Annotated in this window: 46 protein-coding genes (2 of these 46 running past the window's edge); 16 read left to right on the top strand and 30 right to left on the bottom strand. The window is 73.0% G+C overall.

Annotated features, from left to right (window positions below; genetic code table 11):
• Together ACZ7KF_RS28880 and ACZ7KF_RS28875 are read left to right on the top strand one after the other, a co-directional pair.
• Window positions 1–48, top strand: partial view of an AAA family ATPase gene (locus ACZ7KF_RS28880; protein WP_471081117.1) — the 3' end only. It extends 903 nt beyond the left edge of the window; only the last 48 of its 951 coding nucleotides appear in the window; its start codon lies beyond the left edge, outside the window; its stop codon occupies window positions 46–48.
• Entirely contained in the window at window positions 45–3392 is a 3348-nt protein-coding gene (locus ACZ7KF_RS28875; RefSeq protein ID WP_471081114.1) for an SAV_2336 N-terminal domain-related protein, read from the top strand. Before ACZ7KF_RS28880 ends, ACZ7KF_RS28875 begins: the two co-directional genes overlap by 4 nt.
• Here ACZ7KF_RS28875 and ACZ7KF_RS28870 read toward each other — a convergent pair.
• From ACZ7KF_RS28870 to ACZ7KF_RS28845, 6 genes are all read right to left on the bottom strand, one after another.
• Window positions 3306–4199 carry a lysophospholipid acyltransferase family protein gene (locus tag ACZ7KF_RS28870; RefSeq protein WP_471081111.1) on the bottom strand — a complete coding sequence of 298 codons (894 nt, stop codon included), beginning with the start codon at window positions 4197–4199 and terminating at the stop codon, window positions 3306–3308. The genes ACZ7KF_RS28875 and ACZ7KF_RS28870 overlap by 87 nt on opposite strands.
• The gene (locus tag ACZ7KF_RS28865) at window positions 4199–4969 is read right to left on the bottom strand and encodes a GNAT family N-acetyltransferase (protein ID WP_471081108.1); all 771 of its coding nucleotides are present in this window, start codon (window positions 4967–4969) and stop codon (window positions 4199–4201) included. The genes ACZ7KF_RS28870 and ACZ7KF_RS28865 overlap by 1 nt, the downstream gene beginning before the upstream one ends.
• Window positions 4970–5109: 140 nt before the next feature.
• Window positions 5110–6132 carry a hypothetical protein gene (locus tag ACZ7KF_RS28860; RefSeq protein ID WP_471081105.1) on the bottom strand — a complete coding sequence of 341 codons (1023 nt, stop codon included), beginning with the start codon at window positions 6130–6132 and terminating at the stop codon, window positions 5110–5112.
• A gap of 163 nt (window positions 6133–6295) precedes the next feature.
• The gene (locus ACZ7KF_RS28855) at window positions 6296–7045 is read right to left on the bottom strand and encodes a succinate dehydrogenase/fumarate reductase iron-sulfur subunit (protein ID WP_471081103.1); all 750 of its coding nucleotides are present in this window, start codon (window positions 7043–7045) and stop codon (window positions 6296–6298) included.
• A complete protein-coding gene (locus tag ACZ7KF_RS28850) occupies window positions 7042–8991 on the bottom strand; it encodes a fumarate reductase/succinate dehydrogenase flavoprotein subunit (RefSeq protein WP_471081100.1) in 1950 nt (649 codons plus the stop codon). The genes ACZ7KF_RS28855 and ACZ7KF_RS28850 overlap by 4 nt, the downstream gene beginning before the upstream one ends.
• Before the next feature lies 1 nt (window position 8992).
• A complete protein-coding gene (locus tag ACZ7KF_RS28845; RefSeq protein ID WP_471081311.1) occupies window positions 8993–9664 on the bottom strand; it encodes a succinate dehydrogenase in 672 nt (223 codons plus the stop codon).
• Window positions 9665–9783: 119 nt separating this feature from the next.
• On the opposite strand from ACZ7KF_RS28845, the gene ACZ7KF_RS28840 reads away from it, so the two are divergent.
• Window positions 9784–10668 carry a LysR family transcriptional regulator gene (locus ACZ7KF_RS28840; protein WP_225826612.1) on the top strand — a complete coding sequence of 295 codons (885 nt, stop codon included), beginning with the start codon at window positions 9784–9786 and terminating at the stop codon, window positions 10666–10668.
• A gap of 12 nt (window positions 10669–10680) precedes the next feature.
• Here the strand turns inward: ACZ7KF_RS28840 and ACZ7KF_RS28835 are convergent, their stop codons facing one another.
• Window positions 10681–11571 carry an NAD(P)H-binding protein gene (locus ACZ7KF_RS28835; RefSeq protein ID WP_471081097.1) on the bottom strand — a complete coding sequence of 297 codons (891 nt, stop codon included), beginning with the start codon at window positions 11569–11571 and terminating at the stop codon, window positions 10681–10683.
• A gap of 123 nt (window positions 11572–11694) precedes the next feature.
• Here ACZ7KF_RS28835 and ACZ7KF_RS28830 point away from each other — a divergent pair, with 123 nt between their 5' ends.
• The gene (locus tag ACZ7KF_RS28830) at window positions 11695–12630 is read left to right on the top strand and encodes a LysR family transcriptional regulator (RefSeq protein WP_471081094.1); all 936 of its coding nucleotides are present in this window, start codon (window positions 11695–11697) and stop codon (window positions 12628–12630) included.
• Here the strand turns inward: ACZ7KF_RS28830 and ACZ7KF_RS28825 are convergent.
• From ACZ7KF_RS28825 to ACZ7KF_RS28815, 3 genes are all read right to left on the bottom strand, one after another.
• Entirely contained in the window at window positions 12567–14711 is a 2145-nt protein-coding gene (locus tag ACZ7KF_RS28825) for a putative bifunctional diguanylate cyclase/phosphodiesterase (RefSeq protein ID WP_471081091.1), read from the bottom strand. The two genes, ACZ7KF_RS28830 and ACZ7KF_RS28825, sit on opposite strands and share 64 nt — an antisense overlap.
• The gene (locus tag ACZ7KF_RS28820; protein WP_471081088.1) at window positions 14708–15520 is read right to left on the bottom strand and encodes an SAM-dependent methyltransferase; all 813 of its coding nucleotides are present in this window, start codon (window positions 15518–15520) and stop codon (window positions 14708–14710) included. The genes ACZ7KF_RS28825 and ACZ7KF_RS28820 overlap by 4 nt, the downstream gene beginning before the upstream one ends.
• A gap of 282 nt (window positions 15521–15802) precedes the next feature.
• Window positions 15803–16768 (bottom strand): SCO0930 family lipoprotein, encoded by a 966-nt coding sequence (locus tag ACZ7KF_RS28815; RefSeq protein WP_471081085.1) that lies wholly within the window; start codon window positions 16766–16768, stop codon window positions 15803–15805.
• A gap of 772 nt (window positions 16769–17540) precedes the next feature.
• Here ACZ7KF_RS28815 and ACZ7KF_RS28810 point away from each other — a divergent pair.
• Both ACZ7KF_RS28810 and ACZ7KF_RS28805 read left to right on the top strand, forming a co-directional pair.
• Entirely contained in the window at window positions 17541–17669 is a 129-nt protein-coding gene (locus ACZ7KF_RS28810) for a hypothetical protein (protein ID WP_471081082.1), read from the top strand.
• A 32-nt stretch (window positions 17670–17701) separates the two neighbouring features.
• Window positions 17702–18466, top strand: a complete 765-nt coding sequence (locus tag ACZ7KF_RS28805; RefSeq protein ID WP_471081078.1) for a bestrophin-like domain — start codon at window positions 17702–17704, stop codon at window positions 18464–18466.
• Window positions 18467–18613: 147 nt separating this feature from the next.
• On the opposite strand, the gene ACZ7KF_RS28800 is transcribed toward ACZ7KF_RS28805, so the two are convergent.
• The gene (locus ACZ7KF_RS28800; RefSeq protein ID WP_471081075.1) at window positions 18614–19525 is read right to left on the bottom strand and encodes a hypothetical protein; all 912 of its coding nucleotides are present in this window, start codon (window positions 19523–19525) and stop codon (window positions 18614–18616) included.
• Window positions 19526–19857: 332 nt separating this feature from the next.
• Here ACZ7KF_RS28800 and ACZ7KF_RS28795 point away from each other — a divergent pair, with 332 nt between their 5' ends.
• A complete protein-coding gene (locus tag ACZ7KF_RS28795; RefSeq protein ID WP_471081072.1) occupies window positions 19858–20529 on the top strand; it encodes a class F sortase in 672 nt (223 codons plus the stop codon).
• Between the two features lie 66 nt (window positions 20530–20595).
• On the opposite strand, the gene ACZ7KF_RS28790 is transcribed toward ACZ7KF_RS28795, so the two are convergent.
• Window positions 20596–21432, bottom strand: coding sequence for a polysaccharide deacetylase family protein (locus tag ACZ7KF_RS28790; protein ID WP_471081069.1), 837 nt, complete (start codon window positions 21430–21432; stop codon window positions 20596–20598).
• A 92-nt stretch (window positions 21433–21524) separates the two neighbouring features.
• Window positions 21525–24803: a bifunctional lysylphosphatidylglycerol synthetase/lysine--tRNA ligase LysX gene (lysX, locus tag ACZ7KF_RS28785; RefSeq protein ID WP_471081066.1), complete on the bottom strand. Its 3279-nt coding sequence runs from the start codon at window positions 24801–24803 to the stop codon at window positions 21525–21527.
• 90 nt (window positions 24804–24893) lie between these two features.
• Here lysX and ACZ7KF_RS28780 point away from each other — a divergent pair, with 90 nt between their 5' ends.
• Both ACZ7KF_RS28780 and ACZ7KF_RS28775 read left to right on the top strand, forming a co-directional pair.
• Complete coding sequence (locus ACZ7KF_RS28780; protein WP_471081062.1) at window positions 24894–25364, top strand: universal stress protein; 471 nt, start codon at window positions 24894–24896, stop codon at window positions 25362–25364.
• A gap of 164 nt (window positions 25365–25528) precedes the next feature.
• A complete protein-coding gene (locus ACZ7KF_RS28775) occupies window positions 25529–26953 on the top strand; it encodes an amino acid permease (RefSeq protein ID WP_471081058.1) in 1425 nt (474 codons plus the stop codon).
• A gap of 11 nt (window positions 26954–26964) precedes the next feature.
• Here the strand turns inward: ACZ7KF_RS28775 and ACZ7KF_RS28770 are convergent, their stop codons facing one another.
• A complete protein-coding gene (locus ACZ7KF_RS28770) occupies window positions 26965–28116 on the bottom strand; it encodes a CapA family protein (protein ID WP_471081055.1) in 1152 nt (383 codons plus the stop codon).
• A 215-nt stretch (window positions 28117–28331) separates the two neighbouring features.
• Here ACZ7KF_RS28770 and ACZ7KF_RS28765 point away from each other — a divergent pair, with 215 nt between their 5' ends.
• The 3 genes from ACZ7KF_RS28765 to ACZ7KF_RS28755 all read left to right on the top strand — a co-directional run bounded on the left by ACZ7KF_RS28765 (window position 28332) and on the right by ACZ7KF_RS28755 (window position 30353).
• Window positions 28332–28880 carry a sigma-70 family RNA polymerase sigma factor gene (locus tag ACZ7KF_RS28765; protein WP_471081052.1) on the top strand — a complete coding sequence of 183 codons (549 nt, stop codon included), beginning with the start codon at window positions 28332–28334 and terminating at the stop codon, window positions 28878–28880.
• Between the two features lie 152 nt (window positions 28881–29032).
• Window positions 29033–29548, top strand: coding sequence for a hypothetical protein (locus ACZ7KF_RS28760; protein WP_471081050.1), 516 nt, complete (start codon window positions 29033–29035; stop codon window positions 29546–29548).
• 151 nt (window positions 29549–29699) lie between these two features.
• Window positions 29700–30353, top strand: a complete 654-nt coding sequence (locus ACZ7KF_RS28755; protein ID WP_471081047.1) for a zf-HC2 domain-containing protein — start codon at window positions 29700–29702, stop codon at window positions 30351–30353.
• A gap of 22 nt (window positions 30354–30375) precedes the next feature.
• On the opposite strand, the gene ACZ7KF_RS28750 is transcribed toward ACZ7KF_RS28755, so the two are convergent.
• The 3 genes from ACZ7KF_RS28750 to ACZ7KF_RS28740 all read right to left on the bottom strand — a co-directional run bounded on the left by ACZ7KF_RS28750 (window position 30376) and on the right by ACZ7KF_RS28740 (window position 35315).
• Entirely contained in the window at window positions 30376–31239 is an 864-nt protein-coding gene (locus ACZ7KF_RS28750; protein ID WP_471081044.1) for an Fpg/Nei family DNA glycosylase, read from the bottom strand.
• A 52-nt stretch (window positions 31240–31291) separates the two neighbouring features.
• Window positions 31292–33373, bottom strand: a complete 2082-nt coding sequence (locus ACZ7KF_RS28745) for a SpoIIE family protein phosphatase (protein ID WP_471081040.1) — start codon at window positions 33371–33373, stop codon at window positions 31292–31294.
• 277 nt (window positions 33374–33650) lie between these two features.
• The gene (locus tag ACZ7KF_RS28740; RefSeq protein ID WP_471081036.1) at window positions 33651–35315 is read right to left on the bottom strand and encodes a DUF6777 domain-containing protein; all 1665 of its coding nucleotides are present in this window, start codon (window positions 35313–35315) and stop codon (window positions 33651–33653) included.
• Between the two features lie 127 nt (window positions 35316–35442).
• Here ACZ7KF_RS28740 and ACZ7KF_RS28735 point away from each other — a divergent pair, with 127 nt between their 5' ends.
• Complete coding sequence (locus ACZ7KF_RS28735) at window positions 35443–36864, top strand: lipase maturation factor family protein (protein WP_471081033.1); 1422 nt, start codon at window positions 35443–35445, stop codon at window positions 36862–36864.
• On the opposite strand, the gene ACZ7KF_RS28730 is transcribed toward ACZ7KF_RS28735, so the two are convergent.
• The 7 genes from ACZ7KF_RS28730 to ACZ7KF_RS28700 all read right to left on the bottom strand — a co-directional run bounded on the left by ACZ7KF_RS28730 (window position 36852) and on the right by ACZ7KF_RS28700 (window position 44502).
• Window positions 36852–37691, bottom strand: coding sequence for an amidohydrolase family protein (locus tag ACZ7KF_RS28730; protein ID WP_471081030.1), 840 nt, complete (start codon window positions 37689–37691; stop codon window positions 36852–36854). The two genes, ACZ7KF_RS28735 and ACZ7KF_RS28730, sit on opposite strands and share 13 nt — an antisense overlap.
• A gap of 67 nt (window positions 37692–37758) precedes the next feature.
• Window positions 37759–38727 (bottom strand): aldo/keto reductase, encoded by a 969-nt coding sequence (locus tag ACZ7KF_RS28725; protein ID WP_471081027.1) that lies wholly within the window; start codon window positions 38725–38727, stop codon window positions 37759–37761.
• Complete coding sequence (locus ACZ7KF_RS28720; protein WP_471081024.1) at window positions 38724–39482, bottom strand: SDR family NAD(P)-dependent oxidoreductase; 759 nt, start codon at window positions 39480–39482, stop codon at window positions 38724–38726. The genes ACZ7KF_RS28725 and ACZ7KF_RS28720 overlap by 4 nt, the downstream gene beginning before the upstream one ends.
• Window positions 39479–40819 (bottom strand): L-fuconate dehydratase, encoded by a 1341-nt coding sequence (locus ACZ7KF_RS28715; RefSeq protein ID WP_471081021.1) that lies wholly within the window; start codon window positions 40817–40819, stop codon window positions 39479–39481. The genes ACZ7KF_RS28720 and ACZ7KF_RS28715 overlap by 4 nt, the downstream gene beginning before the upstream one ends.
• Before the next feature lie 38 nt (window positions 40820–40857).
• Entirely contained in the window at window positions 40858–41958 is a 1101-nt protein-coding gene (locus ACZ7KF_RS28710; protein WP_471081018.1) for an ABC transporter permease, read from the bottom strand.
• Entirely contained in the window at window positions 41888–43441 is a 1554-nt protein-coding gene (locus ACZ7KF_RS28705; RefSeq protein WP_471081016.1) for a sugar ABC transporter ATP-binding protein, read from the bottom strand. The genes ACZ7KF_RS28710 and ACZ7KF_RS28705 overlap by 71 nt, the downstream gene beginning before the upstream one ends.
• Window positions 43438–44502 carry a sugar ABC transporter substrate-binding protein gene (locus tag ACZ7KF_RS28700; protein ID WP_471081013.1) on the bottom strand — a complete coding sequence of 355 codons (1065 nt, stop codon included), beginning with the start codon at window positions 44500–44502 and terminating at the stop codon, window positions 43438–43440. The genes ACZ7KF_RS28705 and ACZ7KF_RS28700 overlap by 4 nt, the downstream gene beginning before the upstream one ends.
• 179 nt (window positions 44503–44681) lie before the next feature.
• Here ACZ7KF_RS28700 and ACZ7KF_RS28695 point away from each other — a divergent pair, with 179 nt between their 5' ends.
• Window positions 44682–45407, top strand: coding sequence for a FadR/GntR family transcriptional regulator (locus ACZ7KF_RS28695; protein WP_471081011.1), 726 nt, complete (start codon window positions 44682–44684; stop codon window positions 45405–45407).
• 83 nt (window positions 45408–45490) lie between these two features.
• On the opposite strand, the gene ACZ7KF_RS28690 is transcribed toward ACZ7KF_RS28695, so the two are convergent.
• From ACZ7KF_RS28690 to ACZ7KF_RS28665, 6 genes are read right to left on the bottom strand one after another with little or no spacing between them, the layout of a single operon-like run.
• Window positions 45491–48517, bottom strand: coding sequence for an alpha-mannosidase (locus ACZ7KF_RS28690; protein ID WP_471081009.1), 3027 nt, complete (start codon window positions 48515–48517; stop codon window positions 45491–45493).
• Window positions 48518–48548: 31 nt separating this feature from the next.
• Window positions 48549–50621 (bottom strand): endo-beta-N-acetylglucosaminidase, encoded by a 2073-nt coding sequence (locus tag ACZ7KF_RS28685; protein WP_471081006.1) that lies wholly within the window; start codon window positions 50619–50621, stop codon window positions 48549–48551.
• Complete coding sequence (locus tag ACZ7KF_RS28680) at window positions 50618–51874, bottom strand: glycoside hydrolase 5 family protein (protein ID WP_471081003.1); 1257 nt, start codon at window positions 51872–51874, stop codon at window positions 50618–50620. The genes ACZ7KF_RS28685 and ACZ7KF_RS28680 overlap by 4 nt, the downstream gene beginning before the upstream one ends.
• 38 nt (window positions 51875–51912) lie before the next feature.
• Window positions 51913–52818, bottom strand: coding sequence for a carbohydrate ABC transporter permease (locus ACZ7KF_RS28675; RefSeq protein WP_471081001.1), 906 nt, complete (start codon window positions 52816–52818; stop codon window positions 51913–51915).
• Complete coding sequence (locus ACZ7KF_RS28670; protein ID WP_471080998.1) at window positions 52815–53702, bottom strand: carbohydrate ABC transporter permease; 888 nt, start codon at window positions 53700–53702, stop codon at window positions 52815–52817. The genes ACZ7KF_RS28675 and ACZ7KF_RS28670 overlap by 4 nt, the downstream gene beginning before the upstream one ends.
• A 5-nt stretch (window positions 53703–53707) precedes the next feature.
• The gene (locus ACZ7KF_RS28665; protein WP_471080995.1) at window positions 53708–54994 is read right to left on the bottom strand and encodes an ABC transporter substrate-binding protein; all 1287 of its coding nucleotides are present in this window, start codon (window positions 54992–54994) and stop codon (window positions 53708–53710) included.
• A gap of 257 nt (window positions 54995–55251) precedes the next feature.
• On the opposite strand from ACZ7KF_RS28665, the gene ACZ7KF_RS28660 reads away from it, so the two are divergent.
• Together ACZ7KF_RS28660 and ACZ7KF_RS28655 are read left to right on the top strand one after the other, a co-directional pair.
• Window positions 55252–56262, top strand: coding sequence for a LacI family DNA-binding transcriptional regulator (locus tag ACZ7KF_RS28660; protein ID WP_471081308.1), 1011 nt, complete (start codon window positions 55252–55254; stop codon window positions 56260–56262).
• Between the two features lie 217 nt (window positions 56263–56479).
• Window positions 56480–56934: the 5' portion of an amidase gene (locus tag ACZ7KF_RS28655; RefSeq protein ID WP_471080992.1), read on the top strand. It continues 898 nt past the right edge of the window; 455 of the gene's 1353 nt are visible here — the first part of the coding sequence; the start codon lies at window positions 56480–56482; its stop codon lies off the right edge, out of view.

Below are 56934 nucleotides of genomic sequence, written 5' to 3'. Positions count from 1 at the left end.
GACGGTCTGCTGGACGCCGTGCTGCACCAGCTCACCGGGGCGATGTGAGCGTGGCGGCGGGCGGGGGCGCACGGCTGGCCGAGGTGCTGCGGGTGCTGACCGCCTGCGGGCACGAGCTGGACGCGGACCAGGTCCTCGACGTGCTGTGGCTCGCCCGCCGACTGCCCGCGGACGCCTGCGCGCCGCTCCTGCGGGATCCGGCGCCCGCGCCGGTCGGCCCCGTGCCGGCCCCCGATCCCGGGCCGGAACGGACCGCCCCGCAGCATCCGGCGCCGGAACCCGACGACCCGGACCTGCCCGACCTCACCGCCCCTTCCCTGTACGCGGCGGCCCGGCAGACCCCGGTACCGGAGGTGCGGCTCGCCCCGGCCGTCCCCGAGCCGCGGCGGGCGCTGCCGGTGCGCGTGCCCGAGGACAAGGCCCTCGGCGACGAACTCGAACTGGGCCGGGCCCTGCGGCCGTTGCGCCGCCGGCTGGACAGCCGCCACCGCACGGAGATCGACGAGGAGCGCACCGCGGCCCAGCTCGCCGAGACGAACCTGCCCGACGTGGTGGAGCGGCCGGTGCGGGAGCGCTGGCTGAACCTGGCACTGCTCGTCGACGACGGTCTGTCGATGCTGCTGTGGCACCGGCTCGGCGCCGAACTGCGCGCACTGCTGGAACGGCTGGGCGCGTTCGCCACCACCCGGGTTTTCGGCCTGGACACGCGCGGCGCCCGGGAGCCCTGCCTGCGCGCCCGGCCGTTCCGGCCGGGGAGCGGCACGCTGCCGCTGAGCACGGTCAACGATCCCTCGGGCCGCACCCTCGTGCTCGTGGTCAGCGACGGCATGGGCGCCGCCTGGCGGTCGGGGGCCCTGCACCGGCTGCTGGCACAGTGGGCCGCGCGCGGCCCGGTCGCGGTGCTCCAGACGCTGCCGCCGGAGATGTGGGAGGCGTCCGGCATCGCCGCGGAGCGCTGGCTGGCCACGACCCGGCGGATCGGCGGCGCGAACGCGGCCTGGGAGGTCCGTGACCCGGTGCTGCCGTCGGAGGTGTCCCCCTTCGACGGGGTGCCGGTGCCCGTCCTGGAGCCGACCCCCCGATCGCTCGGGCACTGGGCGCGGCTGCTGGCCTCGCCCGGCACCACGGTGGAGCTGCCGCTGCTGGTCCGCCCCGACCCGTACGGCAGTGTGACCGCCGCCCGGGACCTGACCAGCGCCCAGCACTTCCGGGACGCGGCGACCCCGGAGGCGTACCGGCTGGCGGCACATCTGGCGGCGGTCTCCCCGTTGTCGGTGCCGGTGATGCGGCTGGTGCGGTCGGCGGTGCCGTGGCCGGCCACGACCTCGCATCTGGCGGAGGTGTTCCTCGGCGGCCTGGTACGGCCGCATCCGGCGCCGGTGCCGGGACCGCTGCCCGCCAAGCACCGGGTGTTCGACTTCGCCGAGGAATCGAAGACGGTGCTGCTGGACTCGGTGCCGCAGGCCGAACTGCTGCGCACCAGCCGGCGCATCGGCCGTCATCTGGAGGAACTCGCGGGCAACTCGCCGGACTTCCCGGCCTGGCTGGCCCACCCGGACGGTTCGGCCCAGCTCCCCGGCTCCCACCAGCCCTTCACCAGCGTCGAACGCCGGCTGCTCGCCCGGTTCGGGGTCTCGTTCGACCGGGTGCCCGGCCTGCACCGCGCGGAGCCGGACCGCACCGGCGAGCCCGCCGACGACTGGGAGCCGCTGACCGGCGAGGACCCGGTGCGGCTCGGCGGGTACAGGCTGCGCGACCGGCGCCGGGGCCGCCGTACGGTGCTGTACCGGGGGACCGACGCGCAGGGCACCGAGGCGGTGCTGCGCACCCCCCGGCCCGACCTGCCCGCGGCCAACGCGCAGCTCATCGCGGTGGAGGCGGAGGTGCTGGGCCGGTTGCAGGCCCAGTACGCGCCGGCGCTGCTCGCCACCGGTCCGGACGACTCCCCGCCGTGGCTGGCGATGGCCCCGGTGCGGGACCAGGACACCCCGGACGGGCAGCCGCCCCGGCTGTCGGACGTGTTCGCCCGGTCCCTGGAGGACGGCACCGCGCCGTTCGACCTGGTGCGCGGTCTGCTGCTGTCCTGGCATCTGGCGAACGCGCTCGCCCTGTGCCACGCCGGCGGTCTGGTGCCCGCCGACTTCGGCATGGACAGCGTGTACGTGCTGCGCCGCACCATCGTCCTCGGCGATCTGTCCGACTACGCCGTCGACGGCCGGTATCTGGGCGCCGGACCGGCGCCGACCGTCGCGGACAGCATGCGCGCGCTGGGGGCGATGCTCCAGCTCATCAGCAGCAAGGCCGGCGTGGAGGTGCCGAACCTGCCGGAGGGCATGCATCTGTGGCAGGGGGACGGCTGGGAGCAGCTGCGGCGCCTGGTGCTGCGCTGCCTGGACGACGACCCGGCCCGCCGGCCCACGGCCAGCGAGGTCGCCGACGCCCTGGCCAGGTACATCGCGATGGCCCGGCTGCGCTACGACGCCAGGAGCGGGCCGCCGGCCCCGCCGGTGGCCGGCCGGTCACCGGCCGCCGTGCCGCTCACCCCGCCGGTCCGGCCCGACCCCGCCCCGCCGGTCGACCGGCTGCTGCGTCCGCGTTTCCGGCCGGCCCGCGCCGAGTTCCACCGGCGCCTGGCCGGTCTGCGCGCCACGCTGTCGCACAGCAGGCGGGTGACGCTGGTCGGCGCGTTCCATCACAGCGGCCGGGCCACCGCGACGATGGCCCTGGGCTCCCTGCTGGCCGCCGCGCGGGCCGAACCCGTCCTCGCCCTGGACGGCGCCGCAACCGAAGGCGCCCTCGGCCCGTTCCTGCCCTCCGGCCGCAACCGGGCCGTGCCGCGGGATCTGGCCGCGCTGCCGCTCGGCCCGTCGTACGACGAGGTCCGCGCCCTCACCACCCGCCTGCCCTCGGGCCTGGAGGTGATCGCGCACCGCTCGGGACGATTCCGCCCCAACTCCGTGCACGCGCAGGAGTATCTGCGGGTGCTGGCCCATACGGCGCCGTACTACTCCTTCGTGCTGACCGACTGGGCGCCGACGGTGCTGGACCGGACGGCGGATGTGGTCCTCGACCACACGGACCGGCTCGTCGTGTGCTGCGGCACCGCCGACTGGTTCCTCGACGCGGCGGCGGCCACGCTCGACCGGATCCGCGAGGGCGGCCGGCGCCGCCTCGCCGACCAGGCCGTCGTCCTGGCCACCCGGACCGACGGCGCCGCCGGCCGCGGCCTGCCGGAGGACGTGCACGGGAGGCTGGGCGTCCCGGCCGAGCAGGTGGTGGAGGTGCCGTTCGACACCGGGCTGCAGTCAGCTCGCTGGGAGCTGAAGGATCTGCGTCCGGCCACCGTGCACGCCTATCTGCGGCTGGCCGAGCTGGTCATGCGGCCCCTGTAGCGCGCTCGCGACCAGGGTCGCGTGGGTCCAGGCGGGCTCGGGGGCGGCCGGCTGGGCGGCACGGGCGAGGGAGCGGCGGTCGGGGTGGGCGCCGGGCGGTATCACCGGCCGGACCTCCACCTCGGCGACCAGCCCCCGGGCCCGGGCCACCCGCCACAGGGAGGAGAGCAGGGTGTCCTCGCCGACGAAGGCCGCCGCGGTGCCGGGCCCGCCGTCCCGCAGCCGGTAGCGCAGGCGGACCGGCTGGACGGGCACGCCGGCGTCGAGCGCGGCCTGGAAGACGGCCCGGCGGAAGCGGCCGTGGGCGCGTCCGCACCAGGTGCTGCCCTCCGGGAAGGCGGTCACGGCGGCGCCCTCGCGCAGGGCGCCGGAGATCCGGGCGACCGTGCCGGGCAGGGCGCGCAGCCGGTCCCGTTCGATGAACAGGGCCCCGCGGGCGGCCAGCGCGCCCGCCACGGGCCACTGCCGGACCTCGGTCTTGGCGAGCATCCGGGCCGGGCGGACGGCGGTGAGCAGCGGGATGTCCAGCCACGAGACGTGGTTGGCGACCAGCAGCAGCCCGCCGGCCGGTGCGGCGGCGCCGGTGACGCGGACCCGGACCCCCATGGCCCGCACGATCGCCCGGCACCACCGTCTGACCCACTCGGCGGGGATCCTCCCGCCGAGCGGGGACAGCGCGATCCCGGCCAGCACCAGGACCACGACCGCGGTCAGCCGCAGCACGGCACGGGGTACGGCCGCGGCGGCCCGGGCCGGCTCCACGCACGCGCCCGGGGTGCAGGGCGCGGTGGGCAGCCAGACGCTCATCAGGCCGGGACGAGGGAGAGGAAGTGCCGCAGATAGCGCGGGTCGACCCGGCGCATCGACAGCAGGACGTACAGGTCGGCGACTCCGAAGTCGGGGTCGTGCGCAGGCTCGCCGCACACCCAGGCGCCGAGCCGGAGGTAGCCGCGCAGCAGGGCGGGCAGCTCGCTGCGGGCGGCCGGGGCCTCGGGGTTCGGGGTCCACGGCAGCAGGGGCCGTACCCGGAACTCCTCGGGTGCCAGATGCTTGGCGCGGACCCGCTCCCAGGTGCCGGTGGCGAGGGCGCCGCCGTCGGCGAGCGGCACGGAGCAGCAGCCCGCCAGCCACTCGTGACCCCGGTCGGTCATGTAGCGGGCTATGCCGGCCCAGATCAGGCCGATGACGGCGCCGTCGCGGTGGTCGGGGTGGACGCAGGAGCGGCCGACCTCGACCAGGCCGGGCCGGATCGCGTCGAGCGCGCCCAGGTCGAACTCGCCCTCCGAGTAGAGCCGCCCGGCGACGGCGGCCCGCTCCGGCGGCAGCAGCCGGTAGGTGCCGACGACCTGGCCGGTCACCGTGTCGCGCACGAGGAGGTGGTCGCAGTGGGCGTCGAAGGCGTCGACGTCGTGCCCCGGCTCCGCGCTGGTCAGCAGGGCCCCCATCTCCCCGGCGAAGACCTCGTGCCGCAGCCGCTGTGCGGCGCGCACGTCGGCCTCGTCGCGGGCGAGGGTGACGGTGTAGCGGGTGGGTGCCGCGGGCTGCGGTGGACGATCGAGGGTGGAAACGCCGGTCATGGCTCTCTCCTGGTCACGGGCCGGGTCGGCGACAGCGGCGGGGCCGGTGTCACGGCCCGCCGCTCCAGTTCTTCCGATGCCGGTTGGCCGGTGCGTGACCTGTGCCAGGAGAGCGGATGTGGGGATGCTGAACGGCGGGGTCAGCCGTTCTTGGCCACGCATCCGGCGAGCAGTCGCCCGGCCTCCTCGGGTTCGAGCACGCGCTCCAGGACGAGGTCGCCGGTCATGTGCGGGAAGAACCGGCCCGCGGGCCAGCTGCGCTCGTACGACGGCGGGTCCAGGACGAGCAGTCGTACGCCGTCCACGACCGGGATGTCCGAGGGGGTGCCCTCGTTCCACAGCACGTCGCCGGAGGGGGCGACCAGGTCGAAGGAGCCGGTGGTGGGCACCTGGCCGGGCTGGTCGCGGCAGACGGCGGCCTCCTCGGCGGAGGGGGCGCGGCCGGGCAGGTGGCCGCCGCCCATGAGGACGTCGGCGAGCAGGGTGTGCAGCTGGAAGTTGTCACCGATGCCGGTCATGCGCATGGCGTAGCCGGTGCCGGTGGGGCGGTGCAGGACGACGAGGGGTTCGTCGAGGACGAGCAGGGCGTAGGCGAGGCATTTGAAGTCGTGCCCGGAGGCTTCCTCGACCGAGCGCAGCGCCTGGAACAGGCGGGCGCGGGTGTCCGGGGCGAGGGTGGTGCGGACGGCGGTGTGGTTGAGCATGGCGACGGAGGCCCGCTCCCACTCGTGCAGGGTGAGCCAGGCGACGGCGGTCTCCCGGCCGACCCGGTCGAACAGGGCCGCGTCCGGCTGCTCCTCCGGGTCCGGGAACCGGCCGCCGCCGGTCGCCGCCCAGCGTGCGCAGAACAGCTCGACGGCGGCGAGGGTCCGGGCGAGGCCGTCGAACACGTGAGGCGCGCAGGCGGCCGGGTCGGCACCGCGCTCCACGCAGGCACCGACCGCCACGGCGATGGCGCCGTCCGGCCCCGGCGGCACCTCCGGCAGCAGCGCGGCGAGCCGCGGCCCGGCCTGCGTGACCTCCTGCTCTCCCGCGTCGTGGAAGTGCCGGTACAACTGCTGCTGCTCGTGCTGCGCCCGCTCACCGTCGCGCTTCAGCACAGCGGCCTCGAAACCTGCTACGGCGTCGAGGAACCGCTCCCTCCCCTTGTTCCCGAAGATCATGGGCGGAGACTACAGGGAGCCGGGGAACCAGACGGGGCCGGGGATGAGCACCACTCCCGGCCCCGCCCGCCCGCCCCTTCACGGACGAACGCTCAGCTGCGCCCCGCGGGGGCGCGGGGGACCGCGCGAGCGACCAGCCCGCCCGCGCGGTCCCGCACGGCGATCAGCGCTTCCCCGCCTTCCGGGTGGCCCTCAGCCACTCCCTGTTCATGCTCGTGATCGACACCAGCGGAATCCCCTTCGGGCAGGCGGTGGCGCACTCGCCGGTGAGCGTGCATCCGCCGAACCCCTCCGCGTCCATCTGCGTGACCATGTCCAGCACCCGCGTCTCCCGCTCGGGCGCCCCCTGCGGCAGCACGTTCAGATGGTTGATCTTGGCGGAGGTGAAGAGCATCGCCGCCCCGTTGGGGCAGGCGGCCACGCACGCCCCGCAGCCGATGCACTCCGCGTGTTCGAACGCGAAGTCGGCGTCGGCCTTCGGCACCGGCGTGGCGTGGGCCTCCGGCGCGGAGCCGGTGGGGGCGGTGATGTAGCCGCCGGCCTGGATGATCCGGTCGAACGCCGACCGGTCCACCACCAGGTCCTTGATCACCGGGAAGGCGGACGCCCGCCACGGCTCGATGTCGATCGTGTCGCCGTCCCGGAAGGACCGCATGTGCAGCTGGCAGGTGGTGGTGCGCTCCGGCCCGTGCGCGTCGCCGTTGATCACCAGCGAGCAGGCGCCGCAGATGCCCTCGCGGCAGTCGTGGTCGAAGGCGACCGGCTCCTCGCCGGAGAGGATGAGCTGTTCGTTGAGGACGTCCAGCATCTCCAGGAAGGACATGTCGGGCGAGATGTCGTCCACCTCGTAGGTGGACATCGCTCCTTCGGCGTCGGCGTTCTTCTGCCGCCAGACGCGCAGGGTGAGCTTCATGCGTAGCTCCGCTGGGTGGGGTGGACGTACTCGAAGACCAGGTCTTCCTTGTGCAGGACGGGGGGTTCGCCGGTGCCGGTGAACTCCCAGGCGGCGGCGTAGGCGAACTCCTCGTCCCTGCGGGCCGCCTCGCCGTCCGGGGTCTGGGACTCCTCGCGGAAGTGGCCGCCGCAGGACTCGGCGCGGTGCAGTGCGTCGAGGCACATCAGCTCGGCGAGTTCCAGGTAGTCGACGACGCGGTTGGCCTTCTCCAGCGACTGGTTGAACTCCTCGCCGGTGCCGGGCACCTTGATCCGGCGCCAGAACTCCTCGCGGATCTGCGGGATGCGTTCCAGCGCCTTGCGCAGTCCGGCGTCGGTGCGGGCCATGCCGCAGAACTCCCACATCAGTTCGCCGACTTCGCGGTGGAAGGAGTCCGGGGTGCGGTCGCCGTCCACCGACAGCAGCAGGTTGATCCGGTCCTCGGTCTCGGCCAGCACCTCCTGCACGACGGGGTGTTCGTCGGTGACCGGGTCCTGGTGCGGGTTGCGGGCCAGGTAGTCGTTGATCGTGGCCGGCAGCACGAAGTAGCCGTCGGCCAGGCCCTGCATCAGCGCCGAGGCACCGAGCCGGTTGGCCCCGTGGTCGGAGAAGTTGGCCTCGCCGATCGCGAACAGGCCGGGGACGGTGGTCTGCAGGTCGTAGTCGACCCACAGGCCGCCCATCGTGTAGTGCACCGCCGGGTAGATCCGCATCGGCACCTCGTACGGATCCTCGTCGGTGATCCGCTGGTACATGTCGAAGAGGTTGCCGTACTTGGCCTCGACGGCCTTGCGCCCCATGCGCCGGATCGCGTCCGCGAAGTCCAGGTAGACGCCCTGGCCGCCGGGCCCGACCCCCCGGCCCTCGTCGCAGACGTTCTTCGCGGCGCGGGAGGCGATGTCGCGCGGGACCAGGTTGCCGAAGGAGGGGTAGATGCGCTCCAGGTAGTAGTCGCGCTCCTCCTCGGGGATCCGGTTCGGCGGGCGGGTGTCGCCCTGTGCCTTGGGCACCCAGATCCGGCCGTCGTTGCGCAGCGACTCGCTCATCAGCGTCAGCTTGGACTGGTGGTCGCCGGTGCGCGGGATGCAGGTGGGGTGGATCTGGGTGAAGCAGGGGTTGGCGAAGAGGGCGCCGCGCCGGTGCGCCCGCCAGACGGCGGTCGCGTTGGAGTTCATTGCGTTGGTCGACAGGTAGAAGACGTTGCCGTAGCCGCCGGAGGCGAGGACGACGGCGTCCGCGAAGTAGGTGTCGATCTTCCCGGTGATCAGGTCCCGCGCCACGATGCCGCGGGCCCGCCCGTCCACGACGATCAGGTCGAGCATCTCGGTGCGCGGATGCATCTCCACGTTCCCGGCGGCGATCTGCCGGGACAGCGCCTGGTAGGCGCCCAGCAGCAGCTGCTGGCCCGTCTGCCCGCGGGCGTAGAACGTGCGGGAGACCTGCACGCCGCCGAAGGAGCGGGTGTCGAGCAGGCCGCCGTACTCGCGGGCGAAGGGCACGCCCTGGGCCACGCACTGGTCGATGATCTCGACGGAGATCTGCGCGAGCCGGTGCACGTTGGACTCGCGGGCCCGGAAGTCGCCGCCCTTGACGGTGTCGTAGAAGAGGCGGTGGATCGAGTCGCCGTCGTTGCGGTAGTTCTTCGCCGCGTTGATGCCGCCCTGGGCGGCGATCGAGTGGGCGCGGCGCGGGGAGTCCTGGTAGCAGAACTGGACGACGTGGTAGCCCTGTTCGGCGAGCGTGGCGCCCGCGGAGCCGCCGGCCAGGCCGGTGCCGACGACGATGATCGTGTGCTTGCGGCGGTTGGCGGGGTTGACCAGCTTGGCCTCGAAGCGGCGGGTGTCCCAGCGCTCGTGGACCGGGCCGGAGGGTGCCTTGCCGTCGACGGCCGGTTCGCCGGTCGTGTAGTTCACGTAGTCGGTCATGTCAGCTCACCACTCCGGTCATGACGCCCACGGGTACGGCGATGAAGCCGGCCGTGAGCAGCAGCGCGAGGATGTCGGCGACGGTCTTCAGGGCGCGGTCGCGGGTGCGGCTGCCGACGCCGAGGGTCTGGGCGGCGCTCCAGAAGCCGTGCCGGATGTGCAGGCCCAGCGCGAGCATCGCGACGATGTAGATGACGTTGCCGTACCAGGTGGAGAAGGTGTCGACCACGTTCTGGTACGGGTGGCCCTCCTGGAAGCCGCCGGAGTGCACGGTGCCGGTGGTCAGGTCGAGGATGTGCCAGACGATGAAGAGGCCGAGGATGATGCCGCCCCACCGCATGGTGCGGGTGGCGTAGCTCGCCCGCGGTTTCCTGTGCACGTACTTCTCCGGCCGTGCCTTGATGTCGCGGCGGCTGAGCTGGTAGGCGGACGTGGCGTGGGCGACCACGGCGACGACGAGGACGATCCGGACGAGCCAGAGCGTCCACTCGTAGTGCATGAAGGGTTCGCCGACCGTGCGCAGCCAGTGCGCGTAGTGGTTGAACTCCCCCGCACCGAAGAAGATCTTCAGGTTGCCGATGACGTGGGCGACCAGGTACAGCAGCATGATCACGCCGCTGACGGCCATCACCGTCTTCTTGCCGACGGAGGAGTCCCACAGCGTGCGCGCCATGGACGGCCGTCGGTCCGTCCGCGTTGCCAGAGCCATGCGCACGACGCTAGGGCCGAACAGGCCAATCGGTCCAAGACATGGTCCGGCTGGATTCAATAGACAAAGGCTATCGTGACACCATGCAGTTCCAGCAGCTCCAGTATTTCGTCGCCGTCGCCGAGACCCGGCACTTCACCCGGGCCGCCGAGCTGGTGCACGTCGCCCAGCCGTCACTGTCGCAGCAGATCAAGGCGCTGGAGCGGGAGCTGGGCGCGGATCTCTTCCTGCGCGCGCGGGGCAACATCACGCTCACCGACGCCGGCGAGGCCCTGCTGCCGCTGGCCCGGCGCATCCTGGCCGACGCGGACACCGCCCGGCACGAGGTGCTGGAGCTGGTGCAGCTGCGGCGGGGGCGGGTACGGCTGGGGGCGACGCCGAGTCTGTGCACGGGCCTGCTGCCGGATGTGCTGCGCGCCTTCCACGACCGGTACCCGGGGATCCGCCTGCTGATCGAGGAGGGCGGCTCGCACGACCTGGTCCGGGAGCTGGCCCGGGGCGCGCTCGACCTCGCGCTGGTCGTGCTGCCGCTGCCGACACCGGCGCCCGCGCTGACCACCGTGGAGCTGCTGCGGGAGGATCTGGTCGTGGTGTCCTCCCCGGAGGCGCCGGAACCCGGCCGGGGCGGACGGGTCGTCGAGATCTCCGATCTGGAGGGGGAACGGCTGGTGATGTTCCGGCACGGATACGACCTGCGGGAGCTGACCGTGGCCGCGTGCCGTTCCGCCGGGTTCGAGCCGGATTTCGCCGTGGAGGGGGGCGAGATGGACGCGGTGCTGGGGTTCGTGCGGGCCGGTCTCGGCGTGGCCGTGGTGCCGCGGATGGTGGCCGCTCGGGCGGGCCGGGGGCTGCGCGTCACCCCGCTGGCCCGCCCCGGCCTGCACCGCACGATCGCCCTGGCCCACCGCAGCGACGTGGCTCCGCCGCGGGCGGCCCGGGAGCTGCAGCGGATGCTGCTGGAGCGCTGACGCGGTGCGCGGTCAGCCCAGGACGGCCGGCCTGAGCACCTCCTCGCACCACGTACGGAAGGCGGTGGGCGCGGTCCCGGGCGTGGCGGACGCCGCGATTCCGTAGAACCCCTGTGCGGAGGTCGCGGCGGCCAGGTCCGCCAGGCCCTGGGCCCACGCCTCGCTCGCCCCGTACCGCAGCAGCGTCGCCTTGTACTCCGTGCCGCCGAGCCGCCGGAAGCGGACCGGCCTGTCCAGCACCTCGGCCACGACCCGCGCCATCCCTTCCGGTGTCAGCGCGTCGGGGCCGACCACGGGGACGTCGTCCTGCCCCGTCCAGGAAGCGTCGAGCAGCAGCCGCGCCGCCGCCGCGCCGAGGTCGCGGGTGGTGCAGGTGCGCAGCACGCGGTCGCCGGGCGCCGCCATGGCGAGCACACCGTCGTCACGGATCGCGCCGGCCTGGTGGAGCAGGTTCTCCATGAGGTACGGCGGGCACAGCGCCCGGTAGGAGACGCCGGTGGCCCGGATCGCCTCGTCCAGGGCCAGCGAGGCGGAGATCTGCCCGGCGTTCTCGGCGACCCCGCGGCCCAGGGTGGAGACGGCGACGACCCGCTCGACACCGTCGGACGCGATCGCGTCCACGAGAGGCCGGGTGAAGTCCTGGAAGTGGGCTTCGACGCTGTCGGCGGCGGGCCTCGGCGGCACCAGCCAGAACACCCGGTCGGCGCCCGCGCACGCCTTGGCCGCGACGTCGGGGTCGGCGTGCGAGCCGCGGACGACGTCCACGCGGGCCCGCACCCGCGCGGGGAGGCGCTCGGGGTCGCGGACGACCACGCGGACCGGTCCCGCCGCGTCCCCGGCGTCGAGGAGCAGGTCGAGGACGCGGCTGCCGATCTGGCCGGTCGGGGTGGTGACGAGGATCAAGGGAGACTCCGGAAGCTCTGCGGAACAGGACGTCCCCGAGCCTCCTCCGCATCGCCCGGGAACTGAAGGATCGACCGGATCAGGGTTGTTACCCTGAGGGCAATACCGAGCAGAGGGAGAGCCGTGGAGTCCCGCCCGTTGCGCTACTTCGTCGCCGTCGCCGAGGAACTGAACTTCGCCCGCGCCGCCGAGCGGCTGGGCATCTCACCGCCTCCGCTGTCCCGCGCGATCCGCCGGCTGGAGGCGGATCTCGGTGTCACCCTGCTGGAACGCACCACCCACAGCGTCGCGTTGACCCCGGCGGGCGAGGTGCTGCTCGCGGAGGCGCGGATCGCGCTGGACGCCCTCCAGGCGGCCGGGCGCAGGACGCAGCGCGCGGCGGGCCCGGAGCCGCGACTGGTCCTCGCGGTCAAGGCCGACGGGGACGCGGGGCTGCTGGAACCGCTCCTGACGCACTACGCCACCGATCCCGCCGCGGCCCCGGTCTCGGTCCGGCTGTGCGGATGGCAGGAACAGCCGCGGCTGCTGCGGCGCGGCGAGGCCGACGCCGCGCTGGTCCACGAGCCGTTCGACCGCACCGGCCTGGACAGCGAGACGCTGACCGTCGAGCCCCGGGTGGCGGTCCTCGCCGCCGCCCACCCGCTCGCCGCCCGCGACCGGGTGCACCTCGCCGACCTCGGTCTGCGCCCCGGTGATCTGCACCGGTTCCTGGAAGAGATGCGGCGCGAGGGCCGCGACCTCGCGCAGCTGCTGACCCTCGTCGCGCTGGGCCGGCTGGTCACCGTGCTGCCGGCCTCCGTCGCCGGACGGTATCCGCGTCCGGGCGTCGTCTACCGGCCCGTCCCCGACGCACCGCCCTCGATGCTGGCGATCGCCTGGCCGCAACAGTCCCGCTCCACGGCCACCGCGGCACTCGTGCGCGCCGCTGCCGCCGTGGCCGCGGCGGTGCGGGAGGGGCAGGATCCGCCCGCCCGCTCGACCCCGGCCGCTCGGCCTCAGCCCGTCGCGTCCGCCAGTGCCAGCTCGTGCAGCCGCTCCGGCGGGCCGGGGCGGGCGTAGTACCAGCCCTGGGCCGTGTCGCAGCCCAGGATCCGCAACTGCTCGGCCTGGGCGCCGGTTTCCACGCCCTCCACCGTGACCGCCAGATCGAGGCTGTGGGCCAGGGAGACGATGCCCTCGACGATCTTCAGGTCGACGGGGTCGGCGGGGAACTGCTGCATGCCCTGGGTGAAGGAGCGGTCGAGCTTGAGGACGCTCACCGGGAGGCGGCGCAGGTTGGCGAGGTTGGAGTAGCCGGTGCCGAAGTCGTCCAGGGCGATGTCGACGCCCATCTCGGCGAGCCGGCGCAGGGGTTTGAGCAGGTCGTCGTCGGCACCGATCAGCGCGGACTCGGTGACCTCCAGGCACAGCGCGTCCGGGGCGACTCCCGCGCGCTCCAGGATGTCGACCGTGTCCTGCACCAGCCCGGGATGGCTGAGCTGGCAGGGCGAGAGGTTGACGTTGATGCGCAGCGGGCCGGCCGTGGTCCGGTCGCCGTGGCGCTCGCGCCAGGCACGGGCCTGGCGGATCGACTCCTCCAGGACCCAGCGGCCCAGCGGGACGATGAGGCCGGTGTGCTCGGCGAGCGGGATGAAGCGGTCGGGGCCGAGCACGCCGTGCTGGGGATGCAGCCAGCGCACCAGGGCCTCGGCGCCGCGCACGCTGCCGTCGCCGAGATGGACCAGGGGCTGGTACTCGATGAAGAACTCGCCGCGTTCCAGGGCCGTCGGGAGGGCCGTGGTGAGACCGTGGCGGGTGATCGCGCGGGCGTCGGCCTCGGGGTCGGCGAGTTCCGAGCGGTTGCCGCCCGCCGACTTGGCCCGGTACATCGTGATGTCGGCGCTGCGCAGGACCTCCGCCGCGGTGCGCTCGCCCGCGGGTCCCTCGACGATGCCGAGGCTGCCGCGGACCAGCAGGTCGCGGCCGTCGATGCTGACCGGCGTGATCAGCGCGTTCATGATGCGCTCGGCGAGTTCGTCCACCTTGCGCTCGGTGCCGGGGCCGGTGGTCAGGGCCACGAACTCGTCGCCGCCGAGCCGGGCGACCATCTCGCCGGGTGCGGTCGCGCACGACTGGAGCCGGTCGGCGACCTCCACCAGCAGCCGGTCGCCGGCCGCGTGGCCCAGGCTGTCGTTGATGGTCTTGAAACCGTCCAGGTCCAGGTAGCACAGGCCGAAGCGCTGGCCCTCGGCGGCGTTCAGGGCCTTCTCCAGCCGCTCGAAGAACAGCGTGCGGTTGGGCAGGCCGGTCAGGGCGTCGTGGGTGGCCTCGTAGCGCAGCCGGAGGTTGAGCAGGCGGCGCTCGGTGGTGTCCTCCATGAGCGCGAGCTGGTACTGCGGGGCGCCGTCGGCGTCGCGCAGCAGGGAGACCGTCAGGTTGGTCCACAGGACCGTGCCGTCGGGGCGGTTGAAGGCCTTCTCCACGTGGTAGTGCTCGCGGTCGCCGTGCACGAGTTCGTGGTAGAGCCGCCAGATCTGCGGGGCGTCCTCCGGGTGCACCCAGTCCTGGACGCGCCGGCCGCGCAGGGTCTGCTCGGAGAGACCGAACATGCGCAGCAGCGCCTCGTTGACCTGGAGGACGTTGCCGTCCAGATCGGCGATGCCGACCCCTATGGCCGCGCCCTCGAACACCGCCCGGAAGCGGGCCTCGCTCGCGTGCAGCGCCTGGGCCACCACACCCTGGGCCTGCAACGCGGCCTGGGCGATGGCCTCCTGCTCGGCGAGGGTGCGCTCGCGCAGCGCCTGCGCGTACCCGGCGGCCATCGCGTGCTGCAACCGCGAGGAACGCATGCGCAGTTCGTCCTGGGGGCCGTCCTCGCCGCAGTACAGGACCAGGTAGGCGTCGACGCAGTCCAGGGAGCGGGCCAGCGCCTCGGGGTCGGTGCAGTGCGCCCCGACGAGGGCGGCGCCGACGGCCTTCGCCGCGTCGGCGTCGAAGCTGCGGGCGCGCAGCAGCCGGCTCAACCGGCGTGCGAGCGGCAGGAGTTGTTCCTCGAACTCGGCGCGGGTCAGCGACGTCGAGGTCACCGGGAAGACCGCCCGGCCCCAGATCGTCGTCAGCCGCCGCAGTCTGTCCTCCGGCCCGTCCGGCTCCGCGCTCACGCCGTACGCCCCACGCCGGCGAACCCGGAGAAGGCATAGGGATCCTCGTCCTCCGGCGCCGAGTCCGGGCGCCAGTGCGGCATCTGCACCAGTCCGGGTTCCACCATGTCGTACCCCTCGAAGAACCGCGCGATCTCGTCGCGCGAGCGCATGATCAGCGGGTTGCGAATGCCCTTGTATACGTCCACCGCGCCCTCGGCCCGCTCGGCGGGCAGCGGGATTCCCTCGTACGAGGCATGGGTGAGGATCAGCAGGCTGCCGGGCGCGAGCGCCTTGCGCAGCTCGGCCACCGCACCGTACGGGTCGTCCGCGTCTTCCACGAAGTGCAGTATGGCAACGAGCAGGAGGGCCACTGGCCGATTCAGGTCGATCAGCCGCTCCAGTCGGGGACTGGCGAGGATCTCGTGGGGCTTGCGGAGGTCGGCGGCGACCACGTCCGTGTCGTCGTCGCCCGCCAGCACGGCCTCGCTGTGGGCGACGGCCACCGGGTCGTGGTCGACGTAGACCACGCGGGCACCGGGTACGGCCGCCTGGGCCACCTCGTGGACGTTGCCGAACGTCGGGATGCCGGAGCCGATGTCGAGGAACTGGGTGATGCCCTCCCCGGCGGCGAAGCGCACGGCCCGGCGCATGAACGCCCGGTTGGCCTGCATGATCTTCGGCAGGCCCGGCATGAACTCCATGGCCCTGCGGGCCGCTTCCCGGTCGACCTCGAAGTTGTGCGAACCGCCCAGGTAGTAGTCGTAGATCCGCGAGACGCTCGGCACCGAGATGTCGATGCTCCGTGGTGCCCAGGCGGGACGCTCCATGTATCTCTCCAAGGCGTGGACAGGTGTAGGCGATCCGGTGTTCGAGCTGAGGCTACTGATCGCCCGCCAAAGGAGCGACCCGAAACGGAAATTGACCATCCGTTCCCGGTCACTGCCTGCGGCAAGTGCCCGTATGGCCCCGCTGTGTGACGGCTGTGCGCCGCCCGCCGCCTTCCCTGCGTTCCCCGGACACAACGATCCGCCCCCTCCGTGCGGTGCGGAGGGGGCGGATCTTCGGTCGCGCGCCGGGTCGGGCGGGGCGATCGACCCTGGGGAGGTGATCTAGTTGCCCGGCGCGCCGACCGGCTTTCCGTCGGGCGAGACGGCGTACCACGTGCCGCCCACGCCCTGACCGTTGGTGTCCCCCGGGGCCTTGTCCCCGGAGAAGGTGTAGATCGGCCAGCAGTTGACGGTCATCTGCTTGACCCCGTCGGGGCGGGTGAAGGGCATCAGGCCCTTCTTCTTCACGCCCTCGGTGTCGTCCGCGTTCACCGGGCCGACGGCCGGCCACTTCTCCAGGCACGCGCCGGTGCAGTTGGAGACGGACTTGGGCCAGGCCTGGTCCTTCATGAAGCGGTAGACCGTCCGGCCGTCCTTGTCCACGACGATCTCGCCGAGCTTGGGGTCCTTGTGGACGGACAGGCCGGGCAGATCGGACAGCTTGGCCTTCTTGCCGGTCGGAGCGAGCGCGAACCACTTGCCGCCCACACCCTGGCCGTTGACGTCACCGGCGTTGACGTCCTTGGCGTACCGGTAGGCGGGCCAGCCGCCGATGGTGAGCTGCTTGGAACCGTCGGCACGGGTGACCTCGCCGAGCAGCGCCTTGTCGATGCCGGTGCCGGCGGTGGCGTCGTCGGCGGGGACCGGCGGCCAGGTGGTGGCGCAGTCTCCGGCACAGTTGGACTTGGGCGGGTTGGCGGTGTCCTTGTCGAACCGGTAGAGGGTGAGGCCGGAGCCGTCGGTCACCACATTGCCCAGGTCGGGGTTGCTGGCCACGGCGAGCTTGCCCGCGGGGGTGACCGGGGCCGGAGAGGCCGAACTCTTGTCGCCGTCGGCGCCGTAGCCGTTGCCCGCGCCGGTCGTGGTGCCGCTGCCCGGGTTGCCGTAGTCGCCGGCCGCGGCCGTGGCCCCGACGTTCTGGGCCGCCGAAGCGGGAGTGGTGGTGTTGTCCTGACCGCACGCCGTCGTCAGCGCCAGCACCGAGGCGGCTGTGGCCACCAGTGAGGCGGTCCGCCAGGAGGTATTCATCGTCGACTCCCCATTATCGCCTGGATATCGCAGCGCCTGCCACGCCGCCGCACGACCATGGGTACGCACCGCGGGGGTCGTCGTGTTCAACGGCGGCCGGAAATTCTTTCCGGCACCTGTGCCGCGGTCCGTCGGCGGAGTGCGCACATCCGGACGGATGGTGTGATCCAGGCTCTTCAGGCCGTCAAACCATTGATCACGTGATCTCCCCCTTTCGGAGCAATCTCGGCGCACTACGGCGTACGGCCGCGTCGCGCGCCTCATGATCTCCGTCGTGCATGGACCCGAAGTGACTCGATGCGCGCCCACGGCACGGGGGTTGGCCCTGATGGCGCTGACCTGGACCCTGGTGGGCTGCCCGGTCGGCAGCGCGTCGGCCGACGCCTGCGCGTACGCCTCGGCGGGCCCGGACGGCACGGTGGCGGTGGCCCGCGCCGGCGGCCACCACTGGCCGCCTCCGCCCTGTCCGACACCGACCCCGCCACCGTGTCCGCCCACGCCCACGCCCACACCGACGCCCACACCGACGCCCACCCCCACTCCCCCGCCGAAGCCGACCCCTCCGCCCAAGCCGACACCCAAGCCGACGCCCACTCCGGAGCCCACGCCGACGCCCACGCCGAAGCCGGAGCCCACGCCGAGGGCGCCCGCCCGGCCCGCTCCGGCGCCCCCGGCTCCCCCCGCTCCCCGGCCGACCCCCACACCCACCCCGACCCCGAAACCCACGCCGAGGCCGACCCCCAGGCCCACTCCCCGGCCCTCCTCGACCCCGGTGAGCTTCCCGGCGTACCACCCGCACGCCATCAGCCACCCCCCGCGCGGGCGCACCACGCCCGTCACCTACGTCCTGCTCATCACCGTCCCCGCGATCGTCGCCGTCGCGGCGCTGCGCCCGCGCTGACGCGCCGGCACCCTCACCACTGGAGGCATCACTTGTCGGATTGGCTTGTTCTCGTCCTCGCGATGCTGGCGGCCTGTGCCGTGGTGGTCGTCATCACACTGGTGCGGCACCGGGCCGTCGCCGAGGACGAGGATCCCAGCGAGACCCCGGACGTCATCGAGTACATGACGATGTGGATCGGCGTCATCTACGCCATCGTCCTGGGTCTGGCCATCGCGGGCGTGTGGGAGGCCCGCAACACGGCCCAGGACCAAGTGCAGTCCGAGGCCCAGGCGCTGCACGAGATCTCGGAGCGGGTCCGGGTCTACCCGCCGGAGGTCCGTGACCGCATCCGGGCGGACCTGGACGCCTACGTCGGTTACGTCGTGCACACCGAGTGGCGCGAGATGGCGGACGAGGAGCAGGTCACGGACCGCGGCACCGCACTGCTGCAGAAGGTCCGGGCGGACGTCACCGACTATCGGCCGAGCAACGACTTCGAGGCGCAGGCCTACCAGCCGCTGCTCGACCAGCTGGCCGCCGCCGACCAGGCGCGCAACGCGCGTGCCGACTCCACCGGGGCCACCATGCCGTCGGTCGTGTGGTGGGGGCTGATCACCGGTGGGCTCATCACGGTCGGGATGGTGTTCGCCCTGCAGATCCGGCGCACCCGGCGGGAGCTCATCCTGGCCGGTCTGTTCTGCGCGACCATCACCTTCATGCTGTTCCTCATCTGGGACTTCGACGCGCCGTTCAGCCGGGGCATCGCGGTGACCGCGGAACCGTTCCTCAGCCTGTTCCCGGGCGCGACCGGATAACCCCCGGCCGCGGGAGCGGAGTCCGCCGACCGATCGCGTCTCGACAGGCCGTCGCCCCGCTCCCCGCAGGGGACCGGGGCGACGGCCTGTCGAGACGTGTGCGCCCTGCCGAGGGGACGGAGGGCGGGCTCACGGGCGGACGGGGGCTCAGACGCGCTTCTCGTGCCGCCTGCGCAGCCAGAAGGCACCACCGCCGATCAGCGCCGAGGCCACCAGGCCGCCGCCGATGGCCATGTCGGTGGGCGTCGCGCCGGTGATCCTGCTTCCGCCGATACCGCCGTTGACACCGCCGAGCACGGTGAAGGCGTCACGGCGGGTCAGGGTGCGGCCGTCGCAGCGGACGGTGACGTCGTACCGGCCGCGGCGGACGTCGTGGTCGACGACGGCGACACCCCGTGCGCTGTCGTCGTGGAACGGCTCCAGCCGGATGGTGCCGAACGCGTCGGAACTCGCCGTGCCGCCCCGGCAGCCGTTCACGATGACGGTGAGACGGCCCCCGGGGGAAACGATGTCGGGAGTGACGAAGATGTCACGCGAGCCGAAGCCCTCATGGCCCCCGCGCCCCTCACCGCCGAAATCGTCCCCGCGGCCGAAGTCGTTTCCGCGGTTGCCGCCCTCGCCCCCGCGGCCGTTGCCGAAGCCCTCGCCCCCGCGGCCGTTGCCGAAGCCCTCGTTCCCACGGCCGTTGCCGAAGCCCTCGTTCCCACGGCCGTTGCCGAAGCCTCCGTTGCCGCGGCCGTTGTTGAAGCCCTCGTTCCCACGGCCGTTGCCGTTCCCGTTGCCGTTCCCGTTGAAGTTCCCGTTGCCGTTGAAGTTCCCGTTGCCCGGCAGGCGACCGTTGCCGTTGAAATTCCCGTTGCCGGGGAAGACGCCGTTGCCGGGGAGGACGCCGTTTCCGCTGAAGGTGCCGATGTTGCCGGTGCCGGGGACGACGACCGTGGTGTCGGTGTTGCTCGGGCCGCCCCCGTTGCCCATGCCGTCCGCGACGGCCACGGGGGCGGCGAGCCCGAGGACGGCGACCGTGGTGCACGCCGCCGCCAGGGCACGTTGGTTGCGCATGTGATCCTCCGCGGGAGGTCACCGGGGCCCGTCCCCGGTGGATCGGCGAGAAAGCACCTCCCGGGACGACCCTCAGACGCGCGGAACACGCCCGCATGTCGAGAATGGTCCGTCCTGGTGATCCGACACGCCGACAGAAAACCACACAATCCGATATTGCCGCAGGTCACGGACCGTCAGAAAATTCCTGTGAACGGCAACTCGGATGGCGCACCGAACGGGCGCCGGGCCACCCGTTCGCCCATGGCCCCGTCGCCCGTCGCGTGCGCGGGATTTAGCGTTTTCCCATGCGCGATGGACGTGGCGGCGACCGCGTCGAAAGGGGATGGCGAATGTCTGCGTCCAAGCTCTCCGAGCTTTTCGAAGAGGAGGAGCGGCGGAGGAAGCGCGCCCCGTGGGGCGTCATAGCGCTTGTTCTGCTGACCGGTCTGGCACTCATCCGGAACGGCTCCGGGGAGTTCGACGTCGGCCCGCCGCAGCCCGCCTCGGCGGCGGCCCCGGACGCCCGGGCCACGCTGGGCACCTTCGCCCCCGCGCCCGCCTCGCTGCCGTTCTCCGTCGTGCAGCGGGTCCGGATCCCCGCGATCCAGGTGGACGCGCCCGTCGTGCCGGTCGGCCTGGACACGGACGGCTGGGTCGCCGCGCCGCCGCCGGAGAACCCCGGCCTGGCCGGCTGGTTCACCGGCGCCGTCTCCCCCGGCGAGAAGGGCACCGCGGTCGTCGTCGGCCACGTCGACAACAAGCAGGGCCCCGCGGTGTTCTACGGCCTCGGCGCGCTGAAGAAGGGGAACCAGGTCGAGATCCTGCGTCAGGACGGAAGGACCGCGGTGTTCGAGATCTACGGCGTCGAGGTCTTCGAGAAGAACAACTTCCCCGGTGACCGGGTGTACGGCTCGAAGGGGACACCGGAACTCCGGGTCATCACCTGCGGCGGCGGTTTCTCGAAGCAGAACGGATACGACGGGAACGTCGTCGTCTTCGCCCGCCTGGTCGCGGTCACCTGAAGCGCCGCGGACCGGCGGGCGGAAGGCCGGCGCGGGCCGGCGAGGCCCGGGATCGGCGCGGGATCGTCACACGCGGCGGGGCGGCACGACGAGGTGGTATCCCGAGTCGATGAGACGGGGAAGCCACTCGCGGATCGCGCTGACGGTCTGCGAGCGGTCGCCCCCGGCGTCGTGGGACAGGACCACGACGCCGGGGGCGGCGCCGTTCTCCACCTGGTCGATGATGGTGCGGGTGCCGGGCTCCATCCAGTCGGTGGTGTCCACGGTCCAGGCCATCGGCTCCATGCCCATCTCGGCTCCCAGCTGGAAGGCCGCCCGGTTCCAGGCGCCGTAGGGGGCGCGGAACCACTGGGGGCGTTCGCCGTAGGTGTCCTCGATGACGGCGCTGGTGCGCTCCATCTCCGAGCGGATCTCCTTGCGGCCGAGCGTCGTCAGCAGCGGGTGGGTCCAGGTGTGGTTGCCGACGACATGCCCCTCCTCGGCCATGCGGGCCACCAGTTTCCTGTTGTCCACGACGCACTCCCCGCACACGAAGAACATCGCCCGGACGTCGTACTTGGCAAGGGTGTCGAGGATGTGCGGGGTGTAGTCCGGGTGCGGGCCGTCGTCGAAGGTCAGCACCATGTGCCGGCCGCGTCCGGAGACCTGGAGGATGGGCTGCGTGCGCACCTTGAGCTTGCGGGGCCCGGTGCGCGGTGGCCCCCATCCGGTGATCGGCTGGAGCCGGTAGGCGGAGGGCGCCAGCGCCTGGCGGGCCTGCGGGCCGGCGGCGGGGGCCGTGGTGCTCCGGGCGGTCTCCTCGCCGCCGGAGGCCAGGACGGCTCCGGCGGTACCCGCGGCTCCCAGTGCGGCGGCGCCGGCGAGGAGCATCCGGCGCCGCGTGAACAACTGATCCTTCTGCATGACCCATCAGTCGCCCCGTCGGGCTCCGCCGCGCCACAACGGCTCCGGTGCGGCGGCGGGAATGCACCCGGACAGCGGAGTGAGCGGTCCGCTCAACGGCGGCGCACGAGCGGGAACGGGAGCGTCTCACGGATCGTCAGGCCGGTGAGGAACATGACGAGCCGGTCGACGCCGAGGCCGAGGCCGCCGGTCGGGGGCATGGCGTAGGAGAGGGCCTGGAGGAAGTCCTCGTCCAGTTCCATGGCCTCCGGGTCGCCGCCGGCGGCCAGCAGCGACTGCTCGGTGAGCCGGCGGCGCTGTTCGACGGGGTCGGTCAGCTCCGAGTAGGCCGTCCCGAGTTCGGTGCCGAAGGCGACGAGGTCCCAGCGTTCGGCGAGCCGGGGGTCGGCGCGGTGCTGCCGGGTGAGCGGGGAGACGTCGGCCGGGAAGTCCTTGTAGAAGGTGGGCGCTCCGGTCCGGTGCTCGACCAGCCGCTCGTACATCTCCAGTACGACGTCGCCGGGACCGTCGTCGGCGGTGTACGGCACCCCGGTGCGGTCGCACAGCCGGTGCAGCCGCAGCAGTTCGGTGCCGGGGCCGATCTCCTCCCCGAGCGCCTCGGAGAGCGCCCCGTACACGGTCTTGACCGGCCAGGTCCCGGAGATGTCGTGCTCCTCGCCGTCCTTGCGGGCCACCGGGGCGCCGAAGGCGGCGATGGCGGCGCCCTGGATCAGTTCGCGGGCGAGGTCGAGCATGACGTCGTAGTCGGCGTGGGCCTGGTAGGCCTCCAGCATCGTGAACTCGGGGTTGTGCTTGTGGGAGACGCCTTCGTTGCGGAAGGTGCGGCCCAGCTCGAAGACCTTCTCCAGGCCGCCGACGCACAGCCGCTTCAGATACAGCTCGGGGGCGATACGCAGGTACAGGTCGAGGTCGTAGGCGTTGATGTGGGTGGTGAAGGGGCGGGCGTTGGCGCCGCCGTGGATCTGCTGGAGCATCGGGGTCTCGACCTCCAGGTAGCCACGGTCCAGCAGGCCCTGGCGCAGGGCCTGCACGGCGGCGGAGCGGGCGCGGATCACGGCCCGGGCGTCGGGGCCGGAGATGAGGTCCAGATAGCGGCGGCGGACCTTGGCCTCGGGGTCGGCGAGGCCGCGCCGCTTGTCGGGCAGCGGGTGCAGGCACTTCCCGGTGAGCTGCCAGGAGGTGACGAAGACGGTGGGTTCGCCCCGGTCGCTGGACCGGGCACGGCCGGTGACGGTGATGTGGTCGCCGATGTCGGCGTCGGCGGTGAAGCGGTCGAGCCGCGGACCGGAGCCCTCGCGGGTGAAGGCGATCTGGTGGTCGCCGGACCAGTCGCGGAGCACGGCGAAGACGATGCCGCCGAAGTCGCGGACCAGCATCACGCGTCCGGCGACCCTGACGTCCTCGCCCGGTGGTACGTCGGCGAGGGCGTGGGTGGGTGCGGGGACCCCCACGGGATAGGGGTCGGTGCCGCGGGCGCGCAGCCGGTCGAGGGTGCGGTACCGGACGCGGACCTGGTCGGGCAGGCCCGCGTCCGGGGCGGCGGGCCCGGCCTCGTCCCCTCCGTCGGGGCCGAGCACCGGCCGGGACGGCAGGTCCGCCGGGACGGCGGCCCGCTGCCCGGTCTTCGAGTGCCCCTTTCCCCACAGTTTGCGCAACGACGGTACGGAGACGAAGCCTTCGGCGATACCGGAGGCGAGTCCGATGCGGGCGAGGGAGGCGGTGTCGCCGTAGCAGATGAAGCGTGGGTACCACTCGGGGTGGTACTTGGCGTTGGAGCGGTACAGGGCCTCCAGCTGCCACCAGCGGGAGAAGAACAGCAGCAGGCGGCGCCAGAGCCGCAGGACCGGCCCGGCGCCGATGCGGGCGCCCTCCTCGAAGACCGACCGGAAGACCGCGAAGTTCAGGGAGATCCGGCGCACGCCCAGCTTGGGTGCCGCGGCGCACAGTTCGGCGGCCATGAACTCCATCACACCGTTGGGGGCGGTCCGGTCACGGCGCATCAGGTCCAGGGATACGCCGTCGCCGCCCCAGGGCACGAAGGAGAGCAACGCGAGCAGCCGGCCGTCCTCGCCGAGGGCCTCCACGAGGAGGCAGTCGCCGTCGGCGGGGTCGCCGAGCCGGTCCAGGGCCATGGAGAAGCCGCGCTCGGTCTCGGTGTCCCGCCAGGCGTCGGCCTTGTCGACGATCTCCTCCATCTCGCGTTCGGTGAGGGCGGCGTGCCGGCGGACGCGGCAGACGGCTCCGCTGCGGCGGACCCGGTGCACGGCCTGCCGGGTGACGCGCATGTCCCGGCCGCCCAGGTCGAAGGAGGCCACGTGCACGACGGCCTCGTCGCCGAGCTGGAGGGCGCCGAGGCCGGCGCGGGCGTAGGCGCGGGCGCCGTCCTCGGAGGCGCCCATCACGGCGGGCGCCCAGGCGTGCCGGCGGGCGGTGTCCAGCCAGGCGTCGATGGCGTGCGGCCATGCCTCCGGGTCGCCGACGGGGTCGCCGCTGGCCAGGCACACGCCGGCCTCGACCCGGTAGGTGACGGCGGCCTTGCCGCTGGGCGAGAAGACGACGGCCTTGTCGCGCCGGGTGGCGAAGTAGCCGAGGGAGTCCCGCGCGCCGTACGCCTTCAGCAGGGCGCGGATGCGGGTCTCCTCGTCGCCGTGCAGGGCGGCTTCCAGGCGCTGCGAACGGAACAGCGTGGCGGCGGCGTTGAGGAGGGCGAGGGCACCGAGCAGGCCCAGCACGAAGGTGATCCGGCGCGGCGGGCGACCGGTGAAGGCGCTGCCGGAGACCAGTCCGCCGCACACCCGGTCGGCCGCCCAGGCCAGGTGCTGGGCCGCCGGGAGGCTGCCCGGGAAGAGCAGCAGCAGGCCCCAGCCGAGCAGGATCGCCACGGCCAGCCCGGCCATCAGCACGGCGAGCGCCCGCCACACGGCGCCCCGGCGGGAGGCGGCGTAGAACTCCCTCCGGGCCACCACCAGCAGGAGCAGCAGCAGCGCGCACAGCACCAGGGAGGGCAGCGACGCGGCGTACAGGCCGACGGCGACGCCGAGCACGTCGGAGAGGACGAGCAGGCCGAGATAGACGACGACCAGCCACCAGGCGATCTTCTTGCGGGCTGCGGTGGCGCCGGCCAGCAGGAACAGGAAGACGGCGTAGGCGAGGTTGGCGCTGATGGGCACCAGCAGCAGGTCGAGGGTGCGGACGACCGGGCGGAGGGGGCCGCGCAGCGGGGCGATGATCGCGAGCAGGGCGCACAGCAGGCCGAGCGCGGCGAACAGGGTGGCGAAGGCCTCCGGGACCCAGCCGAGGCGCCGGACGGCGGGCGGGCGTGTCGGACCGCCGGCGCCTCTGCGGGCGGCCGGCTCCGCGGTGGCGGTCATGGTTCCGACTCTAGGAAGGGCCGGGGCGCCCCGCCCGTCGAGCGGGGCCCGCGCGTGGGCTGGAACTGCTGATTCCGATAGCCTCGGTCCGTGACGGAACAGCACGGACATCGCTCGCACACGTTCGAGCGGGGAACGGACGGGCCGAAGGTCATCGTCGTCGGGGTGGACGGCTCCGACTCCTCGCTGCGTGCCGCCGCGTACGCGGGCGGTCTGGCCCGGCGGCAGCACGCGCTGCTGGCCGTGGTGTACGTGCAGCCGGTGCTCGCGGCGGGCGCGGCGCTCGGGGCGCCGGTGGCCGAGACGACCGACGAGATCGCCGAGGATCTGATCGCGCAGATCCGGGAGGCCGCCGAACGGGTCAAGGGGATATTCGAGGTGCGCTGGGAGTTCCACACCTTCCGCGGCGACCCCTACAACGGCCTGGTGAGGGCGGCGGACGAGCTGAAGGCGGACGCGGTGGTGGTGGGTGCCTCGGAGCAGGCCGGGCACCGGATCATCGGCTCGGTGGCGGTGCGGCTGGTGAAGGCGGGACGCTGGCCGGTGACGGTCGTGCCGTAGGGCGCCGTGGCCGGCCGCGCCGCGGGCCCGCCCCGTCGTCGGCCGCCGGGACCGGCCGGAGGCGGACACCGGCCGGGGCCGTGCGTGGCGTCTTCCCTGCGGCGCCTCGCTGAGCCATCATGATCCGCCGTCAGCCGTTTGCCGACGGTGAAGAGGTGAGGCTTGTGAACAGGCTCCGTGCGGGTGAGGGGATTCTCCGCCGCAAACCCATTGAGCACATCGAGGAGACCGAGGTCACCGAGGGCACCAGGCTGGACAAGTCGCTGGGCCTGTGGCAGCTGACCGCGATCGGCGTGGGCGGCATCATCGGTGCGGGCATCTTCACGCTGGCGGGCACGGTGGCGAACGGCAAGGCCGGACCGGCGGTACTGGTGTCGTTCCTGGTCGCCGGTGTCGCCAGCGCCTGCGCCGCGCTGTCGTACGCCGAGTTCGCGGGGCTGATCCCGAAGGCGGGGTCGGCGTACACGTACGGCTACGCGGTGCTGGGCGAGTTCGCGGGCTGGTTCATCGGCTGGGACCTGCTGCTGGAGTACACGGCGATCGTGGCCGTGGTGGCGATCGGGATCTCCGGCTACTTCGGCTTCCTGGTCCAGGACCTGGGCGCACAGCTGCCCTCGTGGATGCTCGGGGCGCCCGGGACGGGCGCGGGGCACCGGGTCGACCTGTTCGCGGTCGTGCTGTGCCTGCTCATCGCCTGGCTGCTCAACCTGGGCATGCGCAGCGCCGCCCGCTTCGAGACGTTCGTGGTGGCACTCAAGGTGATCGTGGTGCTGGTGGTGATCGGGGTGGGTGTGTTCCACATCCACACGGCCAACTACCACCCGTTCTTCCCGTTCGGCATCGGCGGCGCGTTCACCGGCGCGGCGACGGTGTTCTTCGCCGTGTTCGGCTACGACGCCATGTCGACCGCGGCCGAGGAGTCGAAGGACGCGCAGCGGCACATGCCGAAGGCGATCATCTACTCGCTGGCGATCTCGATGGTGCTGTACGTCGCGGCCTGTCTGGTGCTGACGGGCATGCAGAACTACAAGGACATCGACCCCGAGAGCGGCTTCTCCTCGGCGTTCAAGTCGGTGGGTCTGGACCGGCTCGCGGACGTGATCGCGGTCGGCGCGATCATCGGCATCCTCACCGTGATGTTCACGTTCATGCTGGGCGTGACCCGGGTGTGGTTCTCGATGTCCCGTGACGGGCTGCTGCCCAAGTGGTTCGCCAAGACGCATCCGACGCGGCACGTGCCGACCCGGGTGACCTGGATCGTCGGGGTGGCCTCGGCCCTCATCGCCGGCTTCCTGCCGATCGGCGAGGCGGCCGAGCTGACCAACATCGGCATCCTGCTGGCGTTCGTCGTGGTGTGCGTGGCGGTGATCGTGCTGCGTTACCGGCAGCCCGACCTGCCGCGCACCTTCCGCACGCCGTGGATGCCGTTCGTGCCCGCGCTGGGTGTCCTGTTCTCGATCTGGCTGATCACGTTCCTCCAGTGGCAGACCTGGCTGCGGTTCGCGGTGTGGTTCCTGATCGGCTGCGTGATCTACTTCGGCTATTCCTACAAGCGGTCCGAGCTGGCCGGACGGCGGCCCGCCGAGTGAGCCGGAGCTGATCACTCCGCCATGACCAGGCCGTCCTCGGCGGCCCCGCGGCTGAGGACCACGTTCCTGATCCGGTCGCGGACCGCCTCCAGTCCGGCCCCCTGGGCGATGGCCCTGTTGAGGTCGACGACCCGGCCGGCGTCCAGGTCGTACAGCTGCGGGATGAACTCGGCCCTGGTCACCCGCCAGGGCTCGCCCGGACCGGCCGGCGGAGCGAAGGTGAAGCGGCCGAGGGTGGACTGGTTGCCGCGCGGGTCCTGGACTCCCTCGCCGTTGTACATCTCGCCGGCGATCTGGTCGCCCATCCCGTAGACCACCCAGGTGCCGTTGACCTTCTCGTACGCCTGCGGGACGTGCGCGTGGGTGCCGAGGATCAGGTCGATGTCGGGGTGGCCGTCCGTGGCCGAGGCGGTGAGCTGCTGGGCGAGGGTGAGCTGCGTCCGGTCGGGTTCGTCCTGCCATTCGGTGCCCCAGTGCACGGAGACCACGACCACGTCGGCGCCGCCCCGCCGGGCCGCGCGGGCGTCGGCGACCATCCGGTCGGCGTCCATCAGGTTGACCGCCCAGGGCTGTCCGTCCGGCAGCGGGTGGTCGTTGGTGCCGAAGGTGTACGACAGATGGGCGACCTTGGCCCGGCCCGCCCGGAAGAGCGTCAGCAGCCGGGCCTCGGCCTCGCTGCGGGCCGTGCCGGCGTGCCGCAGGCCGGCCTCGTCCATGGCGTCGAGGGTGCGCCGGATGCCGGCGGCGCCGTCGTCCAGGGCGTGGTTGGAGGCGGTGGAGCACCCGTCGTAGCCGGTCGCGGCGAGGGCCCCGGCGATCTGTGGCGGGGACTTGAAGACGGGGTAGCCGGCGTAGTCGCCGTCCGCGCCGTAGACGGTCTCCATGTGACACAGCGCCAGGTCGGCGCCGGCGACGACGGGCTGGACGCCGCCGAGCATGGGGCGGAAGTCGTAGCCGTTGCCGTCGGCGTCGTAGGAGGCCCGCTCGATGACGGAGGTGTGCGGCAGGACGTCTCCGGAGGCGACGAGGGTGAAACCGCCGCCCGCCGAGGGCGCCGCGTGCCCCTGTGCGCCGGGCTCCTCCCGCTGCTGGTTCCGGCAGGCGGCCCCGGCCGCGAGAACGGCGGTCAGGACGAGAGCCACCTGCTGCCTGCGTCCGATCATCAGCTCACCCCAAGATTGTCGTATATACAGACGAAGCCGTGACGGGCATATGGGTATGAATCTGATGAGCCGGATAAACAGGACGGGCGGCGTCATTAACCCGTCCGGTGCCTCGCGGACCGCTCGTCCGACCGTTCGCCGACGCGATCGACCGTCCGTCGCACGACCGGGTCCGCACCCTGTCCGCCGGCCGCGTCCTGCGCTGCCATACCGCCATGACGGCCGGAACCTCACTCACCCACGGGACGACGACCGCCGAGCACGAGCTGGCCGCGCTCCAGCGCGAACACGGCGGCCCCCTGTTCGCCCTGCTGCTCAGGCTCTGCGACGGCGACCGGCAGCGCGCCGAGGATCTCGTCCAGGAGACCCTGGTGCGCGCCTGGCAGCACCCGGAGGCGCTGCACGCCGAGGACTTCGACTCCGTACGGCCCTGGCTGCTCACCGTGGCCCGGCGGCTCGCGATCGACGCGCGGCGGGCCCGGCAGGCGCGGCCCCCCGAGATCGGTGACGCGGTCCCGGAGAACGCGCGGGTGACCGCCGATCACGCCGAGCGGTCCGCGGCGATGCTCGACGTCCGGGAGGCTGTGAAGACACTCACGCCGGACCACCGTGACGTGCTGGTACTCGTGTACTTCCTCGGGGCCAGCGTGGCGGAAGCGGCTCAGACCCTGGGGATTCCGCCGGGTACCGTGAAATCCCGCGCGTACTACGCGCTGCGCGCCCTGCGCCGGGTCCTCCCGGGTTATACGGCCGACCTGCGGTGAAACCGGAGGCCGGGTCAAGCCTCGGTAAAGCGCCTTGCTGTAACCCCCGTTCGGGCAATGGGCTGTCCTCATCCGCGTTCCGGGCGGGCAGGGGCCGCGCGGCCCCGAAGGGCTCGGGCGACGCGCACGTACCGGAGGAAGGGCAGGAAGGGATGCTGCACAGAGGTCACGAGAGCACGGACGGCACCGGCGGCGGTGAACTGGCCGTCCCCATGGCGTGGTTGTACGCCGAGTACATCGCCGACGAGCTGCTGCGCACCGGCGATCTGATGCCGCCGACGTCCTTCGAGTTCCGGGCGGGCCGGGACGCGCTGGCGCTGACCGTCTTCCTCTCCGACACCGACGGGGAGCTGTCCGGCATCCGGGTGATCTCCCAGCTGGAGAACTGGCTGTCGCTGACCGCCTACGACCAGCCGTGGCAGGACTGGGTGCGGGCGCGGATGGCCGAGCTGACCGAGCGGGCGGCGGCCTCCGGCGCCCCCTCCCCCGACCTGGCGCTGGCGGCGGACGCCTGGCGCTGGCTGGAGGAGACCGAGCTGCTCGCGCCGGACCTGGACGCGGTACCGGGCGGCGGGGCGGTGTTCGGGGAGGACGAGGGGCCGAAGGTGTGGACCCCGGCCTGGCGGCTCGGGCTGCCGCTCGGGCACCTGGCGATCCACCTCTTCTGAATCTTCTGGAATTCACACCAATCCGCGGGCCGGACCGCTCCGAATCTCTTGTCCGGGATTCTGTGCGCGGCTTGAGTGATTCGGGCGTCGGCTGCGTACGGGTGGGAGCAAGGAGTAACCCCACCCGCACCCATCGGCACGAGGATTCGGCATGAGGTCCCTGGAAAGGCATCGCGACGTCGGCGCGTACGCGCTCGGCGTGCTGGACGAGGCGGAGGCCTTCCGCTTCGAGGACCACCTCATGGAGTGCCCCCGGTGCGCGGCACACGTGACCGAGTTCGGGCCCGCGGCCCGGCAGTTGATGTTGTACCGCCGGGCCACGCCGCGCTTCGTGCCCCCCATGGCACAGCCCGGCCCCCGGCTGCTGGACCGGCTGCTCGGCGAGCTGACGCACCGGCGCCGGGCGCGACGCCGCCGGCTGCTGTACGGCCTGGCCGCCTCGGTGGTGCTGGCCGTGGCCGGTCCCGGGATCGTGGCCTTCGCCGGACACGGGGAGCAGACCGCGCACGTCGCCGCGGCGACCGATCCGCACACCGGGGTGTGGGCACGGGTCACCTCCGAGGACCAGGAGTGGGGCAGCGGCCTGCGGCTGGAGGTCAAGGACGGTTCCGGGCGGCACACCTGCCGGCTGGTCGCGGTCGGCGACGACGGCACCGAACAGGTGGTCGCCGGCTGGACCAACGCCGGAGACGGCACCCGCCCCACCACCACGATGGGTGCCGCCGCGCTGCACCCGGACCAGATCCTGCGCTACGAGGTCCGCACGGACGAGGGAAAGCGGCTCGTCACGCTGGAGGCACGCTGACCGGACCGGGGCGCCTCCCGGCTCACTTCAGCAGCCGCGACAGCCTGCGGTCGGCCAGGGGCTTGCCGCCCGTCTGGCAGGTCGGGCAGTACTGGAGCGAGGAGTCGCTGAAGGAGACCTCTCGGACGGTGTCGCCGCACACCGGGCAGGGTTCGCCGGTCCGGCCGTGGACGCGCAGGCCGCTCTTCTTCTCCGCCTTCAGCCGGCCGGCCGCCACCCCCCGGGAACGCTCGACCGCCTCGGTGAGCGTCGTGCGCAGCGCCTCGTACAGGCGGTGGATCTCCTGCGGGCTCAGGGAGCCGGCGAGCTTGAACGGGGACATCCTCGCCGCGTGCAGGATCTCGTCGCTGTAGGCGTTCCCGACGCCCGCGATCAGCGACTGGTCCCGCAGGGCGCCCTTCAGCTGTCGCCGCTCGTTCTTCAGCAGGGCGGCGAACCGGTCCTCGTCGAAGTCGCCGGCGAGCGGATCCGGGCCGAGCCGGGCGACCCCCGGCACCTCCCGCGGGTCGCGGACGACGTACACGGCGAGACGCTTCTGGGTGCCTGCCTCGGTCAGGTCGAAGCCCTCACCCGTCTCCAGCGCCACGCGCAGCGCGAGCGGGCCCTTGCCGGGCTTCGGCGGGCCGTCCGGCAGCCGGTCCCGCCACTGGAGCCAGCCCGCGCGGGCCAGATGGGTCACCAGGTGCAGCCCGCCGTCCGTCCCGATGTCCAGGAACTTGCCGTGCCGGCGCACGGCCGTCACCCCGGCACCCTCCAGGGCGGTGATCGGAGGGTCGTACGTCTTCAGGACGCTGACGGCCACGGGCAGCACCCGGACCACCCGCAGTCCGACCAGGTGCTCGGTGAGGAAGTCCGTCAGCGCTTCTACCTCGGGCAGTTCCGGCATACGTCCAGGGTGCCATCCGGTCCCGGCGGCCACCGGCGGACCGGCGGGGCCCTCAGCCGTCCCCGGGCCGCGGCAGCCGGAACTCGCACCACACCGCCTTGCCGCCGCCCCGCGCCTCCACGCCCCAGCTGTCGGCGAGCCGGTCGACCAGGAGCAGGCCCCGGCCGGAGACGCCGTTCTCCCCCGCGTCGCGGCGCCGCGGCAGGGCGCTGGAGGAGTCCTCGACCTCGATGCGCAGCCTGCGGTCGGTGCTCTCCAGGACCCGCAGGGTGACGATCGCGGGCCCCTCGGTGTGCAGCAGGGCGTTGGTGACCAGCTCGTCGGCGACCAGTTCGATCTCGTCGGCCTGCTCGCGGGCGCCCCAGGCACGGACCGCGGCGCGGATCATGTGCCGGGCCTGGGCGAGAGCCTCCGGGTCGCCGGGCGCCACATGCTGCTGGAGCCGCCCGCCGGTGCGTGTGGCCTCCCGGGCGCGGCGGCGCAGCAGGAGCAGGGCCACGTCGTCGTCGCCGCCCCGTGCCTCGGCCAGCTGGATCAGACGGTCGGCGAGGTCGCGCACCTCGTGCGGGCCCTCGCGGACGACCGCCACCAGGCCGCCCATGCCGTCGTCCAGGTCGGCGCCGGGCTGCTCGACCAGTCCGTCGGTGCACAGCAGCAGGGTGTGGCCGGGGTCGAGTTCGAGAGTGGCGACGGGGTACTCCAGCCGGCCGAACTCGGCGGACAGGCCGAGCGGCAGCCCGCCCTCGACGGGGATCCGGGCACAGCTGCCGTCGCTGTCGCGGATCAGCGGGTCGATGTGCCCGGCACGGACCACCTGGACGACTCCGGTCGCCAGGTCGGCCTCGGCGTACAGGCAGGTGGCGAACCGGTCGGTGTCGAGTTCGTGGAGGAAGACGGAGGCGCGGGCCATCACCGTGGCCGGGGTGTGGCCCTCGGCGGCGTAGGCGCGCAGCACGATCCGCAGCTGGCCCATGACGGCCGCCGCGTGCGTGTCGTGCCCCTGGACGTCCCCGATGACCGCGCCGACCCGCCCGCCGGGCAGCGGGATCAGGTCGTACCAGTCGCCGCCGATGTCCCGGCCCAGGGCGGCCGAGCGGTAGCGGACCGCGACGTCGGCACCGCGCACGCTGGGGATGGTGCGGGGCAGCATGGCCTGCTGGAGGCCCTGGGCGAGGTCCTTCTCCTGCTCGTAGAGCATGGCTCGCATGAGGCTCTGCGCGATGCTGCTGCCGAGCGCGACCAGGACGGCGCGCTCCTCGTCCGGGAAGCCGCGCCGGTCGTCGTAGAGGAGGCCCATCGCGCCGATCGGGCGGGCCTGCGCGATCAGCGGGAGGTAGGCGGCCGAGGTGATGTGCAGGTCGGTGATGTGCGGCCAGAGGATCGGGTAGTCGGTCTCGAACTCGCCCGGGGACTCGATGAACCGGGGGGTGAGTGTGCGGACGACCTCGCTCATCGGGTACGGCTCGTCGATCCGGGTGATCCGGGTGCCGGGGACGAAGCTGCCCACGGGGCCCTCGGCCACCAGCCGGATCCGACCCGCCTCCACCAGGCCCATCACCAGGCTGGTCGCGCCCAGGTGGCGGACGCCGTGGGTGTCCTTGAGGACGTCGATGACGTCCTGGACGCTGCGGGCGTGCGCCAGGGCGGCGGAGATGACCTGGACGACGCTGGTCTGCTGCCGGAACGCCTGGTCCTGGGCGGCCCGGAGGCTGCGTGCCGCGCTGTCGGCGAGTTCCTGGGTGGCGTCGCGCAGGATGCCGACGACGCGGCGCGGGCGGCCGGACTCGTCGCGCCGGATGTACCCCTGGGTGTGCGTCCAGCGCAGGGTGCCGTCGCGGCAGCGGATGCGGAAGTAGGCGCCGTAGTTCTCGCTGCCGTCCTTGATCGCCTGGGCGGCCACCGCGTCGAGCCGGGCGGCCTCCGGGGGCGGCACCCGCACGGTCAGGGATTCCGCGCGGCCGTCGTACTCCTCGGGAAGCAGGTCGAACACCTCGAAGGCCTGGGCGTCCATGTCCATCAGACCGGCGTCCAGGTCCCAGTCGAAGCTGCCCATGCGGTTGAGCGCGAGGATCGGGTCCGGATGTGCGGGCCAGTCCTCCGGGAGAGACAGGGCGCTCGCTCCCCGATCGGCCATGTGGCCCACCATGCCAGGATCCGGGTGATTCTTCGACTTGATCGGAGGGCACCGGCACGGCGTAGGGGACGGCCGCGCGCGCTACCGGGTCCCGGTTGGGCCGACCGGGGGGTGGCGGGGACCGTGGAGGGCCTCGGCTGGGCCGACCGGGCTGGCGGGGGCGGGCCTCCGCTGGGCCGACCGGGCTGCCGGGTCGGGCCTGCGCTCGGCAGCCCGGGCTGCCGGGTCGGGCCTGCGCTCGGCCGACCGGGCTGTGCGGACGGTGGCCGCCTTCTGCTCAGGCGGCGGGGCCGCCGGGAGCGGGGCCGGGCGTGCCGCGGAACCCGCGCTCGGCCGACGGAGCCGCCGGAGGGGCGGCGTCGGGCGCTCCGGCGACACGGGAGCGCGGCGTACCGGGCACGGTGGCGGCACGGGAAGCGGGGGGACGGGGCGTGGTCGCGGCCCGGGGAGCGGACGGATCGGGCGGGGTCGCGGCCGGGGAGGCGGGTGGATCGGGCGGGGCCGCACCTCGGGAAGCGGGCGGGGTCGCGCCTCGGGAAGCGGGCGGGGTCGCGCCTCGGGAAGCGGGCGGGTCAGGGGTCGCCGCGGTCAGGGAGGCGACCCCGTCGTCCGGGATGAGGCCGCCGCCGTCGGGGAGGTCCGGGCTCTCGGGGACGCTGGGCGGGCCGATCTCCTCGGACGTGTCCGGGGCGGGGCCGGGCGGGGCCACGCCGGGATCGGGCAGGACGAGTGCGGCGTCGGGCGACTCCACGCGACCGGGCCGCGCCACGTCCGCGTCGGGCCGATCCGCGGCGGGGTCGGACTCGTCGGGGTGGCGGCCCAGCAGGTCCGCGCTGGGGTCGGGCCGGCGGGAGGACGGGTCCGCGGGCGGATCCGCCGACGGCGGTGGCTCCTGCTCGGCGGGCCCGGTGTTCCGGTCCGCGAGGCCGGCGGCGCCGTCCGGGTCTTCGGTCCGCGGGTCCGGTGCCGCGGGGGCGGCCGGGGACGACGGCGTGCCGGTCCCGTCGGAGTCGGCGGCCGGGAACGACGGCGTGCCGGTTCCGTCGGGGTCGGCGGCCGAGCCGCTCTCGCGCGCGCTCGGCCGCGGCGGTGAGGACGTCGCGGTGGCCCGCGCCCCGGTCTCCGCCCGGTCCGACGGCTCGGGCGCGCTCGGGCTGATCGCGGCCCCCACCGGCGGGGTCACGACATGGTCCTGGCGGACGTCGTGGCCGACCCTGCGCTCGATCCAGGTGCGGGTCTCCGCGTCGACGAGCGTGATGCTGGTGACGGCCCGGGGCGCCGGGGTCACCACGACCACCTGGTTCGGCTGGTAGCCGGACCACGGGGTCCCGCGGGCCGCCGCCCCGCCGCGGGTCGGCGTGGGCGTGTCCAGTGGATTGCCGCAGGCGCAACGCACCCGGGGCACCCCCCGGTCGTCCACCAGGACGGCGGTGCCGGCCTGGAGCACGGCCTGGTAGCGGGCCGCCCGGTGGTCGCGGTAGGCGTGGTTGGTGACGCGCGTGTCGGCGCCGAGGACGACCGGGGTCAGGCCGCGCAGATAGCCGGGAAGCGCCGCCCGGCCGACATGGGCGGCGTCGGCGAAGGCCTCGGTCCTGTCCTCGTCCGCGGCCAGATAGCGGATGTGCCGCTCGACGTCGCAGCCGGCGACGCGCGGGGTGCCCCGGTAGAGGCCGGGTGTCGTGCCGGACAGGGTGCGCGCGGCGCGCATGGGCGCCTCGACGTCGCCCGACTGGACCCGGGCGGTGACCCGGGGTGACTCCGGCCGGGGGGTGGCCATGGCCGTGGAGTCGGTGAAGGGGTCGGGCCCCCGGTCGACGGCGGCCTGGAGGTAGACCGGCTCGCCCACCCGGGTCTGTTTGACGCCGGTGCCCGCGCAGCCGGCGGCGAGGAACACCGCCGAGAGCGCGCAGGCCGTGACCGTGGTTCGGCTGGGTATCCGCACCGCACACTCCGCATCACTGTGGGTGATTACGCCCTATTGTTGGCATCGCACAGGTTTGGCTGGCAACTCGGGGAACGTCGTGACGCGAGCGTCACCGGTGTAGCCGCACAGGAAGGCGCGCACAGCCGTGGACTGGTTCACCGCACCCGGCGACTGGCTGAGCCGGCTGGTCTTCCAGCGGGCGCTGGCCGCCGTGTACCTGTTCGCGTTCCTGACGGCGGCCCTGCAGTTCCGGGCCCTGCTGGGCGAACGCGGGATGCTGCCGATCCCCCGTTTCACGGCCCGGGTGCGGTTCCGGCGCGCCCCCAGCCTGTTCCACCTGCACTACTCCGACCGCTTCTTCGCCGCCTGCGCCTGGGCGGGTTGCGCGGTGTCCGCGGCCCTGCTGGCGGGGGCGGACTCGGCGCTGCCGCTGTGGGCCGGGATCCTGCTGTGGCTGGTGCCGTGGGCGCTGTACCTGTCGATCGTCAACGTGGGCCAGACGTGGTACGCGTTCGGGTGGGAGTCGCTGCTGCTGGAGACGGGTTTCCTGGCCGCGTTCCTCGGCAACGACGAGGTGGCGCCGCCGGTCGTCGTGCTGTTCCTGCTGCGCTGGATCCTGTTCCGGGTGGAGTTCGGCGCCGGGCTGATCAAGCTGCGGGGCGACGCCTGCTGGCGGAAGCTGACCTGCCTGTACTACCACCACGAGACCCAGCCGATGCCGGGCCCGCTCAGCTGGTTCTTCCACCATCTGCCGCAACCGCTGCACCGGGTGGAGGTGGCCGCCAACCATGTCACCCAGCTGGTCGTGCCGGTCCTGCTGTTCACCCCGCAGCCGGTCGCCTCGGCCGCCGCCGCCCTCATGATCGTCACCCAGCTGTGGCTGGTGCTCTCCGGCAACTTCTCCTGGCTGAACTGGATCACCATCGTGCTGGCCCTGTCCGCGCTCCGGCTGCCGACGACGGCGCCGTCCGTGCCGCCGGCCCCGCTGTGGTACGTGGTGCTGGTGCTCGTGGTGGCCGCGCTGCTGCTCTTCCTGAGCTACCGCCCCGTGGTGAACATGATCTCCCGGCGCCAGGTGATGAACCGCTCCTTCGACCCGCTGCACCTGGTGAACACGTACGGCGCGTTCGGCAGCGTCAGCCGGGTCCGCTACGAGGTGGTGGTGGAAGGCACCCTGGACGACACCCCGCGCGAGGACTCGGACTGGCGGGAGTACGCGTTCCGGGGCAAACCCGGTGATCCTCGGCACTGGCCGCGCCAGTTCGCCCCCTACCATCTGCGCCTGGACTGGCTGATGTGGTTCGCGGCACTGTCCCCCGGATACGCCGGGGAGTGGTTCGGCGGCCTGGTGGAACGCCTGCTGGAGAACGACCGGGACACGCTGAAGCTGCTCCGCCGCTCCCCCTTCCCTCCGGACACCCCGCCCCGCTATGTGCGGGCACGCCTGTTCCGGTACCGGTACACGAGCTGGCGGGAGCTGCGGGCGACGGGGGCGTGCTGGGAGCGCGCGTACGTGCGGGAGTATCTGCCGCCGACGCGGCTGGCGGGGGCGGTTCAGAGGTCGTAGACGCGGCTGGCGGTGCCCTCGAACAGGGCCGCGCGTTCCGCCTCGCCGAGTGCCGCGGTCAGCTCGCGGGTGAGCGCGTGGACCGCGGTGTACGTCATGGCAAGGGTGCACACGGGCCAGTCCGAGCCGGCCATCAGCCGGTCCGGTCCGAAGGCGTCCAGTGCGGTGTCCACGTACGGACGCAGACCGGCGGCGGTGCGGGTGTCCTCTCCGGCCTCGGTGACCAGGCCGGAGAGCTTGGCGACGGTGTTGGGGAGGGCGGCCAGGGCGCGCAGGTGCGTGGTCCAGGGTTCGCGCGCCCCCGAGGCGACCGGTGGTTTGCCCACGTGGTCGAGGACGAAGGTGAGCTGCGGCAGGGCCTCGGCCGCCCGGGTGCACGCCGGGAGCTGATGGGGCAGGACCACGAGGTCGTAGACCAGGCCGGCGTCGGCCACGGCGGCCAGACCGCGCCGGACGTCGGGCCGCAGCAGCCACTCGGGGTCGGGTTCGCTCTGCACCTGGTGCCGGACGCCCTTCAGGGCGGAGCCGCCGGGCAGGGCGCGCAGCCGGGCCAGTTCCTCGGCGACGTCGGGACGGGTGAGGTCGGTCCAGCCGACCACTCCGGCGATCAGCTCGTGCTCGGCGGCCAGGGCGAGGAACTCCGGGGTCTCCTCCGGCACCGTGACGGTCTGGACGAGGACGGTGCGGTCGACACCGACGGCCCGGGCCTCGGGTTCGAGGTCGGCGAGGGTGAAGTCGCGTCGCAGCGGGCGGAGTTCGGGACCCCGGATCCAGTCCTGGTCGCGGACGGCCAGGTCCCAGACATGGTGGTGGGCGTCCACGGTCACGGCAGTTCCTCCGCCACGGACAGGGGCGCTCCCGCGCCCGCGCGGTCCCCGGTGTGCGGGGCGACTCTCATGACGGCTCCTCGGGGGGCAGCAGGCCGGTGTCGCGCAGCTCGTGCCAGAACGCGTCGGGTACCCGGGCGGCGAACTGGTTGGCGCAGTCGTGCACTTCGGCGGCGGAGCGGGCACCGGCCAGGACGCTCGCCACGGCCGGGTGCGCGGCGCCGAAGGCCAGGGCCGCGGCCCGCAGGGTGCAGCGGTGGCGTTCGGCGACCGCCTTGACGCGCAGCGCCCGGTCCAGCAACTCGCCCGGTGCCCGTGTGTAGTCGTACGTCGAGCGGGGCGTCGGGTCGGCCAGCAGGCCCGAGTTGAAGACGCCCCCGACGACGACCGACACCCCTCGCTTCAGGGCCTCGGGCAGCAGCTCGGTCGCCGCACTCTGGTCGAGCAGGGTGTACCGGCCCGCGCAGAGCACCACGTCGACGTCCGTGTCGCGGACGAACCGGGTGAGCATCCCCGTCTGGTTCATGCCGGCCCCGATCGCGCCGACGACTCCCTCCGAGCGGAGCCGCTCCAGGGCCGGGTAGCCCTCGTGGAAGGCCTGTTCGGCGTGGTCGTCGGGGTCGTGGAGGTAGACGACGTCGACGCGGTCGAGGCCGAGGCGGGTGAGGCTCGCCTCCAGGGTGCGGCGGACGCCGTCGGCGGTGAAGTCCCACACACGGCGCCGGGTGGCGGGTACGGCGAAGCCCTCGGCCAGGTCGTCGCCGGTGCCGTCGGCCGGGTCCAGGCGGCGGCCGACCTTGGTGGAGACGGTGTACCGGGCCCGGTCGTACTCCCGCAGGGCGGCGCCCAGGCGCCGTTCGGACATGCCGAGGCCGTAGTGGGGCGCGGTGTCGAAGTAGCGGATGCCGCGCTGCCAGGCGGCCCGGACCGCCGCGTGCGCCTGCTCGTCGCTGACGGCGGTGTAGAGGTTGCCGAGGGCGGCGGCGCCGAAGCCGAGCGGGGTGACCTCTACCGCGCTGCGGCCCAGGTGGTTCACCGGTCCGCCGCCGGTCGCAGCCGCAGGCCCTGCATGCCGCCGTCGACGGCGAGGGCGGTGCCGGTGGTGGCGCCGGCGAGGGGGCCTGCCAAGTAGGCGATGGCCGCGGCGACTTCGTCGGCGGAGACGAGCCGTCCGGTGGGTTGGCGGGCCTCCAGGGCGGCGCGTTCGGCGGCCGGGTCGGGGGCGGCGTCCAGCAGCCGGCCGACCCACGGGGTGTCCGCCGTACCGGGGTTGACGCAGTTGACGCGGATGCCCTCGCGGACGTGGTCGGCGGCCATGGCGAGGGTGAGGGAGTACACGGCGCCCTTGGTGGCGCTGTACAGGGCGCGCTGCGGCAGGCCCGCGGTGGCGGCGATGGAGCAGGTGTTGACGATCGCCGCGTGCCGGGAGCGGCGCAGATACGGGAGGCAGGCGCGGGCCGTGCGGACCATGCCGAGGACGTTGACGTCGAAGACGTGCCGCCACTCGGCGTCGTCGTTGTCCTCGACGGTTCCCTGGGCGCCGATCCCCGCGTTGTTGACCAGGACGTCGAGTCCGCCGAGCGCCTCGGCCGCGTCCCGAACGGCCGTGACGACCGAGGTGTCGTCGGTGACGTCGGCGCGCAGCGCGAGGAGCGGTCTCGCCACCGCGGAGGGGTCCCGGTCGAGTACGGCGACCCGGGCGCCGCGGGCGGCGAGGAGGTCGGCGGTGGCCCGGCCGATACCGGAGGCGCCGCCGGTGACCAGGGCCCTCAGGCCCGCGAGCTCGCTCATGCCGCCTGTCCCTTCCGGATGTCGGGGTCGGCGGCCCAGTAGGTGCCGCCGGGGAAGGTGTACCGCGCGATGGACTCCGGGCGCATGGCCGCGGAGAAACCGGGCGCGGTGGGTGCCGTGTAGTGGCCGTCGCGGATGACGACCGGGGTGACGAAGTGTTCGTGGAGGTGGTCGACGTACTCGATGACCCGGTCCTCGGTGCTGCCGGAGACGCCCAGGTAGTCGAACATCGACAGGTGCTGGACGAGTTCGCACAGTCCGACCCCGCCCGCGTGCGGGCAGACGGGGACACCGAACTTGGCGGCGAGGAGCAGGATGGCCAGGTTCTCGTTGACCCCGCCGACGCGGGCGGCGTCGATCTGCACGATGTCGAGGGCACCGGCCTGGAGCATCTGCTTGAAGACGATCCGGTTGTGCACGTGTTCGCCGGTGGCGACCTTCACGGGTGCGACGGCGCGACGGATGGCGGCGTGGCCGAGGACGTCGTCGGGGCTGGTGGGCTCCTCGATCCAGTAGGGGCCGAACTCGGCGAGGGCGCGCGTCCAGCGGATCGCCTCGTCCACGTTCCAGCGCTGGTTGGCGTCGACCGCCAGGCGCACGTCCGGTCCGACGGCCGCGCGGGCCACCCGGCAGCGGCGGATGTCGTCCGCGAGGTCGGCGCCGACCTTGAGTTTGATCTGCCGGAAGCCGTCGGTGACGGCCTGGGCGGCGAGCCGTCCGAGCTTGTCGTCGTCGTAGCCGAGCCAGCCCGGGGAGGTGGTGTAGGCGGGGAAGCCGCGCTCCAGCAGCCGGGCCCGGCGTTCCTCGGCCCCTTCCCTCCCCCGTCCGAGCAGGCCGAGGGCTTCCTCGGGGGTGAGCGCGTCGGTGATGTACCGGAAGTCGATCTGCCGGACCAGCCATGCGGGTTCGGCGTCGGCCAGCAGTTGCCACAGCGGCTTGCCGGCCCGCCGGGCGGCGAGGTCCCAGACGGCGTTGACGACGGCCCCGATCGCCATGTGCATCACGCCTTTCTCGGGGCCGAGCCAGCGCAGCTGGCTGTCCGCGATCAGGTCCCGGGAGAGCGAACCGGGGTCGGCGCAGAGTTCGTCGGCGTCACGGCCCAGCAGATGGCCCCGCAGAGCGTCGATCGCGGCGACCTGGACCTCGTTGCCCCGCCCGATGGTGAAGGTGAATCCGTGTCCCTCGGTCCCGTCGGCGGCATCGGTGCGCAGGACGACGTAGGCCGCCGAGTAGTCGGGGTCCGGGTTCATCGCGTCGGAGCCGTCCAGCTCGCGCGAGGTGGGGAAGCGGATGTCGTGGGTGTCGACCGCGGTGATGCGGGCGGGGGCCTGGGACACGGACGTCCTTTCCGTCGGGGGGCGGTGGGTGGCTCGCGTCAGTCCTGGGCACGGCCCGTCGTGACCCGGGCGATCATGAGGGCGACGAGGATGATGCCGCCGTAGATGGCCTGGATCCAGAACGACGGCACCTGGGCGAGGGTGAGCAGGTTCTGTACGACGCCCAGGAGGACGACGCCGGTCAGGGCGCCGAACATGGTGCCCCTGCCGCCGTCCAGGCTGATGCCGCCGATCACCGCCGCCGCGAACACGGTGAAGATCATGTTCTGGCCCTGGTTGGCGCTGATGGCGCCGACGTAGCCGGTCTGGAGGAGTCCGCCCAGGGACGCGAGCACTCCGGCCACCACGAACACCCCGAGCAGCACGCGCTCCACCCGGATGCCGGCGGCGCGGGCGGCGTCCGTGTTGCCGCCGATGGCGTACAGGGCGCGGCCGACGCGGTGGTACTTGAGCACGCCCCCGGCGACGGCGAAGGCGACGGCGGCGAGCCACACCGACAGCGGGACGGTCAGGAAGGTGGTGGTGGCCAGGGAGGAGAAGCTGTCCGGCATGCCGAACAGGGTCTTGCCCTCGGTGGCGCCGACCAGCAGCCCGCGCAGCACGATCAGCATGGCCAGCGTCACGATGAACGCGTTGAGCTTGAACTTCACGACCAGGACGCCGTTGAAGGCGCCGACCGCCGCACCGGTGACGAGGACGGCGAGCAGGGCGACCGGCGCCGGGAGCCCGGTGCCCCAGCCGGACTGCGCCGAGGGCAGGACGAGGAGCGCTCCCACGGCGGGGGCGATGCCGACGACCGACTCCAGGGACAGGTCGAACTTGCCGGTGATCAGCACCAGCGACTCGGCGAGCACCACCATGGCGAGTGCGGCGGAGGCGCCCAGGATCGAGATGAGGTTCCGCTGGGTCAGGAAGGAGTCGTTGACCACCGCGCCCAGCACCATGAGCAGCAACAGGGCGGGCAGGAGGGCGAGTTCGCGGGCCCGGCGGAGCAGGACGGCCCGGGATCCGCGGGGGCCTCGTGCGTCCCGGGCGGAGAGGGCGGTCGGGGTCGCCGCGGCCTTCGCGTCAGTGACCCGGGTCCCCTCCGGGCCGGCCGGGTGCCCGGGGGCCGTCCCCCTCGGAGATGCTGTGGCCATGGTCCACTCCTTCGATGGAGGCGATCAGCTCGTGGTCGCGCCAGCCCGCGGGGTGCTCGGCGGCGATCCGGCCGTGGAAGAGGACGAGGACGCGGTCGCAGCGGCGCAGATCGTCCAGTTCGTCGGAGACGACGAGCACGGCGGTGCCGTCCTCGCGGGCGCTGTCCACGCGGGCCAGCAGGGACTGCTGGGACTTCACGTCGACGCCCGCGGTGGGGTTGATCAGGACGAGCAGGCGGGGGTCGGAGGCGAGGGCGCGGGCCATGACGACCTTCTGCGCGTTGCCGCCGGACAGGTCGGAGACGGGCTGTCCGGGGCCCTCGGTGTGGATGTCGAGGCGGTCGATCAGCGCGGAGGCGAAGCCGCGCCGGCGGGCGCCGGCGACGAAGCCGAAACGGCCGAGCCGGTCCAGGACGCTCAGGGTGGCGTTGTCGCCGACGGTCATGCCGGGGACCAGGCCCTGCTCGTGCCGGTCCCGGGGGACGCAGCCGACGCCGGCGTCCAGCGCCGCCCGCACGTCCCCGAACGGCAGCGGTCCGCCGTCGAGCCGCGCCGATCCGGCGGTCGGGGTGCGCAGTCCGGCGAGGGTCTCGGCCAGTTCGGTCTTGCCGCTGCCGCTGGAACCGGCGAGTCCGACGACCTCACCGCGGCGGACGGTGAGGCCGACGTCCTGGTACGCGGCGGAGGTGAGGCCGCGGACGTCGAGCACGACCGGGGACGTGGCGGGCACCGAGCCGCGTGGGTACGCCTGCTCGACGACCGACTCGCCGGCCATGGCCTCCACCAGGGCCGCCCGGGGCAGTTCGGCGACGGGAGCCGTGGTGATCCAGCGGGCGTCGCGCAGCACGGTGACGGTCTGGCAGACCTCGTAGACCTCCTGCAGGTGGTGCGAGATGAACAGGAAGGTCACCCCCGAGTCCTGGAGTGCCCGCATGCGGCCGAACAGGCGCTCGATCTCCCGGTTGTCGAGCTGGGCGGTCGGCTCGTCCAGGACGATGAACCGGGCGCCGAGGCTCAGCGCCCTGGCGATCTCCACCATCTGCCGGTCCTCGACGGCGAGATCGGCGGTGCGGGTGTCGGGGTCGACGGGTACGTCCCAGGCGGCGAGGAGTTCCTCGGCCTCGGTCCTGAGTCTGCGCCAGCTGATGAGACGGCGGGTGCGCGGCTGCCGGTTGATGAAGAGGTTCTCGGCGACCGTCAGCTCGGGTACGACCGTCGGCTTCTGGTAGACGCAGGCGACCCTGCGGCGCCAGGCGTCCCGGTCGGCGAGCGGGGGCGCGGGCTCGCCGTCGAAGCGGACGGTGCCCGCGTCCGGGGCCTGCAGGCCGGTGAGGATGCCGACCAGGGTGGACTTGCCGGCGCCGTTGCGGCCGACGAGGGCGTGGGACTCGCCGGGCAGCACGGTGAGCCGGCCGTCGGCGAGCGCGACGGTGGGGCCGTACCGCTTGACGATCCCCTGTGCTTCCACGAGTGGCGTGTTCATCGGACCGTGTTGCCCCACAGCTTCGGGTCGTCGACGTTGTCCTTGGTGACGAGGGGCGCGGGGAGCTGGTCCTCCAGGATCCCGCTGGGCAGCCGGACGATCGTGGAGTCGTGGTCGGTGGGGCCGGGCTCGAACGTCTTCCCCTCCATGGCGGCCTTGATGTAGTACAGGCCGTACTTGGCGTAGGCGTCGGCGGGCTGGGAGACCGTGGCGTCGATCCGGCCCTTGCGGATCGCGTCGAACTCCTGCGGGATGCCGTCGTTGGAGACGATGACGATGTGGCCCTTCCGGCCCGCCGTCCTGAGCATGTTCTTGGATTTCAGGGTCTGCAGGGTCGGTGCGAGGTAGACGCCGCCGGCCTGGAGGTAGATGCCCTTGACGTCGGGGTTGGCGTTCAGCAGCGTGTCGAGTTCGGCGGCCGCGGTGTCCGACTCCCACTTGGCGGGGATCTCCAGGATCTTGAGCCCGGGGTGGTTCTTGCGCACACAGGACCGGAACGCCTCGGACCGGTCGCGGCCGTTGACCGAGGCGAGGTCGCCCATGATCTGCACGACCTTGCCGCTGGTGATGTGCCGTCCGAGGTAGTCGCAGGCCTTCTCGCCGTACGCGACGTTGTCCGCCCGTACGACCATGGCGACCTTGCCCTGGTCGGGTGCCACGTCCACGGCGACGACCGGCACGCCCTTGCGTTCGGCCTGGTCCAGGCCCGCCTCGATGGCGGCGCTGTCGAGCGGGGCGACCACCAGGCCCTTGACGCCCTGGTTCAGCTCGTTGTTGATGTCGGTGATCTGCTGGGAGGGATCGCTGTTGGAGTTGACCGTCTTCAGCACCTCGACGCCCTCGGTCCGGGCCGTCCTCGGCACGTAGTCGTTGTACGACTGCCAGAACGGCGACGTCAGCAGCGGCAGGATCACTCCGACCTTGCCGGTGCCGCCCCTGCCCGCGCTCGCGGTGTCCTTGGTGCTGCCGCAGGCGGCGAGCAGGAGCGAGGCGCCGACGGCCAGTGCCGCCGCGCCGGTGATCCGGGACCTGCTGCGTTTCCTCGCTGTGCTGGCGGGCATCTCGCGGCTCCTCGTCGAGGGGGTTCGAGGGTGAGCGTCTTCGAGCAGACGCCGCATACTTATCAGACCAATAAGCCGTGACGACACCCTCTTGCCGCAACAATCCCGGCCAGTGCCCCATAGTGGTCCGACCACTCGGCTGACTAGACTGCGACGCACCCGGTGACTGGAGGAGTGGCGTGGACGAGGCAGCCCCACAGAAGGGCACGGTGACCCAGCGCGCCATCGACCAGATCAAGGCGATGATCGCCGAAGGCCGGCTGGAGCCGGGCCAGCGGCTGCCCACCGAGCGGGAACTCGCCGTCCGGCTGGGCATCTCGCGCAGCTCCATGCGGGAGGCGATCCGTGCGCTGACGGTCCTCGGCGTCCTGGAGGCGCGGCACGGTTCCGGGATCTACGTCACCGCGCTGGAGGCCGGCGACCTGCTGGAGACCTTCGGCGTGGTCGCCGACCTGTCCCGGGGGCCAAGTCTGGTGGAGTTGCTGGAGGTGCGCCGGATCCTGGAGTCGACGGCGACCGCGCTGGCCGCCGCGCGCATCACCGACGACCGGCTCGCGGCCGTGGAGAAGCACCTGGCCGCGATGAACGCCACCGACGACCCCGAGGAGATCCTCGCCCACGACCTCGCCTTCCACCGCGAGATCGCGTCCGCCGCCGGCAACGAGACCATGGCCGCCATCCTGGACGGCCTGTCCTCGCGCACCTTCCGCGCCCGCGTCTGGCGCGGCTACCAGGAGGAGGGCGCCTTCGCCCGCACCCGCCGCGAACACGCCGCCATCCACCGCGCCCTCGCCGCCCGCGACCCGGAGGCGGCCCGCGCTGCGGCGGCGGCCCACGTGGGCGAGGTGGAGGAGTGGCTGCGGGCGCAGCTGGGCGGCCCGGATCCGCGGCCAGGACCGCCCTGAGGGGCCCGCGGCCGGCCCGGGTGATCCGGACGGCCGCCGCCCGCACGCCCCCCGGGGAGGCGCGCGGGCGGCGTGGCCGCCGGTCAGCCCCGGCGCAGGCGCAGCGTCATCAGTTGGAACGGCCGCAGTCGTACGGTGATCCGGTCACCGTCCCGTACCGGTGGTTCCCCGTCCCCGTCCTCGGCCGGCCGCTCCAGCAGGTCCGTCACCGTGACGTCCGCGATCCCGAAGCCGGCCGTCAGCATCGCCCGGGCCCGGCCGCCGTGGGCCTCGTGGAAGCGGACCACCACGTCCCCGCTGCCGTCGTCGGCGAGCTTCACCGCCGTCACCACCACCGCGTCGTCGTCCACGGCGACCAGCGGGGCGACCTCGGCGGCACCGGTGGTGGACCGTTCCGGAAGGTTGATCCGCCAGCCCTCGCGCACCGCGTCGGCGACCGAGGCGCCGGGGACCAGGGCGTGCCGGAATCGGTGCACGCCCTGGTCGGTCTCCGGGTCGGGGAAGCGCGGGGCGCGCAGCAGGGAGACCCGGACCGTCGTGGTCGTACCGCGGTCGCCGTCCGTGCGCACGGTGCGGGTGACGTCGTGGCCGTACGTCGAGTCGTTGACGACGGCCACGCCCCAGCCCGGCTCCTCCAGCTGGACGAAGCGGTGGTTGCACGCCTCGAACTTGGCCGCCTCCCAGGAGGTGTTGGTGTGGGTGGGGCGGAAGGCGTGCCCGAACTGGGTCTCGGACGCGTACCGTTCGGCGTGCAGGTCGAGCGGGAAGGCCAGCTTGAGGAACTTCTCCGTCTCGTGCCAGTCGACCTCGGTGTCGATGAGCAGGCGCCGCTCCCCGGGCGGCAGTGACAGCACCTGGGTGACCCGGGAGGCGCCGAAGGAACGGACGATCCGCACCGAGGCGCCGTCCCCGCCGGCCGTGACCGACTCTGCTTCGGTGAGGTCCGTGACGGTGTTGCGGTAGAAGGAGTCGACGTCCCAGGCGTCCCACATGTTCGGGAAGTCCGGGTGCAGCTGGAGGAGGTTCGCGGCCGTGCCGGGGGCGATGGTCTCGCGGTCGGCGGCGGGATCGTAGGCGGAGACGACCAGGCCCCGGGCGTCGACGGTGATCCGCAGCAGGCCGTTGTCCAGCGTGAATCCGCCGTCCTCGCGGGGTGCGAGCGTGCTGCCGTCGGCCGCCGCCGGGGTGGCGGCGCCGCCGGCCGGGACGCCGTGGCGGGCGTGCGGGGCGGCGTTGAAGACGAGGGGGGTCGTGCCCTCGCCGGCCAGTGCGCGCTGGGCGGACTCGATGATCCCGGTCAGCTCGGCGGCCAGGCGCTCGTACGTCGCCCGTGCCTCCCGGTGCACCCAGGCGATGGACGAGCCGGGCAGGATGTCGTGGAACTGGTGCAGCAGGACCGTCTTCCAGATACGGTCCAACTCCTCGTAGGGGTAGGGGAATCCGGTGCGCACGGCCGCGGTGGCCGCCCACAGCTCGGCCTCGCGCAGCAGGTGTTCGCTGCGTCGGTTGCCCTGTTTGGTCTTCGCCTGGCTGGTGAGGGTGGCCCGGTGCAGTTCGAGGTACAGCTCGCCGACCCAGACCGGCGGTTCGGGGTATTCGGCCTCGGCCTTCTCGAAGAACGCGCGGGGTGTTTCCCAGACGACGGTCGGGGAGCCTTCGAGGTCCCGGAGCCGGGCGGCCTTGGCGACCATCTCGCGGGTCGTACCGCCGCCTCCGTCGCCCCAGCCGGAGGGCGCGAGGGAGTGCCGGGCCCTGCCCTTGTCCTTGAAGTTGCGGGCGGCGTGGGCGATCTCGCTGCCCTTCATCGAGCAGTTGTAGGTGTCGACGGGCGGGAAGTGCGTGAAGATCCGGGTGCCGTCGATGCCCTCCCAGTGGAAGGTGTGGTGCGGGAACGTGTTCGTCTGGGACCAGGAGATCTTCTGTGTCAGCAGCCACTTGGAGCCGGCCGCCTTGATGATCTGCGGCAGGCCCGCGGCGAAGCCGAACGTGTCCGGCAGCCACGCCTCCTCGTTCTCGATGCCGAACTCGTCGAGGAAGAAGCGCTTGCCGTGCACGAACTGCCGGGCCATCGCCTCCGAGCCCGGCATGTTGGTGTCCGACTCCACCCACATCCCGCCGGCCGGCACGAACCGCCCCTCGGCCACGGCCTTCTTCACCCGCGCCCACACCTCGGGCCGGTGCTCCTTCACCCAAGCCCACTGCTGGGCCTGGGACATGGCGAACACGAAGTCCGGCTCGTCCTCGATGAGGGCGGTCATGTTGGACGTCGTACGGGCCACCTTGCGGACCGTCTCGCGCAGCGGCCACAGCCACGCCGAGTCGATGTGCGCGTGCCCGACCGCGCTGATCCGATGCGCGGACGGCGCGGCGGGGACGGACAGCACACCGGTGAGCCGCTCCCGGGCCCGGTCCGCCGTGCCGTTCACGTCCTGCAGGTCGACGGCGTCCAGCGCCCGCTCGACCGCGCGCAGGACGTCGTGCCGGCGGGCGGAGTCCACGGGCAGCTCGGCCATCAGCTCGCCGAGCACCTCCAGGTCCATGACCAGCTGCCACACCGACTCGTCGAAGACGGCGAGGTCCATGCGGGTGAGCGTGTACTGCGGCGCGTCGCCGGCGGTCGCCTTGTCGCCGAGCGGGGTGGGGACGAAGGGGTGGTAGTCCAGGATGACCGGGTTGGAGGCGGCCTCGATGTGCAGGCGCACCTCCTCGCCGCCCGCGGCGGGCGCGCCGATCCGCACCCACTGGTTGCGCGGGTTGAGGCCCTTCACCGGGGTGCCGTCGGGCCGGTAGACCAGGCCCTCGCACTGGAATCCGGGCATGTTCTCGTCGAAGCCGAGGTCCAGCAGGGCCTCGACGGTCTTCCCGGCCCATGCCTCGGGCACGGTCCCGGTCACCCGGAACCAGCTGGTGCCCCACGGAGCACCCCACCGGGCGCCCACCTCGATCGGCTCGGGCTCGGCGGCGAGTCCCTCCGCGACCGGTACGGGTTCGCCGGGCGCGTGCCACACCGCGACCCGGAGCGGCACGGACCGGGGGTGGACGGCAGGGCGGATACGTTCGTCGAGGACGCGCCTGAGGCGGGCTTCCACCAGAGTGCGGTCGTCATGCATGCGGGGTGCTCCCTGCGGGGTTCCGGATGGGTTACCAGGGGTGGGTGACGGTCACGGCGGTCGAGGCGTTGTACAGCTCCCCCACGGCGCGCACTTCGAACCGTGCGGCCGTCTCGCCCTGTTCGGGCCGCAGCCCGGAGACGAAGTAGGCGCGCTGGCCGGTGGCGCCGAGGAAGCGGCGGGTGCCGTCGGGGAGGAGCCGGTGGAGGGTGTAGTGGCGGACGGTGCCGGGGGCGGCGTCCCAGGCGAGGCGGAGGTCGCCGCCGTCGGCCGCGGTGACCCGGGCGCCGGAGGGGGCGGCGGGCGAGGGCGGGGGGCCGTCGGGGCGGACGGCGAGGCCGCCCAGCCGCCAGCGCACCGGGCCGCCGGAGGCGGTGAGCCGGACACCCAGGGCGTGGACGGTGCCGGACAGCCCGGTGAGCGGGACCGTCACGGTCTGCCAGCCGTTGACCGACTTCACACGAGTGCCGGCGGCGCCCGTATTCACGGCCGCTTGCGTGGGGACCGAGTGCACAGCCAGGTACGTGTACGGCGGTGTCGCCCCCGGCGCGCTCGGTTCGGCCGTCGCCACCGCCAGCTCGACGTTCACCTCCCCAGACTCGCTCCGGTACGTCAGGTCGACAACCGTGTTCACACCGATCGGCAGCCGGGTCGCGTACAGGTCCAGCACCGCCGGTTGATCCGGTTCACCGGCCACCAGCACACTGCTCCCGCCCCGCCAGGCATCGGCGAAGTCGAAGGACACCTCGGGCCGCTCCCCCGCCGTCCGGACCACCCATCGCCGCGACGGCAGCCGGTCCTGCAGTCCGAGGTGGTTCCAGGGCGCCTCCGAGGTGACGGCTCCCTCTTCGTACCACCGCAGTCCGTGGCCGGTGTTGAACACGCTGGCGAACGGCACCGCGGTGACCGTGGACCGGTCCGCCACGGAGACCGCCGGTGCCCGCCAGGGGTCACCGGGGTCGGGACGTGACGGGTCCGGCGACCGCCCGGTCCAGAACCGGTCGTCGGCCGCGTGGAAGTCCTTGGGTGTTCGCTGGTCGGCGGGCAGGTGGTTGCGGGTCCACTCGGGCCGGTAGAAGCCGATCGAGGTGACGTGCGCCTTGCCGGCCGGCACGATCGCGTCCCAGTTCACGTACGTACCGGAACCGTTCGACTCGACGTCGACGCCGGCCCACAGCTGGTACCGGCTGCGCCCCAGCCGGTCCGCCTTGGTGCCGGAGGAGGCGAGGGTGGCCGCGCTCCACCGGAAGTCCACGAACATGTCGTCGGCGGCCTGGAAGAACGCCTGGTTCTGGCTGGTCAGGGCGCCCTGCCAGCTGACCGTGCCGTTCACGGTCATCGCGTCGTACCAGGTCACGCGCTGCCCCTTGGCCGCCGCGAGCGTCTTCAGCTCCTTGACGAAGCCGAGCATCGCCGTGCCGAGCGCGGTGTTCCCGCCGCTCGTCTCGGCGTTCACGAACCAGCCGTCGAAGCCGTGGGCCGCCGCCACCGCGACGAGTTGCGCGGCGAGCGGGTAGCGGCCGGCGGCGTCCTTCTGCACCAGGTCGCGGGTCCACTGGAGCTGTCCGCCGTAGGCCACCGGGGGCAGGAAGACGTTCCCGAGGACGGGGACGCCGTGGCGGTGGGCGGCGTCCACGACGGGGGCGTTGGGCGCGAGGATCAGGCCCTCGCCGGCCGAGCCGCCCCAGAACACCAGCTCGTCGAGGTAGGCCCAGTGGGTCAGGGCGTAGTAGTCGGCGGTGGGCGAGCCCTGGGCGGGGTTGCCCGACGTCGGCCCGAAGGAGACCAGGGCCTGGACGCGGGCCTGTCCGGAGCGGGCGGTGGGATTCGCCGGGGTGGGGGTGAAGCGGGGGGCGAGCGGCACGGACGCGGCGTTGCAGGCGAGGTCGGGGTCGTCGGCCGCGCGCCAGCTCTTCAGGCTGCGCCAGGTGATGCCGGGGCCGGGACTGCCGGCGGGCAGCGAGTCCGGGTACCAGTACGAGGCGTACGGCGGGGTCGCGGCGGCGGCTCGGGGGGCCGCCGCCGCGGAAGGCGCCGGGGCCACGGCGGGGGCCAGGGCGGCCGAACCTGCGGCGATCAGGACGGTGCGTCGGGTGGGGTTCACGAGCGGGTGCCTCCGTGGGGGGTGGGGAGTACCTGGTCGGGAGTGACGACGTCGGTGATGCCGCGCGCGGCGAGGTGGTCCTTGTCGTCGGCGCGCGTGTCGAGCACGGTGGCCGGGCGGGCGCCGTCGGCGACGAGGCGGAAGAACGCGTCGAAGACGTCGCCGCCGGGGGCGCAGCGGGAGCGGTGGGCCGGGTCGGCGGGTACGGCGAGGGCCGTGCCGCGGGCCGCCGGGGTGTGCGGGGGGCGGCGGGCCGCCTCGGCCAGCACGCGGGCGATCTCCTTGGGCCGGCGCTCGTTGGTCAGCAGGCCGAGGGAGTACTCCAGTTCGGGGAAGTCGCCGAGCGCGCGCGAGACGTCGTGGGAGCACCACCAGGTGATGCCCCACAGGTCCGGGCAGTCCAGGACGTTCGTGATCGTCGCCTCGGCGAAGGCGGCGGCGTGCTCGGCGGGCACCAGGGGTGCGGGGGCGCCGACCTCCTGGAGCCACACGGGCCGGTGCGGCTCGTCCGCCCAGGCCTTGCTCAGCTCGACCAGGTAGGCGGCGTGGTGCTCGGTGGGCACGGAGGTGCGGCCGTGCCGCTGGGCGGTGCCGTTGAACACCCAGGAGTGCACGGCGGTCACCTCGCCGAGCCGGGCGGAGTGGCCGGGGGTGAAGGGCTGGTCGTCCTGGTACCAGGCGGCGTCGTAGGAGGCGTGCAGGTGGAGCCGGTCCGGGGCGCCCTCGGCGCAGGCGGCCAGCATCCGCCCGAGCCACCGCTCGGCCTCCTCGGCGGTGATCCGGTCGGGGTCGGGGTGGGGGCCGGCGGCGAACTGGTTGACCTCGTTGCCGACGGTCATGCCGATGAAGTGGGGCCGGTCGGCGAGAGCGGCGGCGAGGGTGCGCAGATAGGCGGCCTGGCCGGCGGTCACGTCCGGGTCGGTGAAGAGGTTGCGGCGGTGCCAGGTGCGGGTCCAGGCGGGCAGGAAGTCGAAGCTGCTCAAGTGGCCCTGGAGACCGTCCACGTTGACGTCCAGGCCGCGTTCGGCGGCGGCGTCGGCCAGGGCGACGAGCTGCTCGACGGCGCGTGGCCGGATCAGGGTGCGGTTGGGCTGGAAGTACGGCCACAGCGGGAACACCCGGATGTGGTCGAGGCCGAGTGCGGCGATCGCGTCGAGGTCGGCGCGCACGGAGTCGAGGTCGAAGTCGAGCCAGTGGTGGAACCATCCTTCGCTGGGCGTGTAGTTGACGCCGAAGCGCACGGCAGGAGGCATGGATGTCCTTGCTGTCCTCGGGAAGCGGTTGACGTCGTTCAGCCCTTGACCCCGCCCTCGCCGACGCCGCGGAAGAAGTAGCGCTGCAGGCAGGCGAAGAGGGCGATGAGCGGCGCCACGGCGATCACGGTGCCGGCGGCGACGAGGCGCTCGTCGTTGGCGAAGGTGCCGTGCAGATAGTTGAGGCCGATGGTCAGGGTGAACTTGGAGGGGTCGCTGAGCACGATCAGCGGCCACAGGAAGTCGTCCCAGGCCCCCATGAAGGCGAAGATCGCGACGACGGCGAGAGTGCCCTTCACCGACGGCAGGGCGACCCGCAGGAACCGCTGCCAGACGTTGGCGCCGTCGACGTAGGCCGCCTCCTCGATCTCGTAGGGCAGGTTGCGGAAGGCGTTGCGCATCAGCAGCACGTTCATCGCACCGATCGCGCCGGGCAGGACCACCCCGATCAGCGTGTTGTTCAGGCCGAGTTCGCGCATGGTGGTGAACTGGGCGATCACGATGCCCTCGACCGGCACGAGCATCGCCAGTACGAAGGCGAGGGTGGTCGCGCGCCGGCCGCGGTAGCGCAGCCGGGCCAGGGCGTACCCGGCGAGGGCCGCACCCACGCAGTTGGTCGCGACGTTGGCGGCGGCGACCTTCAGGGAGTTCAGGGCGTAGTCCCAGACCGGGATGGTGTCGGCGACGCGGGCGTAGTTGTGCAGGGTGGGGTGGCCGGGCAGGAACCGGGGCGGTGAGCTGTAGATGTCCTCGGTGGGGCCCTTGAGGGAGGTGGACAGCTGCCACAGGAAGGGCCCGACGGTGAGGGCGAGGACGGCGAGCAGCAGCAGGTAGCGCCAGACCAGTTCACCGGCCCGGACGCGGCGCCCCTGCCGGTCGGTGACGCGGGGCTCCTCGGCCTCGGCGGCCGGCCGTTCGGGCCGTGTCTTCTCCAGGACGCTCACTGCTCCTCCCTGCGGTCGGCGCGCAGCACGAGCAGCATCAGGGCGACGGTGACGACGAAGACGACGACCGAGAGCGCGGAGGCGTAGCCGACGCGGCCGGTCAGGCCGGTGCCGGTGCGCTGGACGAGCATGACGAGGGTGGTGTCCTCGCCGGCCGGGCCGCCGCTGGGGCCCGCCATCAGGTAGACCTCGGAGAACACCTTGAAGGCGGCGACCGAGGAGAGCGCGGCGACCAGCACCATCGTGGACCGTACGGCGGGCACGGTGACCGAGAGGAAGCGGCGCACCGGTCCGGCGCCGTCCACGGCCGCGGCCTCGTGCAGTTCGCGCGGCACGTTGGCCAGCGCGGCCAGATAGATGATCATGTAGTAGCCGAGGCCCTTCCACACCGTGACCGCCATGGCGCTGAGCAGGAGCAGCCACTGGTCGCTGAGGAACCCGACCCGGCCGATCCCCACGGTCTCCAGCAGCGAGTTGACCAGGCCCCGCTCGTCCAGCAGCCACACCCAGATCAGTCCCACCACGACGATCGAGGCGACGACCGGGGTGTAGAAGGCGGAGCGGAAGAAGGTGATCCCGGGGATGTTCTTCTGCACCAGCAGGGCGAGCAGCAGCGGCAGGACGACCAGGGCCGGGACGACGCCCAGGACGTACAGGGCGCTGTTGCGCAGGCCGGTCCAGAACATGTCGTCGTGGAGGAGCTCGCGGAAGTTGGCGAGGCCGACGAAGTGGCCGGGGACCAGGGTGCGGCGGTCGGTGAAGGAGTTCACCAGGGTGGAGAGGAAGGGGTAGAGCACGAAGGCGCCGGTGACGAGCAGTCCGGGTGCGGCGAACAACCAGGGGCTGAAGGGGAGCTGGCGCTTGATACGGAGGGGCGCGGCCATGGCGGTCAGCCCTGCTGGAGCAGCCGGTCGGCGGCCTTGACAGCGTTGTCGAGGGCTTCCCGGGGGCTCTCCTTGCCCTGGAGCGCCTTGGCGACCTCGTTGCGCAGCGCGGTCTTCATCTGCTCGCTGAAGAGCACGGGCGTGTAGTTGACGGCGTTCTTCAGCGACTTCGCGGCGGCGATCCGCACCCGGGTCTCGTCGGTGCCGTCCTCCTTGGTGAAGTACGGGTCGTCCAGGGAGCCGGCGGTGCTCGGGAAGATGGCGACCTTCTTGGCGAAGGACATCTGGTTGCGCGCGTCGGTGACGAAGTGGGCGAAGGCGACGGCGGCGGGGGTGTGCCTGGTGCGGGAGTTGACCATCACGCCCATCACGTACATGTTGACGTGTCCGGTGCTGGTGATCTGGTCGGTGATGCCGATGTTCCGGTAGAGGCTGGGCGCGTTCTTCTTGAAGTTGCCGAGGTCCAGGGCGCTGCCGGGGTTCATGGCGACGGCTCCGGTGAGGAACTTCTTGCCCGCGGACTCCCCGGTGGCGGTCAGCGCCTGCGGATCGAGCGCCTTGGCGTCGTACAGCTGCTTGTACTTCGTGAGGAGTTCGACTCCCTTGGCGTCGTTGAAGGCGAAGCCGGTGCCCTGCTTGTTCATGAGCGGGACGCCGTAGCGGCCGAAGTCCTCGATGGTGGGCACGTTGGCGAGGGTGGCGACCTTTCCGTCGCTCTTCTCCGCCATCCGCAGGGCGTCGGAGAAGAGTTCGTCGTACGTCTTCGGCGGCTGGTCGGGGTCGAGACCGGCCCGGGTGAACAGGGCCTTGTTGTAGAAGAGCGGGCCGGTGTTCAGGTACCAGGGGAAGGCGTACGTGCCGTTCATGCCCGGCACCCGGTGGCTGGCCCAGGCCCCGTCCAGGTATTCGGGGCGGTACGTGGCGGCGGCCTTGTCGAGGTCGAGGACGAGGCCGGCCTTGGCGAGCGGGGCGACCAGGTCCGGGGAGACGTTGACGACGTCGGGCAGGGTGCCGCCGCCGGCGTCGGCGCTGAGCTTGTCGGCGTAGCCCTCGGCGGGCTGGTCGACCCACTTCACGTGCGTGCCGGGGTACTTGTGCTCGAAGTCGGCTATCAGCCCCTCGAAGTACGACTTGAAGTTGGCGCGCAGGTTCCAGGTCTGGAAGGTGATGTCGCCCTCCACCTTGCCGGAGGCGTCGGTGGAGCCGCCGTCGTCACCGCCGGAGCCGCAGGCGCTCAGCGGCAGGACGAGGGCGACGGCAGCGGCGGCGAGGGCTCTGCGGGACATGGGCACGGGACACGGCTCCCTTGCTGTGCACGGGCTTTCGGTGGCGCCGAAGACCTTGCCCAGTGCGTTCCGGGAAAGTCAATGCATTCGTCGCAGCTAAAGAAATACGTCCTTCATTAGTGCAGCTCAGCGAGGTTCGACCGGGAGCTTGCCAGCGATCACTAATGCGCTTTAGGGTCTTGACACTCAAGCGCATTAGCAAGCACCCTCCGGAAGGGGGAGAAAGCGTGCCGACCAGACGGTCCCCCGCCCGCCGGCCCACGATGAAGGACATCGCCCGCCGCGCCGGGGTCTCCGAGAGCGCCGTGTCCTTCGCGCTGAACGACCGCCCCGGTGTCTCCGAGGCCACCCGGGCCCGGGTCCGCCGGGTCGCCGAGCAGCTGGGCTGGCGGCCCAGCACGGCCGCCCGCGCCCTGTCCGGCGAGGGCGCGGCGACGGTCGGCTTCGTCCTCGCGCGGCCGGCGCACACGCTGGGCGTCGACTCGTTCTTCCTCCAGCTCGTCTCCGGCATCCAGGAGGTGCTGGCCGAGCGTCATCTGGGCCTGCTCTTCCAGGTGGTGGAGGACGTGGCCGACGAGTGCGCGGTGTACCGGCGCTGGTGGGCCGAGCACCGGGTGGACGGCGTCCTGGTCGTCGACCCGCGCGCCGACGACCCGCGCCCCGGCCTGCTGGACGAACTCGGGTTGCCCGCCGTGGTGATCGGCGGCGCGCCGGACGAGCGCCACCCCGGGCTCTCCACCGTCTGGGCGGACGACGCGGGCGCGATGGCGTCGGTGGTGGACGAGCTGACCGCCCTGGGCCACCGCCGGATCGTGCACATCGCCGGCCTGCCGGACCTGGCCCACACCCGGCGCCGGATCGCCACGCTGCGCGCGGAGGCGGAGCGGCGGGGGCTGGCCGAGGTGGAGTCCGTGACGACCGACTACTCCGACACGGAGGCCGCCGCCGTCACCCGCGAGGTCCTGCGCGGCCGCACGCCCCCGACCGCCCTCGTCTACGACAGTGACGTGATGGCCGTCGCCGGGGTGGCGGCGGCGTCCGAGCTGGGTTTCTCGGTGCCGGCCGACCTGTCGGTGGTGGCCTGGGAGGACTCGGCCCTGTGCCGCATGGTCAAGCCTTGGCTGTCCGCGCTGTCGCGGGACAGCGTGGAGTTCGGCTCCACGGCGGCGCGCGAGCTGCTGGCGCTGCTGGACGGCGGCGCGGCCCGGACGGTACAGGTGCCGGTGCCCCGGCTGATCGACCGCGACAGCACGGGCCCCGTCCGGTCCGGTTGAGAGCGCGCTCACCCGGCGAGGTCACGCCAGGGCGGGTGGACGCGGTGCGGTCCGGATCGGTGCCGGGCCGGCCGCTCGTACGGCCGGTGCGTGGGGGGAAGGCCTCTCGACGCGCCCGGCCCGGCGGTGCACAGTTCTCCCTACGCGCCTCGGCTCGCGCCGGCGAGCGCCGGTGTGCCGGCGGGCGCACAGCCGTCGAACCAGCCGAGGAGTGTCCGTGAGCAACTGGGCCGGCCGGAGTGCCGCCGAGATCGCCGCCGCCGTCCGTGCGAAGCGGGTCACGCCCCGGGAGGTGGTGGCCGCGCACCTCGCGCGGATCGAGCGGCTCGACGGCCGGATCGGGGCGTTCCGGAAGGTCCGGGCGGAGGCGGCGCTCACCGAGGCCGACGAGGTGGCCTCCCGTACCGACCTGCCGGAACTGCCGCTGGCGGGCGTGCCGGTGGCGGTCAAGGACAACCTGGCGGTGCGCGGCGAGTCGTACCGCAGCGGTTCCGCCGCCACGCCGGACGTCCCGGCCGCCGAGGACCATGTGACGGTGGCCAGGCTGCGGGCGGCCGGTGCGGTGGTGGTCGGCCTGACCAACGTGCCCGAGCTGTGTGTCTTCGGCACCACGGAGGGGCCGTACGGCATCGCCCGCAACCCGTGGGACCTCTCGCGGACGGCGGGCGGCTC

Source organism: Streptomyces sp. NPDC038200, from assembly GCF_055600785.1.
The sequence above is the reverse complement of the archived record's forward strand: the minus strand, read 5'-3'. Positions and strand labels throughout refer to the sequence as shown.

Excerpts from the sequence above, each read along its gene's own strand:
- ACZ7KF_RS28870 (WP_471081111.1), bottom strand. The coding sequence starts at position 4,199 with ATGAGCGTCTGGCTGCCCACCGCGCCCTGCACCCCGGGCGCGTGCGTG.
- ACZ7KF_RS28865 (WP_471081108.1), bottom strand. The coding sequence starts at position 4,969 with ATGACCGGCGTTTCCACCCTCGATCGTCCACCGCAGCCCGCGGCACCC.
- ACZ7KF_RS28860 (WP_471081105.1), bottom strand. The coding sequence starts at position 6,132 with ATGATCTTCGGGAACAAGGGGAGGGAGCGGTTCCTCGACGCCGTAGCA.
- ACZ7KF_RS28855 (WP_471081103.1), bottom strand. The coding sequence starts at position 7,045 with ATGAAGCTCACCCTGCGCGTCTGGCGGCAGAAGAACGCCGACGCCGAA.
- ACZ7KF_RS28850 (WP_471081100.1), bottom strand. The coding sequence starts at position 8,991 with ATGACCGACTACGTGAACTACACGACCGGCGAACCGGCCGTCGACGGC.
- ACZ7KF_RS28845 (WP_471081311.1), bottom strand. The coding sequence starts at position 9,664 with ATGGCGCGCACGCTGTGGGACTCCTCCGTCGGCAAGAAGACGGTGATG.
- ACZ7KF_RS28840 (WP_225826612.1), top strand. The coding sequence starts at position 9,784 with ATGCAGTTCCAGCAGCTCCAGTATTTCGTCGCCGTCGCCGAGACCCGG.
- ACZ7KF_RS28820 (WP_471081088.1), bottom strand. The coding sequence starts at position 15,520 with ATGGAGCGTCCCGCCTGGGCACCACGGAGCATCGACATCTCGGTGCCG.
- ACZ7KF_RS28815 (WP_471081085.1), bottom strand. The coding sequence starts at position 16,768 with ATGAATACCTCCTGGCGGACCGCCTCACTGGTGGCCACAGCCGCCTCG.
- ACZ7KF_RS28800 (WP_471081075.1), bottom strand. The coding sequence starts at position 19,525 with ATGCGCAACCAACGTGCCCTGGCGGCGGCGTGCACCACGGTCGCCGTC.
- ACZ7KF_RS28795 (WP_471081072.1), top strand. The coding sequence starts at position 19,858 with ATGTCTGCGTCCAAGCTCTCCGAGCTTTTCGAAGAGGAGGAGCGGCGG.
- ACZ7KF_RS28790 (WP_471081069.1), bottom strand. The coding sequence starts at position 21,432 with ATGCAGAAGGATCAGTTGTTCACGCGGCGCCGGATGCTCCTCGCCGGC.
- lysX (WP_471081066.1), bottom strand. The coding sequence starts at position 24,803 with ATGACCGCCACCGCGGAGCCGGCCGCCCGCAGAGGCGCCGGCGGTCCG.
- ACZ7KF_RS28770 (WP_471081055.1), bottom strand. The coding sequence starts at position 28,116 with ATGATCGGACGCAGGCAGCAGGTGGCTCTCGTCCTGACCGCCGTTCTC.
- ACZ7KF_RS28765 (WP_471081052.1), top strand. The coding sequence starts at position 28,332 with ATGACGGCCGGAACCTCACTCACCCACGGGACGACGACCGCCGAGCAC.
- ACZ7KF_RS28760 (WP_471081050.1), top strand. The coding sequence starts at position 29,033 with ATGCTGCACAGAGGTCACGAGAGCACGGACGGCACCGGCGGCGGTGAA.
- ACZ7KF_RS28755 (WP_471081047.1), top strand. The coding sequence starts at position 29,700 with ATGAGGTCCCTGGAAAGGCATCGCGACGTCGGCGCGTACGCGCTCGGC.
- ACZ7KF_RS28750 (WP_471081044.1), bottom strand. The coding sequence starts at position 31,239 with ATGCCGGAACTGCCCGAGGTAGAAGCGCTGACGGACTTCCTCACCGAG.
- ACZ7KF_RS28745 (WP_471081040.1), bottom strand. The coding sequence starts at position 33,373 with ATGGCCGATCGGGGAGCGAGCGCCCTGTCTCTCCCGGAGGACTGGCCC.
- ACZ7KF_RS28720 (WP_471081024.1), bottom strand. The coding sequence starts at position 39,482 with ATGAGCGAGCTCGCGGGCCTGAGGGCCCTGGTCACCGGCGGCGCCTCC.
- ACZ7KF_RS28710 (WP_471081018.1), bottom strand. The coding sequence starts at position 41,958 with ATGGCCACAGCATCTCCGAGGGGGACGGCCCCCGGGCACCCGGCCGGC.
- ACZ7KF_RS28705 (WP_471081016.1), bottom strand. The coding sequence starts at position 43,441 with ATGAACACGCCACTCGTGGAAGCACAGGGGATCGTCAAGCGGTACGGC.
- ACZ7KF_RS28700 (WP_471081013.1), bottom strand. The coding sequence starts at position 44,502 with ATGCCCGCCAGCACAGCGAGGAAACGCAGCAGGTCCCGGATCACCGGC.
- ACZ7KF_RS28690 (WP_471081009.1), bottom strand. The coding sequence starts at position 48,517 with ATGCATGACGACCGCACTCTGGTGGAAGCCCGCCTCAGGCGCGTCCTC.
- ACZ7KF_RS28680 (WP_471081003.1), bottom strand. The coding sequence starts at position 51,874 with ATGCCTCCTGCCGTGCGCTTCGGCGTCAACTACACGCCCAGCGAAGGA.
- ACZ7KF_RS28670 (WP_471080998.1), bottom strand. The coding sequence starts at position 53,702 with ATGGCCGCGCCCCTCCGTATCAAGCGCCAGCTCCCCTTCAGCCCCTGG.
- ACZ7KF_RS28660 (WP_471081308.1), top strand. The coding sequence starts at position 55,252 with ATGAAGGACATCGCCCGCCGCGCCGGGGTCTCCGAGAGCGCCGTGTCC.